Origin of the sequence: Streptosporangium sp. 'caverna' (genome assembly GCF_003203775.1) — a bacterium.
GTDB lineage: Bacteria > Actinomycetota > Actinomycetes > Streptosporangiales > Streptosporangiaceae > Streptosporangium > Streptosporangium subroseum.
In genome coordinates, this window is record NZ_CP029711.1 from 8,471,009 (window position 1) to 8,528,679 (window position 57,671).

Sequence of the window (57,671 nt, forward strand, 5' to 3'; positions counted from 1 at the left end):
GCCCAAGGCCTTCGAGCAGTGTGCGGGCTTCCTGCGCATCCGCGGGGGCGACGATCCTCTCGACGCCTCCAGCGTGCACCCCGAGGCATACCCCGTGGTGCGGCGCATCCTCAAGGTCACCAGCGGCGACATCGCGACGTTGATCGGCAACGGCACGGTGCTGCGGGGCCTGCGTCCGCAGGAGTTCGTGGACGACACCTTCGGACTGCCGACCGTCACCGACATCCTGACCGAGCTGGAGAAGCCCGGTCGCGACCCGCGTCCGGCCTTCAAGACCGCCACCTTCATGGAAGGTGTGGAGAAGCTCTCCGACCTCAAGCCGGGCATGCTGCTGGAGGGTGTGGTCACCAACGTCGCCGCCTTCGGCGCGTTCGTCGACGTCGGCGTGCACCAGGACGGTCTGGTCCACGTCTCGGCGCTGTCGCACAACTTCGTCAAGGATCCGCGAGAGGTGGTCAAGCCCGGTGACATCGTCCGGGTGAAGGTGCTCGACATCGACATCCCGCGCAAGCGCATCTCGCTCACCCTGCGACTGGAGGACGAGGTCGCCAAGGGCGCCGGCCAGCGCGACCAGCAGGGTGACGGCGCTGGCGGTGGCGGCGCTCGACGCGGTGGTGGCGGCGGACGGCCCGAGGGCGGCAAGGCGGGCGGCCAGCAGCAGGGGCGCGGCGACCGGCAGCGGCAGGACCGCGGCGGCCAGCAGCGCAACGCTCCGAGCGGCGCGATGGCCGACGCGCTGCGCCGTGCCGGGCTCGACGGCCCCGACAAGAAGCGCTAGGACGCCTCCTGCGGCTGCCGCCTTCACGCGGCGGCAGCCGCAGGGTTACCCTGAGGGCGAGATCACTTCGTCGATGGTCCGGGCGCACCGCTGAAGCGCTCATCACCATGATTCCTGTCACGTGCGCGGAGGTCTTCCGCGAGCGGCTGTGAACGGCCCCGCCATCCGGGTTCGCACCCGCAAGGACCTACGGGCGACGCGTCGCCCGCGTCCGCCTCGCTGCCTCGGGCACCTGTACATCGCACCCCTGTGGCCGATGCACGGGCTCAATCTCGGGACCCTGCTGCGGACCTGTGACGCGGTCGGCGCGTGCATGGCCGTACCTCGCCTGTCGTGGGTTCCCGAAGCCCTGGAGAGGGGCAACACCCTGCGCAAACCGGCCTGCGTGCACTGGGTGCGGGATCCGCTGACCTGGCTCGCCGATCAGCGTTCCGCCGGCGGCCACGTCCTCGGAGTGGAGCTGGCGGAGGAGGCCGTCCGTCTCGCCGATCTGCCCATGGCCCGCCGCCCCACGGTCGCGGTCCTCGGTCACGAGCGTGACGGCATCCCGCCGGAGGCCCTCGACCTCCTTGAGACCGTGGTGGAGATTCCGATGATCGGCACCGGAGCCAGCCTGAACGTGGCCGTCGCCGGATCGCTGGTCCTCTACAAACTCGCCGGATTCGTTTGAAGCCCGTGATTGACGGATCCGCCGACCTCACCTGAAGCCCGTGCTCTGCGAACCCGCCGGGTGCGGCGGTGGCTGTCACATGCCCGGGACGCGACCGGAACGTCCGTCTTCTCGGGAGGGCCGACGAACAGACACGGCACCGTCCGGTCTCCCTTTCATGGCGAGAGTCGATCACTCACAGCTACTTCACCCTGACAGCGCGGCTCCGGATGGAGGGCTTACTGTGGATTCTGGCCTGGTACATAGCACGTAATCAGGGAGATATCGGTGAATATAGATCGAGAAGACATCGAGTTCGACGCCGAGGGCGTGACGCTGCGTGGCTGGTTCTACCCGGCGGCCGGTGGCGGACGGCGCGCCCCGTGCGTGGTCCTGGCACACGGCTGGGCGTCGACGAAGGAGATGTACCTCGACGACTTCGCCGCGGTGTTCGCCGCCGCGGGCCTGGCCTCGGTGGTGTTCGATTTCCGGGGGTTCGGCGCCTCCGACGCGGCCGCCGGCAAGCCCCGGCGCGAGATCGATCCCTGGGAGCAGATCCGCGACTACCAGCACGCGATCACCTATGCGGGGAACCGCCCGGATGTCGACGCCGACCGCATCGGCCTGTGGGGAACGAGTTACTCCGCCGGGCACGCGTTCGCGGTCGCGGCGATGGACCGGCGCGTCAAGGCGATCGTCGGGCAGACACCGTTGATCAGCGGTCGCCGCACTTTCGAGGCCTTCGTCCGCGCGGACATCGTCAATCCGGCGCTCGAACTGCTCGCCACCGACCGCGCCGCCCGGGCCAGAGGGGAGACGCCGGGCATGATTCCGGTGGTCACCAAGGACCCGACCGCGATGGCGGCGCTGCCCACCGCCGAGTCCTACGCGTACTTCACCATCGCGCGGCGAGATCGCAATCCCGCCTGGCTCAACGAGGTGACGCTGCGGAGCATGGAGCACATGTACGGCTACGAGCCGGGCCCGTACCTGCCCAAGATCAGCCCCACGCCACTGCTGATGGTGGTGGCGCCGTACGACCGGCTGACTCCCGGGGAGTGGGCGCTGGCCGCGTACGAGACGGCGGCGCAGCCCAAGAAGCTGGTCATGTTGCCCGGGGGACACTTCAGCGTCTACACCGGCGAGAGTTTCAAGCTCGCCTCGTCCGCCGCCCGAGACTGGTTCGCCGAGCATCTCCTCGCGAGATAGCTCGCCTCGGCCGCCGCCCGCGGCTGGTTCACCGAGCGTCTCCTCGCGGGAGAGCCTGCCTTTCCCTCACCGCCGGCGACTGCCCCCCGCTCCTCAGGTCCGGTCGCGGGCCGTGCCCGACCCGGCGAACTCGGTCTGGCACCGTCCTTGCCGGATCTCCTCACCCCGGTCAGGCCCGTCCCGGCGGACTCGGTCTGGCACCGTCCCGGCCGGATCTCCTCACCCCGGTCAGGCCCGTCCCGGCGGAACCGGTCTGACGCCATCTCTGCCGGATGCCCTCACCTGTCAGGAGAAATCCGCGGCGAGCAGTCCGAACAGCGCCTCGTCGACAAAGGCGCCGGCCACCCAGGCGTGGTCGCGCAGCGTACCCTCGCGCCGGAAGCCGACCTTCTCCGCGGAGGCGATCATCGCGGCGTTGGTGGCGAGCGTCTCCAACCCCACCCGGTGCAGGCCGCGGATCCGGAAGGCGTAGTCGCACAGCAGCCACAGCACGCCGGGGGCGTATCCGCGGCCCCGGGCCTCCGCGAGCAGCGTGATGCCCAGGTGCCCGTTGCGGTTGAGGGTGTCGATCCCCCAGACCGAACCGGACCCGAGCAACTCACCGGAGAGCGACTCGACGGCGAAGCCGACGTTGGCCGGGTCGGGCTCCTGGTGCTCGTATCGGGCGATGGCCTGCTCGACCGTCTCGGGGACCCACGGCGCCACCATGGCGCCGGCCGCGGTCTCCACGTCGTCGTGTATCCGGTGCAAGGCGATCACGTCGTCCTTGGTGATCGCCCTCAGCAGAACCCTGTCGCCACGAAGCATGGTCGGCACCCTAGCGCCCCACGGGCCGGGCGGCCCGTCCGGCTCCCCCTTCTCACCGCCGAGGCGGCTCCAGGCGGTTCCCTCTTCTCGCCGTCAGGACGGCTCCGGGCGGGAGGCCTTGGTCTCCCGCCCGGGAGGCCGTGGTCTCCGCAGCCGACGCGAACGGGCTCAGGAACGGCGGCGGATGCGCAGCACGGCGGGAACGGCGAGGAGGAGTCCGACGATGAGCACGACCAGGCCGATCCAGACCCACTGGCCGGCGCCGCTCATGGCGCTGCCGCCCACGTAACCGAGGCCCTGTAGCGCCCAGAGCCCGCCCATCAGGATGAGTACTACGCCAACGACGATCGGGAGCCAGGTCTTCATCGCACACCGGTCCTGTGGTTGCGGAGATCACGGAGCAGGGTTCTGGGCGCCTGCCGGTCGCATCGATCGGCCGGATCGTGATTCCGGCCGATGTTCATGTGGGGGATCCTACGAGCACGACCACCGCGCTCCCCGAACCGGGGTGCCGTCTCCGCTTGGGGTCTCGGGACCCCGAAGCGCCACGGTCGCGCCGGCTCGCCGGTTTCTCCTCACCGCCCGGGCGAGGAGGAGAAACCGGAGCGTGGCCGATGCCTTCCGGGCCACGCCCTTCTCAGGCAGGCGGTGAGGACAGCCGGAGCCTTCCTCCTCGCATGGGCGGGGAGAACCAGCCAGAGCGTGGCCCATGTCGTCCGGGCCGTCCCTCTCCTCGCGTAGGCGGTGAGGACATGTCACAGCAGGCGGCGGATGTCCCCGTACGCCCGGTAGAAGCCACCCCGCTCGGAGAAGCGGACGCCCTCGACGAGGTAGCGGACTCCGGCTTCGCGCACCCCCTTGGGGAACTGCACGTTCCGCATCGAGTCGTAGCCCTCGCTGACGACCCGCACCCGGAGCCGCTCCCCCTCCCGGAAGCACTCCACCACCACGCCGCCGTCGGTGCGGGAGACGGTGTCCAGGACGACGGTCTCCAGCACGGCGGTCGGCTCCACCATGGCCAGACCGGCCGCCGCCTTGACGTCCATCACCTCGGGAACGGTTCCCGCCTGGGCCGCCCTGATCGCCTCCTCGGTGGCGTCGATGCAGGCCAGGGTGCCGTCGGTGGTCACGATGTAGAGGCGGTCGTCGAGATACTGCATGGAGAAGGCCGAACCGCAGCCGGTGGCCAGCTTCCACAGGCGCTCACCGCCCTGGTCGAAGCAGTACACCGAGGAGTGGCTGTCCCCGGCGAAGACGTAGCGGCCGTCGGGGGCGGTGGCGCAGGAGAAGACGGCGGCGTCACAGCGGTAGACCGCCTCGGTGGCGCCGTCCGACTTGCGGAGCCGGTGCACGTCCGCGCGCGACGTGCCGGCGTAGACCGAACCGGACTCCTGCCAGCCGAACAGCACCGCGCCGTTGAGGCTCGTCTCCCAGACCGGTGCGCCGTCGTCGGCGTCGTAGCGGGCCACCCCGGTGGAGTGGCCGTGGTAGACGGCCTCGTCGTCGCAGCGGACCATCCAGGCAGCGTCTCCCCTGCCCTTGCGCGACCACTGGAACTCGTCCTCGTGGTCGATGGTGGTGATCCGGCCCGCCCGGTCGGAGACGCCCAGCACCCCGTCGTGGATGTCCAGCCAGTAGATGTCGACGTCCTCGGCGATCTCGTAGGCGAGCCGGGGGACCTTCCCGCTGAGGTCGTAGACCTTGCCGTCGTCGGCGCCCGCGTAGATCCAGAAGTCGTCGGCGACGATGCACTTCACCCCGTCGGGCAGCCGGAAGCGGCCGGTGACGGTGCCGCCGTGGGTGACGGTGTAGACGTCGCCGTTCTGGTTGCCGACCCAGCAGCGCTCTTCGTCCACGAAGATGCCGAACGCCGCCGCACCGCTGGCGAAGCGCCACAGCACCGGCGCCTGGGTCGCGGTGGAGCGGACGCTCTCCACGCTGCGCCGGGTGACCGTACGGCGCTGGCGCACTCCCCGGACGGCCGGGGCATAGCCCTTGCGGACCTTCTCGCTGATCTTCTTCGCCGCGGCGGCCGCGGCCTTCTCCTCCGTGGCGAAGGCCGACGCCTTGGCCTGCCCGCTCTCACCGATCCGGCCGTAGCTGATCGTCACCTGGGTCCCGTCGAGCACGACCTCGTAAAACTTGTGCGAGTTTCCGCCGTCCTCGGACAGCTCCAGATACGTGCTCCGCGGGGCCATGCCACACCTCTCCGTCGATCGACTTTTCGGGAGCGTACGGCAGGCGTGTGACAAATCCAGAAACGTTGATATCAATGTCGATCACTATCCGATCAGGCGACGCATGCCGATCGATCCCGCGCCCGTCGCGCCGACCATGAGACGTTCCCCATGAACGAATTCGGGACTTCCAGGCCGGGTGGGACGGGCGGACCCCCCGTCCTCATGTCTTCGCGGGCGGCGGGCCCGCGTCCTCCCGACGGTGACGGATCAACGCGACGACGACCGAGGTCACCGGGGCGGCCAGGAAGGTGCCCACGATCCCGCCCAGGACACCGCCCAGCGCGATGGAGATCAGAATGACCGCGCTCGGCAGATCGAGCGCCCTGCCGTAGATCTGTGGCGCGAGCACGTGCCCCTCGAGTTGCTGAACGAGCAGGGTGACCGCGACCACGATCAGCGCCACCAGCCAGCCCTTGGACACAAAGGCCACGACCGCTGCCAGCAGGCCCGCCGTGAACGCGCCCACCACGGGAAGGAACGCCCCGGCGAACGTCAGCACAGCCAGCGGCAGGGCGATCGGCACACCGAGGATCCACAGCGCGATCCCGATGAAGAACCCGTCGACCAAACCGACGATCGCCACTCCGCGAATGTAACGGCCGATGACGTCGAAGATCACCTTTCCGCTGTCCCGCAGGGCCGGCCCGGTCCCCCTGGGCGCCAGATCGGTGATCCACCGGACAAGACGGTCACCGCTGTGCACGAAGTAAACGGACAAGATCATGGCGAGCACCAGTCCCACCAGGATCTCCCCGACGGTGTGCACGCCCGCCAGGGCTCCGCTGGCGATCTTCCCACCCTGCGTGCTCAGGTACTGCTTGGCCTGGTCGAACAGCTCCGAGCTTCTCTGTTCACTCAGGCCGAAGAACGACGCCAGCGACTGCAGGTCGCCGACCACCTTGCCGAAACTCTTTCCCAGCTCGGCCACGCCGTTGACCGTGGACGGCACGAGCAGCGCGACGAACGCCGCCAGGAGGAGGAACCCTCCCAGACACACGACGACGGTGGCGAGCGCCCGGCTCAGCCCGTGCCTCCCGAGCCATCGATACGGCGGCAGCAGAAGCGTGGTGATGACCACCCCGAGGAGAATGGGGAGGGCGACCGCCCGGACGAGGTAGATGCCCCACAGGATCACCGCCACCAGCGCGATGATCCCGAGCAGCCGCCACGCCGTGTCGCCCGCTCGCCGCAGTCCACTGTCCCCTGCCGCCACGGAACCGGTGCGATCCCCCATGCCGGGCACCTTCCCCGAGCAGATCACCGGCAACCGTTCCGAGCTGGGCGGATATGAGTCCACCGGAACCTCGGACGGTGTTCGCGACCGGTCCGCGTGGCCTCCGGGAGCGGAGCCGGCCGAGCATCACAGCGAGCGGCCGATCGCTGAGACGTCAGGTCCGCGGTCGGTCGAGCACTCGGTTGCCGAGACGTCGGATCCGCGGCCGGCAGGTGTCAACCGAACCCGCTCCATCACGGCCAGCATCGCCAGCACCGTCACCTCGAAACTCACCAGCAGCCGCTGGGTCACTCCGGCCGGGATCTCCTCATTGGTCAGGTCGATGCCGAACATCCGCACGACATAGGGGATGACCACGGTGACCAGGACGCCCAGGGACGCCAGGCTCAGCAGCCGCACCCACCGGGCGCAGGGGCCGGCCGAGCGCCGCCGGGCCAGGAGCAGGCCCGCGACCGGCATCGTCAGGAAGGCCACGAACGCCGCGTACCGGTGGATGCCGCCGGACATCGACAGCGGCACGCCGGGCTCGTCGGTGGGGAAGGCGCCGATCAGCAGCATGCACAGGCCCCAGAGCCCGACCAGCAGCGCGGCCCTGCGGTCCTCGCCGCGCCGGGCCAGCAGGACCGCGATGACCGTCGCGGCCACGGCGAAGAGGGTGAGGGAGACGGGCAGCAACCAGCCGTCCGCCTCGAACGCGTACTCACTGATCACGGTGTGCACCGGATCGAGGCCCGTGACCACGTGCAGCCCGAGCATTGTCACGGCACCGGCACCGATCGCCGCGTAGCCGCCGAGGATCATCCTGGACCCCGAAATCGCCTGACTTGCCATGTCTTTAACCATGGCGACGGCCAAGATCACGGAATATCCGAAATGGCCCCCAACCACCCCTGACGGACCCCGGAGGAGCCCCGAGAGCGGGTAGGGCGATCAGGAAGGGGGCGCCCGCCGTACCACACCCGTGAGCTGCGCGAAGACGGGCGATGGTAGAGCGTGCCCCCTCAGGGTCCTCACCTGAAGCGCCTCTCGGCGTCCCCGCTTATCGTGCCCCTCGGGGTCCCCGCCTGAGATGCCCCGAAGTAGCCGCCTGACGTGCCCTCAAGGTCACCGTCTGGCGTGCCTCCGGTCACTGTCCGGCGTGCCCCCCTCAGGGGACCCGTCCGATGTGGCTCCCGGAGTCACCGCCTCACCGTGTGCGCACCCCCTCGGACTTCCCGTATGACGCCGTCACCCGGGCTTCCCGCAGGGCGTCGCTCCTCGGGCTCTCCGTACGGGGGACCCGGTTTGACTTCGAGTGCGCTCTAAGGCGCAAGGTTGTGCATATGGGGATGACCATCCAGGAGGCCTCGCGCAAATCGGGGCTGAGCGCGCACACCTTGCGCTATTACGAGCGCATCGGGCTCATCCACGCGGTGGACCGGAACATGAACGGGCACCGCAGCTACACGGAGCCCGATCTGAGCTGGCTCGACTTCCTCACCAGGCTGCGATCGACCGGCATGCCCATAGCGGACATGTGCCGATACGCCGAGCTGCGCAGGCAGGGTCCGGAGACCTTCGCCACCCGGCGACGACTGCTGGAGGCCCACCGGGAGCGGGTCCGGGCCCAGATCTCGCAGCTCGCCGGGGACCTGGAGATCCTCGACCACAAGATTGACTTCTACAACGCTCGGGAGAACGAATGAACAGGCGCCGTCTCGGCCAGAAGGGCCCGGAGGTCTCGGCCATCGGGCTCGGCTGCATGGGAATGTCGGAATTTTACGGCGAGGCCGACGAGGCCGAGTCGATCGCGGTCATCCACCACGCCCTCGACCTCGGCGTGAACTTCCTGGACACCGCCGACCAGTACGGCAGGGGCCACAACGAGGAGCTGGTCGGCCGGGCGATCGCCGATCGCAGGGACGAGGTGGTGCTGGCCACCAAGTTCGGCATAGTCCGGAGCGAGGACCCGGCTTTCCGCGGTGTCGACGGCAGCCCCGACTACGTGAGGAAGGCCGCCGACGCCTCGCTCCAGCGGCTGGGCCTGGACCACATCGACCTGTACTACCTGCACCGCCGCGACCCGAAGGTGCCCATCGAGGACACCGTCGGCGCGATGGGCGAGCTGGTCGCCGCGGGCAAGGTCGGCCAGATCGGCCTGTCGGAGGTGAGCGCGGAGACTTTGAGGAAGGCCCACGCCACCCATCCGATCGCCGCCCTGCAGAGCGAGTACTCGCTGTTCACCCGCGGGCTGGAGGCGGAGATCCTGCCGACCGCCCGGGAGCTGGGCATCGCGCTGGTGGCCTACTCGCCGATCAGCCGAGGGCTGCTGAGCGGCAAGCTCGCCCCGGTCGAGGAGCTGCCGGACGACGACTTCCGCAAGCACCAGCCCCGCTTCACCGGGGAGAACGCGGTGCGCAACAACGCACTCGTCGCGGAGGTCCTCAAGATCGCCGAAGAGGTGGGCTGCACCCCTGCCCAGCTCTCCCTGGCATGGCTGCTCGCCCAGGGCGAGGACGTCATCCCGATCCCGGGCACCAAGCGGCTGCGCTATCTGGAGGAGAACGCGGCGGCGGCCGACGTCACGCTGACCTCCGCCCAGCTCGCCGCGCTCGACGCCGCCGTGCCCGCCGGGGCCGTGGCGGGCGACCGCTACGCGAACATGTCCTCCGTGGAGAAGTGACCAACCGGCCCGGCCCGCCGGGATGCGGGCCGGGCCGCCAGACCCGTCAGGGTGCAGGCCAACCGGCCCGGCCCGTCAGGGTGCGAGCCGGGCGGCGATCGGCCGCCGAACGAGGTGCCGGTCCCGGCCGGGGCCCGCCGGGGCGCGGGCTCCGACCTGCCGCACTCCGACCTGCCCTATCCCGTCGGGCCGGACGAAAGGTTCGCCCCGTCTTCATCCTCTTGACCTTTGATCATGCCGGCCCGTAAGGATGCCGTAATCGTCGAGCAACCTTGGATCGTTACTCTGCGGTCACATGCGCAGTAAGAAACTTGCCGTCCTCGGTGTGGCCGGCCTCATGGCCCTGGCCGTTCCGACCGTCGCGTACGCCTCCCCCGACAAGTCCGTGACCGTGACCGTGATGGGCACCTCGGACCTGCACGGCAACACCCTTAACTGGGATTACTTCAACAACGCGGAGTTCAACGACAGCAAGGCCAACGACGTCGGCCTGGCCAAGGTCTCGACGCTGGTCAACAAGATCCGCCGCGAGCGCGGCGCGGACCACACCCTGCTGTTCGACTCCGGCGACACGATCCAGGGCACGCCGCTGACCTACTACTACGCCAAGGTCAAGCCGGTCGACAAGACGGGCGAGATTCACCCGATGGCCCGCGCGATGAACGCCATCGGCTACGACGCCGTGACGCTCGGCAACCACGAGTTCAACTACGGACTGCCGCTGCTGGCCACGTGGGTGAAGCAGATGAAGGCCCCGGTGCTCGGCGCCAACGCCGTGCACGCCAAGTCGGGCCGGCCCGCCTACCAGCCGTTCACCATCAAGACGATGAAGATCAAGGGCGAGAAGCCCGTCCGCGTCGGCGTGCTCGGGCTGACCAACCCGGGCGTGGCGATCTGGGACAAGGGCAACGTCGAGGGCAAGCTCCGCTTCACCGACCTGGTCGCCAGCGCCAAGAAGTGGGTGCCGATCATCCGCGGCCTCGGCGCGGACGTGGTCGTGGTCACCGCGCACGCGGGCGACAACGGGATGTCCTCCTACGGCAGCGAACTGCCGATCGAGAACGCCTCGGCCATGGTCGCCGAGCAGGTTCCGGGCATCGACGCGGTGCTGTTCGGGCACGCGCACAACGAGGTGGCGCAGAAGTTCGTCACCAACAAGGTCACCGGTCAGCAGGTGCTGCTCACCGAGCCCAGCAGGTGGGGCCAGCGGCTGAGCGTGATCGACTTCAAGCTCACCAAGAAGCACGGCAAGTGGGCGGTCACCGGCAAGTCCTCCGCCACGCTGAACACCAACACGGTGGCCGAGGACCCGAAGATCGTCGCTCTCATGAAGAAGCAGCACGACACCACGGTCAAGTACGTCAACACGGTGGTGGCCCAGTCCAAGGAGCAGCTGCTCGCGAACGAGTCGCCGTACAAGGACACCCCGATCCTGGACTACATCCACAAGGTCCAGACCGAGACGGTGAAGAAGGCCCTGGAGGGTACGGCGGACGCCGCCCTGCCGGTGCTGTCGATCGCCGCGCCGTTCAGCAGGAGCGCGACCTTCCCGGCCGGGCCGATCAGCGTGCGCGACATGGCGGGCCTGTACATCTACGACAACACGTTGATGGCCGTGAAGCTCACCGGAACCCAGCTGAAGGACTACCTGGAGTATTCGGCCAGGTACTTCAACCAGCTCGCGGCGGACGCCCCGATCGACCTCTCCGCGCTGACCAACGCGGGTGGCACCCCGGACTACAACTACGACCAGCTCTCCGGCGTCACCTACGACGTGGACGTCGCCAAGCCGGTCGGCCAGCGGATCGCCGGGCTGTCCTACCAGGGCGCCCCGGTCGCCGCCGACCAGCAGTTCGTGGTCGCGATCAACAACTACCGCCAGTCGGGCGGCGGAGGCTTCCCGCACGTCACGACCGCCCCGGTGGTCTACAACGCCCAGGTGGAGATCCGCCAGGCGCTGATCGACTACGCCACGGCGACCGGGGTCATCGACCCCGCCACCTTCACCGAGCCCAACTGGAAGCTGACCCGCGACGGCAAGCCGCTCTTCTGACCTGACGGAAGGCGTGCCGCGGAGCACATGGAAGGGGGCGGCCGGGGAACCGGCCGCCCCCTTCCCCTCTCCGAAGACCTCTTACCCGGTGATCTCCGGAGGGCGGCCGGGAAAGGCCTGAGGTGAAGGTCCTTCCCCGAGGATCCCCGGCCGCTCCTTGGAGCGGCCGGGGTGGAATCGGGGTCCCCGCGCAGCCCGGCCGCCCGGACGGAGCCCGCGAGGCTCCTCCCCGGAGGCCGGGTGCGTCCGCGGGGAAACCGTCAGGACGCCGGGTCCGCGGATCCGGCGTGGTCGAGGAACACGGTCTCCCCTTCGCCCTGCATCCGGATGTCGAACCGGTAGGACCGCTCCCCCGAGGGCGAGGCGACCAGCGTGCTCCGCCGCAGGGGATCCACCTGTGCCAGGAACGGCGCATCGTCGGTGAGGTAGGCGCGGGTCCAGACCGGCTTGAGCAGGCCGCGGGCGAAGACGAGTACGGGGATGTAGACGTCGGGCCTGGCGGTGCGGAACCGGTAGGAACCGTCGGCCTCGGTCGCGCAGCGGCCGAACAGGCCCGGCTGGCAGATCTCCAGCAGCGCGTCCGGCACCGGCTCGCCCGCGCCGTCCGTCACCCGGCCGTGCAGCTCGATCGCGTCCGGGTGATCCTCGGGCACCGCGAAGGGCCCCTCGGCGTACGGCAGGGCGTGCCCGTAGAACGGGCCCACGGTCTGTGACGGGGTCAGCATCATTCCTCCTCGAAGGGGGTCGCGCCCAGCACGATGTCCCACCGGTAGCCGAGCGCCCACTCGGGCTCGGTGACGTCCATGTCGAAGGCGCAGACGAGCCGTTCGCGATCCTTGGGATCGGGGACCGACTGGAAGATCGGGTCGTAGGCGAAGAGCGGGTCTCCGGGGAAGTACATCTGGGTGACCAGCCGCTGGGTGAACGCGGTTCCGAACACCGAGAAGTGGATGTGCGCGGGCCGCCAGGCGTTGTGGTGGTTGCGCCAGGGGTAGGCGCCGGGCTTGATCGTGACAAACCGGTAGTTGCCGTCGGCGTCGGTCAGGCAGCGGCCGGCACCGGTGAAGTTGGGGTCGAGCGGAGCCGGGTGCTGGTCCACCGGGTGGGCGTACCTGCCGGTGGCGTTGGCCTGCCAGAGCTCCACCAGCGTGTTCGGCACGGCCCGTCCCCGGGTGTCGAGAACCTTGCCGGTGACGACGATGCGCTCGCCGATCGGCTCGCCCTCGTGCTGCCTGGTCAGGTCGTGGTCGAGCGACCCGACCGGCTGGTGGCCGTAGACCGGGTCCACCAGTTCCATCGCCTCGGGGTCGAAGGCGGGCCGCACCAGCGCCTGCGAGGGGGCGCGCAGCACCGTGCTGCCGTACGAGGGGGTGAGGTAGTGCGGGTGTGGATCGTCATGCATGGGATGCTCCGGGTTCGAAGGGCAGGCCGACGTAGTTCTCGGCGAGCGTGGTCGCGGCGGCCGTCGAGGAGGTGACGTAGTCGAGGTGGGAGGTCTGCAGACGCCCGCCGTAGGCGTCGTCGGCGTCGAAGGTGTGCAGCAGCGTGGTCATCCACCAGGAGAAGTGCTGGGCGCGCCAGACCCTCTTCAGGCAGGTGTCCGAGTAGGCGTCCAGCAGCTCGGTGGAGCCCGTCTCGTAGAAGTCCGCCAGGGCCGCGGTCAGCAGCCGGACGTCCGCGACGGCCAGGTTGAGCCCCTTGGCCCCGGTGGGCGGCACGATGTGGGCGGCGTCCCCGGCGAGATAGAGGTTGCCGTGGCGCATGGGCTCGGCGACGAAGGAGCGCATCGCGGACACGTCCTTGGCGAAGATCGGCCCCTCGGTCAGCTCGAACCCGGGAACCGTCTCCAGGCGGGCCCGCAGCTCGGCCCAGATCCGCTCGTCCGGCCAGTCGTCGAGCGAGGCGTCGGTCGGGACCTGAAGGTAGAAGCGGCTGATCTCCGGGGTCCGCATGCTGTGCAGCGCGAAGCCCCGGTCGCTGTGGGCGTAGATCAGCTCTTCCGCCGACGGCGGGACCTGGGCGAGGATGCCCAGCCAGGCGAACGGATAGTCCCGCTGGAAGATCGACAGGACCCCTTCGGGGATCGACGGCCGGCTGACCCCGTGGAACCCGTCGCACCCGGCGATGACGTCGCAGTCGAGGCGTTCGCCCTGGAAGGTGAGGTAGGGGCTCTTCTCCAGCGAGTGCAGGGCCACGTCGGGGACTTCGAAGAGGATCTTCCCCCCGTCGGCCAGCCGCCGGGCGATCAGGTCCTTGACGACCTCCTGCTGGCCGTACACGGTGATGGCCCGCCCGGGAACGAGCTTCTCGAACGGGATCCGGTGCCCGGCGCCGCCGTACCGCAGCTCGATGCCGTGGTGCGGCAGCCCTTCCTTCCGCATCCGCTCGCCGACGCCCGCCTCGTTGAGCAGGTCCACCGTGCCCTGCTCCAGCACGCCGGCGCGCACCCGCTGTTCGACGTACTCCCTGCTGCGCGCTTCCAGCACCACCGAGTCGATGCCCCGCAGATGGAGCAGATGAGAGAGAAGCAGTCCGGCGGGTCCCGCGCCGACGATCCCGACCTGAGTTCGCATGAACCGAGCATTTCGTACCGGCCGCCCTCTCGCGCCCAAGCCTTCCGCTCAGCGGAAAACACCTTGATCGTGATGGTCGGCGGAACCACCGTGGCCGGTCACCCGGCGGAGAACCCGTGATCCGATATCCGGCGGAAAGCACCGTCCGCGCCGCTCGGCGGAGGATGCCGTGATCGTGACGGTCAGCGGTACGTCGCGGCGAGGTCGCGGGAGAGCGCGCTCGCCGCGGTCAGCACCGCGGGCGCCAGCCGCCGCGGATCGGCGCTGTGCCGCCAGGTCACCAGCGACAGCGCCGCCACCACCTCGTTCGCGCTCCGGCGCACCGGCACCGCGACCGAGCAGGTGCCCACCGACATCTCCTCCTGGGTGCACGCCACCCCGGTCCGTCTGATCTCCTCCAGCTCGGCCCGCAGCCGTACGGGATCCACCACCGTGTTCGGCGCGTGCACGGTGAGCTCCCTCGCGAGCACCCGATCCACCGTCTCGGGCGCCGCGAACGCCAGCAGGACCTTGCCGACCCCGGTGGCGTGCAGCGGCAGCTCCCCCGCCACCCGCGAGAGGATCGGCACGGACCTGGGGCCGCGCAGCCGCTCCACGTACAGGGCCCGGTCGTCGCGGAGCACGGCGAGCTGGACGTTCTCTCCGGTGGCGACGTAGAGGTCCTCCATGTACGGCAGTGCCAGCTCGCGCAGCTCCCGCGGCTCGGCCGCCTGGCTCCCGATCTGCCACAGCCGCATCCCGACCCGGTAGGTCCCGTCGGGCAACCGCTCCACGAACCCGCCGTCCGCCAGCTCCCTGACCAGCCGGTGCCCGGTGGCCAGCGGAAGCTCGGCCCGGCGGCAGATCTCGGTGAGCGTCAGCCGTACGTCACCGGGCAGGAACGCGCCGAGGATGGCCATCACCTTCCCCGCGACCGTGGGCGCTCTCACACGCTCAGCCTAGGCCGCCCCGACCCAGACCGCCCCCGCCCGGCCACCTGTGCCCGGACCGTCCCGCACCCACCGCCCTGGCCCGGACGGTCCTGCTCGGGGCCACCCGACCCGCACCGCTCTGGCCGGGACGGTCCTGCTCGGGGCCACCCGATCCGGACCACCGTGACTCAGACCGCCCCGGTCCGGACCATCCCGCTCCGGACCGACACGGCCCGGCATGAACCGGCACGGACCGGGATGACCCATCTCAACCCAGGCGCGAGGCCAGGACTCCCGCACGGGCGAGCTGCACCTCGAGGGCCTTCCTCGCCGCGTAGCCCAGCAACGGCCTGACCCACGCGTGCACCACGAGGATGTCCTCGACCTCGGTCCCCCCGGCCTTCTCGGTGAGGGTGAACCGGTAGTCCAGGCGCACCCCTCCCGGGCTCTTCACCTCGCCCTCCACGGTCCGCGGCGTGCTCCGCAGCGTCACCTTGATCCTGTTGTCGTATTTGACGAGGCCGAAGAATCTGAACCGCTCGATCGAGGTGTAGCGCGTCTCGCCCTCGCCCTGCTCGACGTCCTTGACCGCGACCACCAGCGGCGAGAGCCCCACGTAGCTCTGCGGCTGGCTCAGGTGCGCGCGGAGCACCTCCGGAGTGTTACCGACATGGAAGGTATTGCGCAGCGTTACCTTTGGCATGCTTTGCCCCCGTATAAAGATCTTTACTGGGAGACAGTAACGGGTTCGGCCATGTACCACCGGGCATGTTTCTCACCTCGGGTCAGGGAGTCCATCCGCCGGGGCAGCTCGCGGCGGGAGAAGGGGTCGGCTCCGGCGTTGCGGATGTGAATGCCCACGGCGTACAGATCCCGGACCTCCATGAGGGTGGAGTAACCCGGCCACGAACGCAGGTCACTGCCGTACGCGTCGGCGAAGGCGTCCACGTCGGCGGCGGTCAGGCCGAAGCGGCGCTGGCCGTGGTAGGTGTGGACCAGATCCCACTCGCGGGGGCCCACCGCCACGCCGTCCCAGTCGCAGAGCACCACGTGGCCGTCCGTGCAGCGCAGCAGGTTGTCGATCCAGGCGTCACCGTGCAACAGCACCGGCGAGCCGTCCACGCCGAGGCCCGACCAGCGATCGGTCAGCTCCGCGATGCGGTCGCGCAGCCAGCCCTGCTGGCAGGGAGTGAGCTCCTGGGAGCGGTCCACCGCCCGGCGCACCTCGGACAGCGGGTCGGCGAACCGCTTCAGCGCCACCGGCGGCACCGGCAGCCGGTGCAGGCTGCGCAGGATCTCGCCCAGCTCCGTGGTGGTGGGGCGGCCGCTGGCCGGCACGTAGTGCCAGAACGTGACGACCCTGCCCTCGTGCACCACCGGCTGGTCGGAGATCTCGTCGGCCGGGCGCACCGCGGGGAACCCCTGCTCCGCCAGCCAGCGGGCCACCGCGAGCACCAGCGGCAGGCGGGTCAGCGCGTTGGGCGCGGTGGCGATCCTGACCACGATCTCGCTGCGCAGCTTGAAGACGGCGTTGCTCCGCACCCGCAGCAACTCGGCGTCCCTGTGGTCGATCCCGAGGTCCTCGCAGACCTCGCGCAGAACCGTGAACGCCTCCTCCGCGAGGGAGCCCATCAGCTGACCGGCGCGGCGTCGCCGAGCAGATCGGTCAGGCGGCGCACCGCCGCCGCTCTGCGCTTGCTGGGCGGCACCTCCGACAGCAGCGACTGAGCGCGGTTGAGCACGATGGAGGTTCGATGTTCGGGAGGCACCTGGAGCAGCGCCTTCTCCGCCAGGTTGCAGGCGTCCTCGACCTTGCCGTCGCGGACCAGGTGCGCGGCCTGGTCGAGCAGGATGAGCACCGGGTCGATGGCGTAGGGACCCGAGGGGCCCGGTGTCCAGTCGACCTCCTCGCCCAGCTCGATCAGGGTGCCGATCCGGTAGAACTGCAGCCGTCGCTCGGAGAAGCGGAAGGCCAGGTGGTCGTGGCCCTCGGGAGGCATCCTGGCGAAGATCCGCTCGGCCTCGGCCAGCGCGACCCTGGCGGCCTTGTGCTCACCCATGTGGGCCAGCGCCCGCGCCTCCGCCGCGGCGCCGAGCGCCGCCGGGGAGCTGGGCGCGCTTCCCGCCAGCATCCTGGCCTCGCGCGCCAGCCGTACGGTCTCGGCCAGGTCGCCGTAGTAGTAGGGAAGCATCGCCTGCTGCGCGCGGACGAGGGCACGCAGCCGCACGTCGCCCATGTCGTCGGAGGCGGTGCGCGCGGTGCCGTACCAGGCGTGGGCCTGGCGGGTGTCGCCGAGTTTCATCAACGCGTCCGCCGACAGCAGCGCCAGCATCACGGTGGCGTTGAGCAGGCGCCGCTGGGCCACCGCGGGCTGCCGGGCCGCCGACAGCATCCGGACGTCCGACAGCTCCAGCATCATCCGGTAGAGCATGGGCAGCGGCGCGCTGGTGATGTATTCGCGGCGGTAGCGCAGCACCTGCTCGTCGAGCCGGTCGAGCTGCTCCTCGGAGACGGTGGCGACGGCGAGCGTGCGGTCCATGTCCTGGCGGGTCCGCTCGACCTCGGCCAGCAGCCGCCCGGTCATCACGAACCGGGAGCCGAGCAGCGCGTGGTGGAACAGCGCGCGGCGCTCCATGTCGTCGTCGACCCGGTCCTCCGTCTGGTACGGCGAGCGGCCCTCTCCGCCCGAGACGACCACGACCTTGGCCCCGCCGTTGTCCTCGCAGTAGTCTCCGGCCAGGCCGAGCCGTACCGAGTTGGCCCGGTAGAGCCGGGCGAGCAGGTCTATGGTCTGCGGTCGCGGTCTGGCCCGGTTGTTCTCCCAGGCGTTGAGCAGGTCGATGCTGGCCCGGGCCTCACCGAGGTCCTGGCGCTCGCAGAGCTCCTCCAGCTCCTGGACGGACTGCCTGGCCGACCATCCCCTGGCCAGCCGGTGCGCCTTGAGAAGGCTTACCCCGCAGCAGCCGTGGATGGCCTGGGCGGTCTGCCAGGGCGTCCACTGCCTGGACTCCGCCTGCTCACGCCATCGTCGTGCACATGCGGGCGAATGCTCACCTCGGGCCACGGCACCCCTCCAGTCGCTGTTTGCACAAGTTACACAAGGTTAACGAGAACGCACCACAGCGTTAGCGCGCCTGTGCTTTGCATTCCCTTTATTCGTGGTTTTCCCACGGAACACCGAGGAGTTTCCTGTCTATTCCACTGATCCCGCCTCCGATTGGGGAAAGGTCGATTGCCCGATCTGTCATAAAACCGCACTCTGCAGAGAAGCATGTCCCAGCGTCCGCCAGGAGTGATCGGGATGATGGCAGAGCGCGGCGAGGCCGTCGACCATCTGCAGCGGTTGGCCGCACAGTTGGAGGCGCACGCCTTCCAGGTGTGCCTGAGATCGCCGGCGGGGCTGTTTCCCCGCCTCCACGTGATCAACCCGATGGCTCCGGCACGGACCGAGGACGTCCTCGCCGCCTACGAGGACGACGGCGAGTGGTGGTTCTGGTTGTCCTGGGCCGGCCGCATCGGGCATGCCGAGGATGTCGCCACAGCCGCGGAACGTGTGGCTAGTGTGCTTCATGTGATACGCAGATAGGTGATTCTTGGGCTCCGCATGGGTAACACCCGGTGATGCAAGCCCAGAATGGAGCGGCATCGTGAAAAGGATCCAGGTCGTCCAACGTCCGCGTCCGCCTCGTGAGCCTGTGCCCCTCGATCTTCGGAGCCCCTCAGGCCGTACGCTCCCCTTCTGACGCCTTCCGGCGTCGCGAGGGATCCCCTTTGCCGCGCCGCGAGAGACCCTCGCCTCCCAGCGCCCCCAGGAGATCCTCCGCGTCGAGTTTCGCCAGAGGTGCCGTCGATCTCCGCCCGAAACGGTCAGCCACCTGGCGTGACGTGCCGGGCGGGGTCAGGTCCTCAGGGCGGTGACCGGCCGGACGGCGCTGTGCGACGGCACCGGGGCGTCCGGCGTCAACCCGCGCGGGCCCTCCGGCCGGGGCCCGGGGGCGGGCGATCTCAGGCGAACTTCGTCTTCGGGCGCTCCTGGATGACACCGTTCACGTAGATGTCGACCTTCTCGTTGTAGAAGGAGATCAGCCCGGCGATGCGCTGGCTCTCCTCCAACGGGGTCCGGTAGGACCAGGCCAGGTCCGCGTGGCCGTTGACCCGCCAGTATTCGGCCTCTCCCTTGTACGGGCACCTGCTCACGGTGTCGGTGGGAGTGAGCAGATCCAGGCGGACGTCGGTCTTGGGCACGTAGTAGCGCGGCGGCAGACCGGTCTCGAAGAGGATCCGGGGGTTGTGGGAGTCGGCGACGGTCACGCCGTCCACCTCGACCCGGACGCGCCGGGAGGAAGGCAGGATGTCCACCCGCGTGTAGGGATCGCGGGCGTGGAAGTAGACCTCCTCGTCCTCCTCGAACCAGGCGTCCATCGCCTCCCAGTCCAGCCGGACGTGATCGCGCAGCTCCTCGATCGGGGAGGTCGGGTAGGCCATCGCGGCGTCGACCACGCCCTCCACGTCGTAGAGCAGCGAGTCGCCGCGGCTGGGCACGTGCGTGCTCCGGCCGTTGGGCTTCAGCTCGACGGCGACGTCTTCCCGGGGGAAGTAGTAGGTCGGGTAGTAGGGCACCTCCCACACCAGCAGCACCCGGGTGGTGTCAGCGATCGCCCGGCCGCCGAGGAAGGCCCTTATTCTCTTGGCCCCGCGTTCGACCCGAACGCGTCCACGTGTAATCGGCTCCATAATCGCGCCAACCCCACACTCCGAGCGGCTATTCCACGGAACCGGAACCGATACCCGCCGAGTGGACAGGCGCCTGTCCCGAATGATCTGCGGTTCCCCTTCTTCCACGCCGTGAAGCCCGTCGTCAGGACCAGCCCTTCTCCTTGGCCAGAAGCGCCGCCTGGAAACGGCTGGCCGCGCCAAGGCGGGTGAGGAGGTCGGCCACGTTCGCCAGGGCAGGGCATGCGCACGCGGGAGTGCTGGTCACCCTCGGCCTCGTCTGTCTCGTCCTGGCCGACGCGACCGATCTCAGCGGCCTCGCCGGCCGGATCGCCCGGCTCGGTGTGCCAGGCGCCGCGATCTTGATGGCGGCCGGGTTCCTCCTGTCATCCCTCGGCCGGGAGGCGGACGGTCCCAACCGGCTGGTCGCGCTGTCGTGGATCGGCGCCGCCGTCCTCGCGGCCGGTGCCGCCACTCTTGGCATCGGGCTGCTCACGGCGTAGGGGCAATCGGTCAGGGAACAGTCCGAAGCTCGCGGGTGGCGCCGGCCCCGCCCGTCACCGGGTTGTTCCTTACCGCGATCCAGGGCTCGTCCGGGAGGTGGCGACCGGGTGATCGAGCCCGTCGCCCCCCTCGCACTCCTGAATGACGGGCAGATACCCGCTCGGCGCTCTCTGCCGTTTCAGGCGACCTCAAGCGCCTCCGTCACGGAGGGGAACATCTCGAAGACCTGGGTCAGCCCGGCGAGGTTGAGCCGGCGTGCCAGGTTGCCCTGGACCCCGGTGAGGATGAGCCGGACCCCCTCCTCCAGGCCGTGGTGACGTGCCTGGAGCAGCTCGCCTATGCCGGAGGAGTCGCAGAAGGTGAGAGCCGAGAGGTCGAGGATCAGGGTCGGTGACCGCAGCCCCTCCCATGCCCTGCCAAGCTCCGCCCGCAGCACCGACGTGTGACAGTAGTCCAGCTCCCCGCTCGCCCGCACCACGAGCGTCGTGCCGTGCAGGCCCGAGGTGGCGGTGAAAGCCGACTCCGGCCCATCTTCAATGGACGCGTCCAATTTTCTGCCCTGCCCTTCCCAGCCCTGCAACTTTCTCATATGGGACAGGCCGATCTGATGGCGCGGGCGTGGAACATCCCTCCCAGCGCCCTCACCCCGTGGCGGGAAACGCGTTGATCGCCTCTTCGACCGTGCTTCGGGTGTCGAACAACTCCCCCACTCCGAGACGGTTCAGCCGCTGTCTCATGATGGCCGAGGTGCCCACCAGGATCAGCGAGCCCGCGAGTCTCCGCACGTGGGTCAGGGCATACATCAGCACGCCGTAGCCGGTCGAATCGCAGAAGGTGACCTCGGTGAGATCGATCACCAGGCGAGGATGGTCCATCGCTTCCAGGGCGGCGTCGGTCTGTTCCTTCAGAAGTGGGGAGGATCCGTAGTCCAGCGCACCCGTCGCATGCAGGGTCGTGCAGCGTCCGCGTGTATCCGCTCGCACATGGAATCCCGAATTGTTCGGAATATCCGACATCGGTTTTCCCCCTCTCATGTCACAGGTGCCCCACACACGCGGGGCTAATCCAACGGGGGAACCTGCTGGAAGAATGGCCGTATGGGAAACCTGCGCGTGATCACGGTCGCGGTCCTCGGAATGTCTCTGATAGCCGCGTGTGGTTCGGGCCGTGCGGCGCCCACGCTCGCGCCGGACCGTACGGTCTCCCCGACCCCCTCCCCCCAGAACCCGGTCCCCTCCGAGAGCTCGGCGGCGAGTCCCGCGGCCACCGTCGCCGCCTCCGCCGCGTGGGCGACCGCCGAGGGCGCCCGGCTGTCGGGGAACGCCGCGCTGCTCGACGTGACGGCTACCGGGCCCCGGGACGCCTGGGCCATCGGATACCAGGACAGCGCCGAGGATCGGGAGGGCTTGCCCGCCGTCCTCCGGTGGGACGGAAGCCGGTGGCGCGAGGTGAAGCTGCCCGTGGTGGGCGCCTACCACCTGGAAGGAGTCGGCGCGAGCGGGCCGGATGACGTGTGGGTGGTGGGCAACGGCCGCAGCGCGTTCGCCGCGCACTGGAACGGGCAGAGCTGGACCCGGCAGCGGCCCTTCGGGGTGACGGAGGACTACCGGCTGGACGGCGTCGCCACAGACGGCGGAAAGTCATGGTTCGCCGGGAACGGCCCCTCCGGAGGGGTCGTCCTGGAGTGGAAGGAGCAGGAGTTCCACAACGTGATGAACGCCGGGGGGACCCTCAATGCGATCACCGCGCGGGAGGGGGATGTCTGGGCCGTCGGAGTGAGCGAGAAGCGAACCCCGCTGGTCTGCCACGGCACCGGCGACGGCACATGGGACAGAACGGAGATACCCGAGATCCCCGGAGGCGGGCTCAACCGGGTCTGGCAGATCTCGCCCTCCGACGTGTGGGCGGTCGGGGAGATCACCGCCGGACCGGACAACCCGGAAGTGCGGTACGCGCAGCCGCTGGTCCTGCACTGGGACGGATCACGGTGGACCCGGGTGGAGGTGCCGGTCCCCCGCGGAACCCTGCACGGCATCACCGCCATCGGCCCCGGCGACCTCTGGGTCAGCGGGATCGACGCCGGCCACGCGGGGCAACCGCTCTTCCTTCACTTCGACGGCAGGAGGTGGTCGCGTGAGTACGGTCCACTGTTCCGGGCTTACGCGGAGGGTCAGCAGTACGACGAGAGCGACGACGTCGGCCGCGTGGGCATCGCCCGGGTGCCGGGCACCGGCACGCTGTTGGCTGTGGGCTCGATCGGCTCGGGGGACGACGAAGCGGGTTTCCTGCTCCGGCGCTGAGCGCACCCGCCCGCTCGCCCTGCCTGTCTGCCTGCCGCGATCACCCTGCGCCGACCTGCGCCGCTTGGAAGATTTTACCTGGAACGGACACACGGTCATCAAAAAGCCTTCGAAAACGTCGGTCGGTTGACGTAGTCTCTCTCAAACTCCAACAAAGAGGGAGTACAGCATGAAAAAGGTATTAATCACCCAAAAACCTCGACCGCCCCGCCAGCCGATCTCTCTCGACCTGCGCACGCCCTCAGGGCGAGTGCTCCCCTTCTGACAAGAACAACCGATTGACGAACCAGAGAATCACGCCGATCGCGATCAGAACTCCCGCGCGAAGGTAGACGTCACCGCCCCGGCCTGTGATCGGCAGCGCCAGGATGAGGCAGACCAGCGCGCCCAGGACGGGCATCCAGCTCGGCGCCCGGAAATGGTCATGCTCCACGCGGTCCCTGCGGAGAATCAGCACGGCCACGTTGACCATCGTGAAGACGCACAGCAGTAGGAGCACCGTCGTGTCGGCCAGGTTGCCCACGTCGCCGGTCGCGACCAGCACCGCCGCGATGCCCACGGTGAACACGATGGACACCCACGGGGTGGATCTCGTCGGATGAACCGCCGCGAAGACCTTCGGCACGATCCCCTCCCGTGCCATGCCGTACACCAGCCGTGAGGCCATGAGCATGTTGATCAGCGCGGTGTTGCCCACCGCCAGCAGCGCGATCAGCGCGAACAGCTTGGGCGGGAAGGCGAACCCGGCGACCTTGACGACCTCCAGCAGCGGACCGGTCGAGTTCGTCAGCGTCTTGGTGTCCACCAGCATGGTCGCGGTGAACGCGACCGCCACGTAGATCACCGCGGCGATCATCAGCCCGCCGAAGAGCGCGCGGGGAAAGTCGCGCTGCGGATCCTTGGACTCCTCGGCGAGGTTGACCGAGTCCTCGAAGCCGAGCAGCGCGTAGAAGGCGAGAGCCGTACCGCCCAGGACGCCGAGGAACGCGCCGTTGGCGGGGTGGAACTCCAGGGCGCGGGCGGGCTCGCCCTGGCCGGACAGCAGCGCGTAGACCCCGATCGCGATGATGACCAGCAGGCCGAACGCCTCGATGACCGTCAGGACCACGTTGACCTTGACGGATTCGGAGATGCCGATGAAGTTCACCAGCGTCACCAGGCCGAGGAAGATGAACGCTCCGACGATCACCGGCAGCGTGACGAACTCGGCGAGATAGCGGCCCCCGAACGCCCGCGCCGCGGCGCTCGCCGAGGTGATCCCGCTCATCAGCACGGCGAAGGCCACGATGAAGGTGACAAAGGGGATGTTGAACGCCTTGTTCACATAAAGAGCGGCTCCGGCGGCCTGGGGATACTTCCCGACGAGCTCCGCGTAGGCGGTCGCCGTCAACGCGGCGAGCACGAAGGCCACGAGGAAGGGCAGCCACAGCGCCCCGCCGACATAGCCGGCGACCTTCCCGACCAGGGCGTAGATCCCCGCCCCGAGGATGTCGCCCACCACGAACAGCAGCAGAACCCTGCGGCCGATCACCCGCTTGAGCGAGTGCTGGCCGGAACCTGAATCGACGATCGCCTCAGCCATACCCCCCTCTTACCCACTGGAGGGAGAAGATCACACCGAGTCACAGGAGTCACTTCTGTAAGCGCCGTGAAAGTGATCCGCAAGAGTGCTTTTCTAAAGTTCTGTCTGTCACCAAATGCAATGAAAGGCAGAAATGTTCAGCGCCCTCTCCTCCCGCCGTATCTCCCTCGCCTTCGCGGGGATCGCTCTTGTGTCGATGACCGCGGCCTGCGGCGGGTCCACCAACAGCGCGATCTGCACCGACACCGCGTGGACGAAGGCCTTCACGGAATACACCACCGCCGCCACGGCCAGCGCCGGCGACCTGGGCAAGTTCAACGACGCCACCGCCAAGCTCTCCGCCGACCTGAAGGCGCTGGCGGGCACCGCCGACGGCGAAGTGGCCACCGCGCTCAACGACCTCGCCACGTCGTTCGGCTCGATCAAGATCGACCCGAACGACCCGGCCGCCGCCGCCACGGCCCTCAGCGGTGTGGGCACGAAGATGCAGGAGGCGACCACCAACCTCGCCAAGGCCTGCTCGTAACAGGACCCGTGCCTCCTGGTGACAGGATGCACCCGAGGTACGGTCGCCGCTCCGCCTGCGGGGGGCAGCGCGGCGCGGCGACCGTACCGAACACCGGAGAGCCCCTGCCGCACGGCAGGGGCTCTCCGCGTCATGTCCCGCTTCTCCCTGTCACCTTCGCCGTCGCACGTCGAACGTCACCGGATATTCAGGGCGGATGCCTCGTCCTTTGGAGCGGGGAGGCGCTTCCTGGGTTTTCTCGTGGTGTGGGAAGGACGTCACGTTCTGATCGTGCGGGCCTGCTCGTAGCAGCGCTCGAAACCCTCCAGCACCACCGGCCAGGAGCTCCGGACGGGCTCGGTCTCACGGTTGTGCGCCGCGATCGACTCGCGCAGCTCACGATCGCGGACCAGCCTGGCCACCGACGCGACCAGGGCGTCGAAGTCTCGCCCGAGCAGTCCTTCCTTGCCCGGCCTGACGAAGTCGGCCACCCCGCTCTGCGTCCGCGCCACCACCGGGACTCCCGCCACCCTCGCCTCCAGGGCCGCCAGCCCGAAGGACTCGCGGGGCGCCGGCGCGACGAACACGTCCGCCGAGGCGAGCAGCTCATGAATCTGATCACGGCTGTAACGGCCGGGCAGCGAGACCCAGTCGTTCATGCCGTTGGTGCGGAGGTAGCGCTCCATCTGCGAGCGCGCGGGGCCGTCGCCGACGATGGTGACCCGCATCCGCGTCTCCTGCGGCACCTGGGCGCGGGCCTCCCTCAGCAGCTTGAGCAGCCGGATCGGCTGCTTGCGTGGCGCCAGCCGCCCCACGGCGACGATGTGCACCGGCTCGTCACCCCGCTCCCGCCGTACGGGGTCGGAGGACCACCCAGAATCGCCTGGCCGCGCGGGATCGGAAGATCGCGCCGGCTCGGGCCGCGCGGGATCGGAAGGCCGTACCGGCTCGGGCCGCGCGGGATCGGAAGGCCGTACCGGCTCGGGCCGCGCGGGATCGGAAGGCCGTACCGGCTCGGGCCGCGCGGGATCGGAAGGCCGTACCGGCTCGGAGGCGCCCGCGGGATCGACGGCCTCCGCCTCGGCGGGCCGCTCGGTGCCGGAGAGCCGCAGCGCGTCGACCTGCTCCGCCGCACCCGAGGAGCGCCAGCCGGAGAGATCCAGTCCATTGGAGATCACGTGCACCGGCACCCTGCGTCCGGCCACCGAGCGGATCCGCAGGGCCGCCGCCTCGCTCACCGCGGTGCCCACCAGCCCCCAGCGGTGCCACTCGAACAGCAGTCGCAGCCCGCGGTAGACGATCCGGGTGATCGGGTCCCACATGCTGTGCACGGTCACGACCACGGGCAGCCCCACGCGCACGGCCGCGCGCACCCCCATCCAGGCGAACGGCGAGACCGCCCCCGTGTGCACGTGCACCACATCGGGACGCCGGGCCCTCATCAGCCGCAGCATGTGGCCGACCCCGAAAGGATGAACGGGCAGGTCGAAGGGGAGCTTCGCGACGATCCTGTGCACCCCGGGGAGGGCGTGGCCCGGGGTGGCGGTCGCCACCTCGACCTCGTGGCCCGCCTCGCGCTGCATCCGGATCAGATCGCCGACCTGCACCTCGATCCCACCGAGACGCGGTAGGTAACAGTCACTGACGTGGAGGATCCTCACCGTGCCAGCGTAGCCCCGCATGAGATCATGCCTGCGTGCCCGTCAGGGCGTATCCGAGCCGCGCGAACGGAGTGAGCCCAATCAGCACCGTCAGGACAGCAGTGTTCTTCCATGCCCATCCCGACGACGAGGCCCTGCTGACCGCGGGCACCATGGCGATGCTCGCCGCCGAGGGGCACCGGGTGGTCCTCGTCGTGGCGACCTCCGGCGAGCTCGGGCAGGCCGACCTCGAACCCGGTGAGGCACTGGGCGCCGCGCGGATCACCGAACTGTACAGATCGGCGGCGGCCCTCGGCTGCGCCCGGGTGGTCAACCTCGGCTACGGCGACTCCGGTCTGGCGCCCGGCGGCGGGGTCGCCGAAGACCGTCCGGACAACGCCTTCATCGACGCCGACGGCGAGGAGGCCGCCCGGCGGCTCGCCGCGATCCTCACCGAGGAGCGGGCCGACCTGCTGACGATCTACGACCCCGCGGGGGGCTACGGGCACCCCGACCACGTCCAGGTGCACCGGGTCGGCGGCCGGGCGGCCGAGATCGCGGAGACCCCGATCGTGCTGGAGGCGACGGTCAACCGCGACCCCCTGCTCAAGGGGCTCAAACTCGTCCGGAGGTTCTACCCCCGGCTCGACGTCCGGGCCTTCGAACGGGCCTACTCCCCCGGCGAGACGATCACCCACCGGGTCAACGTGCGGCGCTTCGCCCGCCAGAAACGGGCGAGCATGGCCGCCCACGCCTCCCAGGCCACCGGTGCGGACACCCGCACGCTGGGAGTGATGCTCAAGGTCCCCGAGCCGTTCTACCGTCTCATCTTCGGCACCGAGTGGTACGTCCGGCGCGACGTGCCTTCCGGCTCCAGGCTGAGGCACCCGTTCGAAATTCCTCCCAAAGGATGAGCGTCAGACCGGCACACTTGGTCAGGGGGGTTACATGAAGAACAAGTGGGGTCAGATCGGGCTGTCGGCCGCGTCGCTGACGCTGGCCGTCACGCTCGTCGTTTTCATGCCCCAGCTCGTGAGGGCCCTGACCGGTCAGCAGGTCTCCTGGGCCCAGATCTACGGCCAGTTCGCCACGCTGAGCCCGCAGGCGATCGCGCTGATGGCCGCGATCTGGCTGCTCAGCCTGCTGGCGTACACGTTCGTGCTGACCGCCTCCCTGCCCGGGCTGACCCATCCACAGGCCCTGGTCCTGAACGCGAGCGGCAGCGCGGTGAGCAACCTGCTCCCGTTCGGCGGCGCGGCCGGGGTGGCGGTGACGTTCACGCTGACCAAGGGGTGGGGCTTCCCGACCCGGGCCGTCGTGGTGTCCACGCTGACCAGCGGCATCTGGAACACGCTGTTCCGGTTCCTCCTGCCCGCGGCGGGCATCGTGGCCCTGCTGTTCAGCGGGCAGAAGCTCAGCCCCGCCGTGGCCAACGCGGCCTGGGCGGGTGTGCTGTCCATCGTGGTCCTGGTCGCCGTGGTGACCGTCGCCCTCTTCTGGGATCGCGCCGCCGCCATGCTCGGCCGCGCCCTCGACGCCCTGGCACGCGCGGCCCCCCGCAAGATCCGGCCGGGCGAGCACGCCCTCTCCGAGGCGCTGCAGAAACTGCGGACCGACACCTCCGTGATCGTACGGAACCGCTGGCCGGGACTGACCCTGGGCATGATCTTCTTTCTCGGCTTCCAGTGGCTGATCCTGGTCTGCTGCCTGCACGCGACCGGCGCCTACCCCGGGCTGGCGCAGTCGATCGCGGTCTTCGCCCTGTCCCGGGTTCTCACCACGGCTTTGGTGACTCCCAGCGGAATGGGGATAATGGAGGCGGGCACGAGCGGTGCTCTGGTCTACTTCGGAGCGCCCCTTGATTCCGCGGCCGCCGCCGCTCTGCTCTTCGGCTTCTGGACCTACACTGTCGAAATCCCCTTCGGTGGGCTGGCGCTTGGCGCGTGGGCATTCCTGCGCCGGCGTGAGAACGCCACCCCGGCTCCTGAAAAGGAGCCGATCAGCCGCTAGATTGGGAAATACCTTGTGCGTGATTCAAAGGCCCGCATAGCGTGGCGGCTGACATGGTGGCGTTCAGGGTTCTGGGTCCGGTCGAGGCGCATTCGGATGATGACGAGCTCGACCTAGGCGGGTTACGGCAACGTGCCGTCCTCGCCCGTTTGCTTGTGGCGCGTGGGCAGGTCGTGCCCGTCGACTCCCTTCTCTACGACCTGTGGGACGACGACGCCGCCAAGGGCGCGCAGTCCGGTCTGCAGGTCTACATCTCCCGCCTGCGCCGGGTCCTGGAGCCCGGCCGCCCGCGCGGGGGTCCCAACCGGCTGCTGGTGACCGTGGCCTCCGGCTACGCGCTGCGCGTCGCCCCGGACCAGGTCGACGCGCTCCGCTTCGAGACGCTGGTCCGCACCGCCGGAGAGCAGCTGGACGGCGACGACCCCTCCTCGGCGCGGGTCCGCCTGGAAAAGGCACTCGGGCTGTGGCGCGGCACCCCGTACTCCGACTTCGCCGACCAGCCGTGGGCGGAGGCCGAGGTCAACCGGCTGACCGAGCTGCGCCTGGTGGCCCGCGAGCGGCACGCCGACAGCGGCCTGCGCATGGGCATGCCCTCCGAGGTGGTGCCCGACCTGGAGGCGCTGACCACCGAACACCCGCTCCGCGAGGAGGGATGGCGGCTGCTCGCCCTCGGCCTCTACCGGGGCGGGCGGCAGGGCGACGCGCTGGCGGCGCTGCGCAAGGCCCGCACGATCCTCGCCGACGAGCTGGGCATCGACCCGGGCCCGGCGCTGCGCAAGCTCGAATCCGACATCCTGGCCCAGGACGCGGGCCTCCAGCTCTCCGCTCCCCCGCCCGCCCGGCAGCGCTCGACGATGACCGCCGACACCTGGCCGCCCCGGCCCACGGCGACCCCGGTGGAGCTGCCTCCGCTGGAGCCCGAGCCGTTCGTCGGCCGCGACGCCGAGCTGTCCAGGCTGACCACGGCCGCGGCCAGGACCGGGCGCTTCACCGTCGCGGTGATCAGCGGCGACGCGGGCGCGGGCAAGACCACCCTGGTCCTCCAGCTCATCAGGCGACTCTCCGAGGACGGCTGGGGCATCTCCTCCGGCGCCTGTCCCGACAGCAGTGCCACGCCTCCCGGCTGGGCGTGGGTGGAGATCCTCCGCACACTGGTCAACGTGGCCGGTCCGGGCGAATACGCCCAGCTGCTGGCCCCGCTGCTGGACGACGCCGCCCCCGAACCCGACGACGACCAGGTCTCGGGCGGCTTCCGGCTGCACCGGGCGGTGGGCGGATATCTCGCCGCCGTCGCCAAGGAGACGCCGATCCTGCTGACGCTGGAGGATCTGCACTGGGCCGACGACCAGACCCTCGCCCTGCTGCGCGCGCTGCCCAGCCTGCTGTCCACCAGCCGGGTGCTGCTGGTGGTCACCTGCCGTGACAGCGAGCTGAGTGATCAGCAGGCCGACGTGCTGGCCGCGCTGGCCCGGCTCGGTCCCGTACGGGTGGGCCTCACCGGCCTCGATCCCAAGGCGGTGGCCGAGCTGGTCCGTGCGACCTGCGTGCGCGAAGTGGACGAGGACGCGGTCAACAGCATCGTCGAGCGGACCGGCGGCAACCCCTTCTTCGTCCGCGAGACGGTGCGTCTGCTGGACGCCGAGGCCGTGAGCGACCGTGCGACGGCCGCCGAGGTGATCTCCGGGGTGCCCTCCGGCGTCCGTGACGTGCTGCGGCGGCGGATCTCCCGGCTGCCCACGACCGCCCAGCAGATCCTGTTGCAGGCCGCGGTGATCGGCCGCGACGTCGACGTCGACGTGCTGGTCGACGTCGCCGTCGACGAGGACGCCGTGGTCGACGCCGTCGAGGCCGCGCTGCTCGCCGGACTGGTCACCGAGCCGGGCCCCGGCATGCTCCGCTTCGACCACGACCTGGTCCGTGACACCCTCTACTCCGACGCCTCCCGGCTACGCCGTTCCCGGCTGCACGCCGCGGTGGCCACGGTGATCGAGCACCGGAATCCCGGCGACGTGGCGGCGCTGGCCCACCACTACGACGCGGCGGGCACCGCCGAGACCGCCGCCAAGGCGGTGCACTACGCCGGGCTCGCCGCCGAACAGGCCGAGCGCCGCTTCGCCCACCGCGAGGCCGCCACCCTGTGGGCGCAGGCCATCGCCGCCTTCGACCGCTCCGGTGTCACCCACACCTCCGACAGCACCAGGGAGCGCCTGCTGCTGACCCTGCGGCTGATCAAGGCTCTGGCGCTGTGCGGCGACATGGCGGCGGCCCGTACGCAACGGCGCGCGGCGATGGACGCGGCGCTGCCGCTGGGCAACCTGGAGCTCACCGCCCGCGTGGCGGCCTCGCTGGCCGTGCCGCACAAGGGCATGGCCCGCGACTTCACCCGCACCGCGTGGGAGATCGTCGACGTCGCCGAGAAGGCACTGGTCGAGCTGCCCGCGGGCGAGCAGTCGCTGCGGGCTAGCCTGCTGGCCACGCTCGCGCTGGAGCTGGAGGGCTCCGCCACCCCCCGGGGCGAGCAGGCCTCGCTGGAGGCCGAGGAGCTGGCCCGGCGGAGCGGTGACCCCGCGCTGCTGGCGACGGCGCTGAGCGGGCGGCTGCGCCAGTCCTACGGCATCACCCCGGTCGGCGAGCGCGAGGTCATCGGCCGGGAGTTGCTGGAGGTCGGCAAGGCGACCGGCCAGGTCGCGGTCCAGGCCCTGGCCCATCTCGTGCTGATGGAGTGCGCGGCGGCCTCGGGCGCGTTCGCCGAGGCCGACGCGCATGTGGCCGCCTCCGAGCGCCTGTCCAGGCAGTACGGGCTGTCGGCGCCGGCCGCCGTCGTCGCCTGGTACGCCGGACAGCGGTTGATGATCGCCGGTGACTTCGCCGGGGCGGAGCGCGCCTACCGCGACGCCGCCCGGCTGACCGCCAAGGCGGGCATGCTGGAGGGCCGGCAGGACCTGCCGCTGATCACCACGTTCTGTCTGCACCTGGTCAACGGGCAGGCCGCCGAGATGGTGGAGCCACTGGCCGAGGCCCACCAGCGCGGCGCCAAGTGGACCCTCGACGCCTACGCGGTGGCACTCGCCTCAGCCGGGCACATGCGTGACGCGCGGGCCGTCATCGCGGTGAAGACCCCCGTGCGTCCCGACTTCCTCTACGAGCTGGCGATGATCTGGCGGGCTCTGGCGGGCATGCTGCTGGACGACCGGGAGCGGATGATCGAGGCCTACGACACGCTGAAGCCGTTCGCCGACCGGATCGCGGGTGCGGGCACCGGTGTGGTGGCGCTGTGGCCGGTCGCGCTGACCCTCGGCGACCTGGCCCTGCGGCTGGGCTTCACCGACGCGGTGAAGCCCCACTACGAGAACGCCCTCTCGGTGGCCCAGCGGGTCGGTGTGGACCGCTGGGTGGAGGCGGCGCAGCGCTCCCTCGGCAACTGACTCAGCAGCTGACGAGAAACTTCTCACTGCGCAGGGGGGCGTCGCCGGGGACCGACAGCACGGCCCGATACCAGCCCGGGTTTTTGACGACGCGCGGCTCCCACCTGATGGTCTGGCTCTTGCCGATGAAACCGGAGTGCATGCTCAGGTAGGGCCGCCAGCTCCGGGTGGACGGGCTCCAGCGCTGCAGGCCCCAGCCGTACAGGACGGCCTTCTCGGGGTTGGCGTTACCGATCACGCTCTGGATCCGGTACGGCTTGTCGCACGCACCGAGCGCGGTGACCGCGCTGACGGTGACCGTACCCACCGCCGGGATCTTCTCGGCGGTGGCCGCCGCGGTGGGCGACCCGGTGACGGCCGACCTGGTGACGGCCGGCAGGGACTCCGCGGACAGGGCCACCGTGTGCACCGGTGCTTCCGCGTCCACGCCCAGCCGCGCCCGGACAGAGGCGTTCTGAGAAGCCTCCACCCCCACGTAGGCACCGGTGAAGGCAAGCGTGGCAACCAGCAGCTTCACGACGTTCGCGGCCCCACTCGCTACCACCGGCGCCATGCTGCTTCGCGGAATCATGAGATACACCTTTCTTTGTTACTCACAGGTGTACGCCTCGATGCTTGACCTCTACTTGATGTCCGCTTGCAGGACTCCCTCCCCCGGCGCCCCACTGTTCCCCGGTGTCCCCCTGTCAATTTTGCCTGTTTCTCGTCCCCTCGCAGGGGTTCCGCTGTGTTGGAAAAGGTAAGCCTGCCCTAATATCAAGTAAGGCCAACGGGAGCGAGTGGGGCGGTGATGTTCGGAATGCGACTGGTTGCGGCGGGCGTCCCCGAGCCCACTTCGGCCTCCTTCATGAGCACGCTGTGGTCATGGCTGACGAGCCTGCCCCTGTGGCTCTGGGTCGTCATCGGCGCGATCGCCCTCTTCGGCGCGTTCCAGGCCTACTACTGGATCGGCCACGTCCTGGGAACCAGGCTCTATGCCTCGCGCCTGGGCAGGAAGATCGGCCAGCCGAACATCCTCCGGGTCGAGAAGGTCGTCGAGAAGTGGGGCGCGCTCGCCGTCTACGCCTGCTTCTGGGTGCCCGGTCTGCGCCACACCCTGCCCTGGGTGGCCGGGGTGCTGCGGATCTCCTACCCCTGGTACGTCGTGGCCAGCGCGCTGGGCTGCCTGACCTGGGTGCCGGTGACGTCCTTCGGCCTCTACACGGTGATCTGGGGCTGGCTGAAGCTGGCCGCGCAGTCGCCGATCCTCGCGGGTACGGTCGCCGTGGTGGTGATCGCCGCGATCATCGGATTCGTCCGCTGGCGCCGCCGCAGGACCGCACGACGCGAAGCGGACCAGCTCGCCTCCGCGTAACCACCAATGCGAAGCGAACCGGCTCACCTCCACGTGATGCCGGCGCGAGGCGGACCAGCTCGCCTCCGTGTGACGCCGACGCAGAGCGGACCGGCTCACCTCCACGTGACCACCAATGCGAAGCGAACCGCTCGCCTCCGCGTAACCACCAATGCGAAGCGAACCGCTCGCCCTTGCATGCCCCGACGCGAAGCGAATCGGCTCGCCTCCGCGTGACGCCGATGTCAACATTTCCATAGCCAAAGCGCCAAGTTATGCACTTTGGCAGCGGGCTCTGCCACCATGATTCGCATGCGAACCGGGGGAATCCGCCTGATTGTCTGCACCGCATTGGTCACCGGGGTCACTCTGGCCACCGGCTCCGCCGCGCCGGCCCAGGCCAACGTATCCACAACGCTCGCTCGGGCAGGCGGACTCGCCACCACCGCCCAGGCCGGCGGACTCGCGACGATCACCCGGACCGCCGGGGTTGCCGCACCCGCCCATGTCCGGCAGTCCGCCGGACGCGTTGACCGCCGCGCCGTTCCCTCGGTTCCCGGACGGGCCGCCTACCTGTTCGACGCCACCACGGGAACGATCCACTTCAGCAAGCAGGCCGCCAAGCGCATGCCGGTGGCCAGCCTGACCAAGGTCATGACGGCATATGTCGTGCTGCGGGAGGCCCAGCTGAGCGACACCGTCACAGTCAAGGCCGAGGACGTGAAGCACGCCACGACCAACGGGGCGACGGACGCCGGTCTGCGCTCGGGAGAGCGCCTGACCGTCAGGGACCTGCTCTACGGGGTGATGCTCCCCTCCGGAGCGGACGCCGCCAACGCGCTGGCCCGCGTCTACGGTCCGGGCAACGCCAAGTTCGTGGCCAAGATGAATCTCGCGGCGCGCTCCCTCGGGCTGGCCGACACCCGCTACGCCAATGCCGACGGGCTGCCCAAGCCGAGCCCCGGCTACTCCACCGCCCAGGACCAGGCCAAGCTGGCCGACATCGCGCTCCGCGAGCCGACGCTGCGGATCATCGCCTCCACCGGACGTCACGCCGTGAAGAAATCCGCGTCGCACCGGGCACACACCTGGACCAACTCCAACAAGCTGCTCGGCAAGGCGCCCGGCGCGCTGGGTCTGAAGACCGGCTACACCAGCGCCGCCGGATACTGCCTGTCGTTCGCCGCCGACCGCGACGGCCACCGGATCATCGGGGTCATCCTCGGCGAGTCCAACGCCGACCGGCGCTTCCAGACCGCGACCCGGCTCCTCGACTGGGCGAGCGAGCAGACGACGATCGACGCCACCGACCTCTGACCGCCGGTCGTCACGACTTCACTCGTGACCGATGGTCGTCTCCGCCTCGCTCGTGACCGGAGGTCGTCTCCGCCTCGCTCGTGACCGATGGTCGTCACCGCCCCACTCGTGACCGGAGGTCGTCACCGCCCCACTCGTGACCGGAGGTCGTCACCGCCCCACTCGTGACCGGAGGTCGTCACCGCCCCACTCGTGACCGGAGGTCGTCACCGCCCCACTCGTGACCGGAGGTCGTCACCGCCCCACTCGTGACCGGAGGTCGTCACCGCCCCACTCGTGACCGGAGGTCGTCACCGCTTCACCCGTGACGAGCGGTCGTCACCGCTTCACTCGCCCGTTGCCGGAGTGGCGAGGTCAGCGGGATCGCCATAACTTCATGGTCTTGTCCCGGCCGCCGGCGATGAAGGTCGCCCCATCCGAACCGAAAACACTGACGAGACGCCGGTGTGACCGACGATGAGTTCACCGCTCGCGCCGCTCACCATTTTCACAACAATCATGGTTGATCATAAAAATCACCGTTAACCGAAAAATGGCCGGCGCCGCTTACCGCTCCGCCACTTCATCGATCAGTCGGAAGGGCGTGCGGATGACTTTTCGCGGGCGTACCGAGCTCTTCCCCGCCGGAGATCACCGACAGGAGAGGCACCCGAAACCTCGGCGCTTGCCGGAGAAACCTGCAGATCACGCGCTTTTCAAGGGGCCGCCCGCCCGTCGCGTGCCGCCGGATCGGCAAGAAGACGATCAGCGGGCTTCGATGCTCCGACGAGCCACCCGAGCGGCGCCGGCGTGGCGTGGTGTCGAACAATTCGCCGTAACCCCGATTTTCCTCTCGACAGCTCCGTCGCACCTTCCGAACCCCTGGATCGGAGTCACGGAAGGTGGAATCTCTCAAATTCACACAAGAGGCTGTCCTCACCGAACAATAAGCATCCTTCGTCGTTCGGACTGCCTTTCACCCATGTGACGAGAAAGCGGCGAGAAGTGCGTTCAGCCCCGTTGGGGCAGGTCCGCCGAGCTTCCGCGCATGAGGCCGTGGCAGGCGATGGCGGCGGCGGCCACCACGTTAAGAGAGTCGACGCCGAAGCCCATCGCAGCGGGGCTCATCGGGATGCAGACCGCCTCGTCGGCCTCGCGAAGCCACCGGGAGGAGAGGCCGTCACCCTCCGAGCCCAGCAGGAGCGCCACCCGCTCCGCCATGGCGACCCTGTCCAGCGGGGTGACGGACTGGTCGGGCGTGAGCGCCAGCGTCTGGAAGCCCGCGGCGCGCAACTCCGCCAGCCCTCCGTGCCAGTTGGTCATCCGCGCGTACGGGATCGCGAAGACCGCGCCCATCGAGACCTTCACCGACCGCCTGTACAGGGGGTCGGCACAGCGGGGTGACAGGATCACGGCCTCGACGCCCAGCGCGGCGGCGCAGCGGAAGATCGCCCCGACGTTGCCGTGGTCGACGAGATCCTCAAGGACCAGGACGCGACGAGGCGGCCGAGAGCCTGGTTCCACGCGTTCGACGTCGCCGTGGGCGCGGTCGTCGCGGGCGCGGTCACCGTTACCGCCGTGGCCGTGGTCGTCATGACCGTGGTTGCCACGGTCGTGGTCACCGTTACCGCCGTGGCCGTCATAGTCGTGGTCGTGGTCGTGGTTGCCACGGTCATGGTCACCATGACCGTGGTCGCCGTGGTCGTGAAGATCCTTGACGGCCGGGATCGGCCGGGGCGGCGCACCGCGCCCGGCCGGATCGTCGAGGGCCCGAGCCCCCCGGGACAGGGCGCCGTGACCGGTCAGCACCTGTTCCACCGTGGGCAGGGGCAGCCGTTCCATCGCGGCCAGCGCGCCACGGTGAACCGGGAACCCGGTGATGTCCTCCACGACGGCGTCGTCCACCACGTGAACCCGGTCCCCGAGCTCGTCGAGGAGGTCGGCGAGGGGCTCGGCCCAGCGGGGGGCCAGCAGGACGGAACGCACGGGGTAGCCCGCCGCGACGGCGCGGCGGATCACCTTCTCCCCCTCGGCGATGAAGAGGCCGTGCTCGGCCTCCAGGCTCTTGCGCAGCTCGACGTCGCGGAGGTTGGCGTAGTCGGCCAGGCGGGGATCCGAGAGGTTAGGCACCTTCGAATACTGCCATGGCCCGCCTGAGCTGCCATATCAGCGCATAGGTGAGCAGCGGCGCGCAGCAGCCCACGACCACGCCCGCGCCCAGCCTCGACACGGCCTGCGACAGGCTGTCCGCGGAGAAGACCACCAGCCAGGCGATCGCGCCCAGCGGGATCGCCAGGGCGGTGACCCGGAGCACGCCGCGCCGTACCCCGGCGGAGAGGACCAGCCGCTCCGGCAGCTCCTGCGGCTCGATCCGGGACAACCCTCGCCAGACCCACCAGGCCACGATCGCCAGGCCGATCACCGTGGAGATGTACTGCAGCACGCGGAACAGGGGCAGGAGACCGGCCACCTGGGTGTCCAGCCATTCCCAGCCCCAGATGCGGACGCTGTAGGAGTGGGTGAAGGAGTCCCAGAACAGGTGGGTCATGGTCCCCACGATGCCTCCCGCGACCGCTGAGGGCAGCCGCCGCAGGCCGTACATGCCGGGGGCCACCGAGGCGGCGCGACCCGCGAGGCCGGGCGGCAGCAGAGCGGTCAGCGGGTCGCGGAGCACGACGTGAAAGACGGCGAGCAGCACGAGGACGGCGAACAGGTCGATCGTGAAGACACCCGTGATGGAATGCCAGAACGAGTAGTCCGGCAGGAAAGGAAAGAAGATCGGCAGATCGGGCACCATCGTGCCCAGCGCGAGGGCCCAGGGATCGAGCACACGGCGGAGCCGTTCCGAGGCGATCAACGGCAGCACGGCGGCGACATGGCTGGGCGTAAACGGCACGAACTTCTCCCCGAGAATCTGATCACGCGTCCCCGGGGAGACTATTCCCCCGTTCTCATCGAGAATTTTACGACCCCATATCAACATCACGGTGCGTAAAGGATGAATGACCCAAGGTCATCGAACGGACACTCGGAGATCGCCTGGACCTTCCGGTCACCCCTGGCCCAACGGGACGACGAGCCGGTCGGCGGCCGTCTCGGGCGAGGACGCCCCGGACACCCGCATGTACGCGAGGGCGCTCGGCGGCTCCGTTTGAACCCCGTCGAATGACGGCGCCCGAGCGATACCGCCAACGCCCTGGATGTACGAGAAAATCGGAAAATTCGGCACGGATAGCCCCGTCGCCGCCGATCTTCCGGCTCTCCTCGTTCAACACAAAGATTCGCTACTGGCACGTACGGTGATACCCGCACCAAAAGACGCGTTTTGCCACATTAAGTGTTCCCAGTACAGTTCCGTGAATATTGCGGAGAACCTCCCGATAGGGTGACCCGCTAGCTCCAGGACATCGACACCGAAGAGGGCATCGTGGGACGTCACCGGACTGATGAACTCGAGGATGGCTATACCCCCAACAGGGAAGCGCCCAGGCGACGCCGTGGAGGGCGCGGCAAGGTGCTGGTTCCGCTCGCCGGATCCGTCGCCCTCGCCGTGCTGCTCGGTGTCGCCGCTTTCGTGATCATTAATCGGGACCGGGGATGCGCGGGCGACGCGGTCGCGCTGCGGGTCACCGCCTCACCCGACATCCAGCCCGCCGTGTCCCAGATCGCCGATCGCTTCAACAAGGCGAGCCACGACATCGACGGCAGGTGCGCCGCCGTCACGGTGACCAAGGGCGTCCCCGCCGCCGTGGCCTCCGCGCTGGGCGGAGGCGGCGGCAAGGCCGACGCGATGGACCTGTGGATCCCCGACTCGGCCCTGTGGGTCTCCGGCATACGGGCGAAGAATCCCGATGTGCCCGCCCCGAGCGCGTCCATCGCCCACTCCCCCATCGTCATGGTGGCCTCCGGCTCGGTGGTCCCGAACCTGAAGAAGAGCTTCGGCGCGGCCAGCTGGGGCGGCATGATCACCGCCGCCAACGTGGCCAACGTCGACGGACCGGGACGCAAGGTGCGCGTGCTCGCGCTGGACCCCTCGCTCAACGCCGCCGGGCTCGGCGCGCTGCTGGCGGCGGCGGGGGTGGCCACGGCCGCGGGCGCGGGCGACGAGCAGCTGGTCGGCGCGCTCAAGTCGCTGTCGGGGTCGACGGTCCGCGACCAGGACGCGCTCCTGGCCAGCCTCGGCGTCAAGGGCGCCAAGGCCCCGCTGGGCGTCGCCTCCGAGCAGGGCGTCTGGGCGTTCAACAACGCCAAGAAGCCGGAGGTGCCGGCCGTACCGCTCTATCCGGCCGAGGGCACCCTCAACCTCGACTACCCAGTGGTGATCACCGCTGAGGACGACACCGTCCGCAAGGCCGCCGAGGCGTTCCAGAAGGAGCTCGGCACCGACGCCTCCAAGAAGACGCTCCGCGATCAGGGCTTCCGCACCCCGGACGGCAAGGGCGGCAAGCCGGTCGCCGGCGCCGGCGGCTTCCAGGCCAAGGCCCCTGTGGCGCTGAAGATGCCCGACGCCAAGACCATCGCGAGCATGTCCCAGTCGTGGTCCCGGCTCAACCTCGGCACCAGGCTGCTCACGCTGCTGGACGTCTCCGGCACCATGGCGCTCCCCGTACCCGGCCTCGGCGTGACCCGGATGCAGGCGATCTCGAAGATCGCCATCGAGGGCATGAAGCTGTTCCCGATCAAGAGCGAGCTCGGGCTCTGGCAGTACTCCACCAACCTCAACGGCCAGGGAGTGGACTACCGCGAGACGATCCCGGTCGGCCCGCTCACCGAGAACATCAACGGCGTCCTGCGCCGGGACCTGCTCAACCAGAAGCTGGCCACGACCCAGGCCAAGCCGACCGGCGACACCGGGCTCAACGACACCCTCGCCGCCGCCTACAAGCAGATGACCGACGACTACCAGGGCGACAAGATCAACACGGTGCTGATCCTCACCGACGGCGCGGGCAACGACGACCCCGAGGGCGGGATCAGCAACTCGGAGATCCTGAAGACGCTGAAGGAGGAGTTCAACCCGGAGAAGCCGGTCAGCGTTCTGATCATCGCCTTCGGTCCCGACGCCCCCAAGGGCAAGCGCCAGATGGACGCCCTGGCCAAGGCGACCGCCGGTGACGCCTTCATCGCCAAGGACGTCCTGGAGGTCCGCAAGTTCTTCCTGGAGGGCATGAAGCGCCGCCTCTGCTCGCCCAACTGCGACTGACCCTTTTCTCACCTCGTTCACCCTGAACGGCTGGCGTCCCATGGACACCAGCCGTTTCTGTTTTCCCAGGTTATGCCGGGTCGGCATGATATCGACCCCTTTGGACAACCCATCTCGGGCAGGTGGCGTCATACGCATGTGGGGCCTGGAACGGGCAGGTGGTGACGCCCGTGAACGAGCCCGTCCTGCGGGGAGGAAATGTCCGTGCCCGGATGGCCGACCGTCGGCCGAACCGACGATCAACAACTTGTGGAGGCGCTCCGGCGCGCCGATGACACGGCGCCCGCAAGCCTCTATGACTCCTATGCCGAACGTCTCAACGACTATGCCCTCTCGCTGCTGGGCGAGAGGGACGCCGCGGCCGACGCCGTACACGACGCCCTGGTGACCGCTCACGGCTGCGTGGACCGGCTCCGCGAGCCCGGACGCCTGCGCCCGTGGTTGTACGCGCTGACCCGCTTCCAGTGTGTGGCCAGGACGGGTGACTCGCAGGGCGCGTTGCCCGCGCCCGCGTCGGAGGATCACGACGATCCCCAGGAGCGCGAGCTGGCCGCGCTGGTGCACGAGTCACTGATCGAGCTGAGCAGACAGGAACGCGAGGTGCTGGAGCTGTCCCTCCGGCACGACCTCAGCACCGGCGAGGCCGGCGCGGTGCTCGGCATGACCTCCCGGCAGGCCGCCGCGAAGCTCGGCCGGGCCCGCGACCACCTTGAGAACGCGGCCGCCGCCGTGGTGCTCGCCAAGGTCGGCCGCGCGCACTGCCCGGACCTGTCGGCGATGGTGGACTCCTGGGAGGGACCGCTGACCCCGATTCTGCGCAGGCGGCTGTCCGGCCACATCGGCCGCTGCGAGGTCTGCATCGAGCGGCGCGACCGTCATGTCTCGGCCGGACGGCTGCTCGACCTGGTGCCGGCGGCCTTCCCGCCGCTCTCCCTGCGCAGCCGGGTGATCGAGACCTGCGTGAGCCCGGCGATGGAGGAGACCCGCGCCTCCATCGTGGACGCGGGCGACCATTTCGACCGGACGGGTTTTCCGGCCGCGGCGGAGAGACGCGGGAAGGGCCGCGGGTCGACCCGGCGGAAGACCACGGGCGCCAAACGGGCGCGCGACGAGGGAAGCCACCGGCTCGCGGCCACCGAGTCATCCCGTACGGCACTGCTGCCGGCGCAGCGGCGCCGGCAGCGCCGCAGGGGACCCGTGATCCTGGCCGCCGTGTGCGTTCTGGCGGCCACGGGGGCCATGGTCGTGCTCGGCGGCCAGGATCTCGCCGCCGGGTTGCCGGGGGACATCCGGATCACGCCCGAGCCGGAGCCCGCGATGGTGATCCTGGAGCCCGATCTCGACCCGAGCGCGTCGGCTCCCCTGCCGACGGACTCCCCGTCCGAGGACCCGGAGCCGACCCCGACCCCCCGGAAGAGCGAAAAGGCCAGGACCCCCTCTCCCCTCCCCACCACGGCACGGCCGACGACCCCCCGGCGGCCGGTCCCCCAACGACCGCGCGCCGGCCGTACGCCCACGCCGCGGCCCGCGGCGGCACGACTGGCCGTCTCGTGCCCGGGGAGCATCGGGGAGGGCGCGGGTCAGATCCAGCTCGCCGCTCGCAACGCCGCCCTCTCCTGGTCGGCGACCACCTCCGGCGGGTTGAACGTGCACCCCCAGGGAGGACAGCTCAAGGCCGGAGCGAAGATCATGATCTGGGTCACCGCCGCCAACCCCGGCGAGAGCGGTGCGGGCCGGGTCGCGTTCAAGTCCGCCGGGGGCAACGCCCAGTGTGCGATCTCCTGGGAGAGCCCCGAACCGGATGCTCCCGACCCTCCCAGCGACTCATCGCCCCCGCCGACGCCGACCCCCTCCGCCGAGTCCAGTTCCGAGGCCGAGGCCGGCTGATTTCCCGGCCGTGATTTTACGTAACGCGGCGACGCGGCTCCGATATCCGGTAAACCATTGACTCTTGTCGAGCGTCGGCATTGACGTCTGTGTTAACTGGTTGGTCATATGAAGACGCGATCAATCGCTTCGTTACCAGCTGGGAGCTCGGAGATGTCGACCAAACGCAGGGCGCTCAACTGGGCGCTCACCCTCGTATGCGCAGCGGGAGCCGCGATCGCCCTAGCCGATATCAATACTCCATTACGTCTGGCTTTGACCCCTATATTCCTTTTAGTAGTACCTGCCGCCGCAGTGATTGGACTGTTGCGTGATCGTGACCCACTTGCCGCCCCATCAGTCGGCGTGGCGGCAAGCCTGGTTGTAAACGTACTTCTTGCCACCGCCATGCTTACTTTTGACGCATGGTCACCACGGGCCGGGGTGGCGACGATTGCCGTGCTCGGTGGCTTCATATACGTACTACGCCTGTTGTACCGGGGGAGCGGAAGCGTGCAGACCGAACAGGGGGTCAAATCAAGGTGACCATTGTCATTGTTCGCCCGGAAGACCTTGGGGAGTCCGAGATATCCCGATGGCGGGAGTTGCAGGAGGCGAACCCATCCCTAGACAACCCGTTCCTATCGGTGGAGTTCACGCTCGCGATGGGACGTCTTCGCGACTACGTACGGGTCGCGGTCATTCAAGACAATAACACAATTACAGGGTTTTTCCCCTATGAGCGCCACAGTTTCGGGATTGGCAAACCTTTGGGGGGTTTTCTTACCACCTGCCACGGGCTGATCTCGGCCCCCGAGCTGAAGGTGGACGTCCGGTCGCTCCTGCGTGCCTGCAAGATCTCGGTCTTCGACTTCGACCACCTGGTTCCCGGCCAGCCGACGTTCGCCTCCTACGAGTCGGATGTGCGACCGGCGCCGGTGATGGACCTCAGCATGGGCTTCGAGGCATACATCGACCAGGTCAAGACGAACTCCCCCAAGAACCTCAAAACGATCCGCTACAAGGAGCGCAAGCTCGGCCGCGAGCAGGGCGAACTCCGCTTCGAGTGGAACTCGGCCGATGTCGAGACACTGCGCACGCTCACGAGCTGGAAGTCCGGCCAGTACCGCCGGACCGGCCGCGTGGACCGCTTCGCCCAGCCGTGGATCGTCCGGCTGCTCGACGAGATGCACGCCGAGAAGTCCGAGACCTTCGCCGGCGTCCTCACCATGATCTACGCCGGGGACAGGCCCGTCGCCGGGCACTTCGGCCTCCGCACGGCAACCACCCTGGTCGGCTGGTTCCCGGCCTATGATCCGGAGTTCGCGCGCTATTCACCCGGAATCGTGCATCACCTCCGCATGGCGGAACACGCTGCGGGATCAGGCCTGCAACAGGTGGATATGGGAAAAGGCGGCCGCGAATACAAGAGCTGGTTGAAAAGTGGCGATCTTTTCGTCGCCGAAGGTCGCGTCTCCCGCCCCTCTCCGGCCGCGGCGGTCCATTGGATAGGCCGTACGCCGGTCAACAAAATCCGCACGATTATTACAGACCATCCGTATTTGTATAGATTCGCCGATCGCGTGCTGAAAGGTTTCGGCCGAATGCGCAGTCCAGCGCAGAACCAATCATCCGCGCCCGCCGTCAAGGAGCCATGGGGAGTGGGCTAAACCACTCCCGCGCTGCAGACCACCCGCCAGGACCCCGCGCATCCCTCCTCGCATTCGCCATTTTCCCGATCATCCAGATCGCGTATGGCCCCGGGTCCGTCCGCTAGTCACCCCTGACGACTGACCGCCCGGAAGGACATCCGTCATATGACCCCCGAAACCACCAAGCACTACAACGGCAAATCTTCTCTGGGTATGAATTCCGAAACCACCAAGCAGTACGGCGGCAAGCCCCCGCTGAGAGCGATGCCGCCGATCGAGCGATTCACCCCGCTCACGCCACATGTCGCGATTTCTCCCACTGTCAGCGTCGTGGTGCCCGCAATGAACGAAGCGGAGAATCTCCCTCACGTTTTCGCGACGCTGCCGCATTGGATTGACGAAATCGTGCTCGTCGACGGCAATTCCACGGACGAGACCGTCGCCGTCGCCAGAAGGCTGCGCCCCAACATCCGGGTGATCACCCAGACCGGCAAGGGCAAGGGCAACGCGCTGGCGGCCGGTTTCGCCGCCTGCACCGGCGACATCATCGTGATGATCGACGCCGACGGCTCCACGGACGGCCACGAGATCATCCAGTTCGTGGGCGCCCTGGTCACCGGCGCCGACTTCGTCAAGGGATCGCGCTACGCCACCGGCGGAGGCAGCGACGACCTGACCTTCAACCGCAAGTTCGGCAACAAGGTGCTGACCGCGCTGGTGAACAGGATCTACGGCACCCGCTACAGCGACCTCTGCTACGGCTACAACGCCTTCTGGGCACGCCACCTGGCCGTCCTGAACCCCGACTGCGACGGCTTCGAGGTGGAGACGCTGCTGAACATCCGGGCCGCCAAGGCGGGGCTCAGGGTTCAGGAGGTTCCGAGCCACGAACGCTGCCGGATCCACGGCCAGAGCAACCTGCACGCGGTCCGCGACGGCATCCGGGTCCTGAAGACCATCATCAGGGAGTGGCGCACCGGCCCGGCGCCCGCGACGCCACAGCCGGCCGCCTCCGCGCCCACCGCGGACCAGGGCGCCGCCTGATCATGAGAAGCAGCGTCGTCATCTGCGCCTACACCGGAGAACGCTGGAAGGACATCCGGGAAGCCGTCGAATCGGTCGCGAACCAGCGACGCAGGCCGTACGAGATCATCCTGGTCGTCGACCACAACCCGGATCTTCACCTGCGGCTCAAGCGGGAGTATCCCGGCGCGATCGTGGTGGAGAACGCCCAGGAAAAGGGGTTGTCCGGCGGCAAGAACACCGGGGCGGCGATCGCCTCCGGCGACATCGTGGCCTACCTGGACGACGACGCGATCGCCGAGCCCGGCTGGCTGGAAGCGCTGGAGGAGGGCTTCGGTGACCCGGCCGTCATGGGGGTGGGCGGGCTGACCAGGCCGCTGTGGACGGCCGGGCGCCGTCCTCGCTGGTTTCCCCGCGAGTTCGACTGGACCGTGGGCTGCACGTATCTGGGCATGCCCACCAAAAGGGCGCCGATCCGCAACGTCATGGGCGGGAACGCCGCCTTCCGCAGGCAGGTCGTGGGCGACGTCGGCGGGTTCCACACCGGCATCGGACGCAGCGTGCAGGGACGCAGGCCCCGGCCCCTGGGCTGCGAGGAGACCGAGTTCTGCATCCGGCTCTCCCAGCGGATACCGGGCGCGGTGCTGCTGTTCGAGCCGGACGCGACGATCGGTCACAAGGTGCCGGCCGTGCGCTCCACGTTCGCCTATTTCCGGTCCCGGTGTTACGCCGAGGGCCTGTCCAAGGCGCTGGTCACCCGGAGCGTCGGAACCGCCGACGGGCTGGCGAGCGAGCGGGCACACGCCCTGAAGGCGCTTCCACTGGGTGCGCTGCGCGGGGTCGGGGAAGCGCTCAGGGGCGATCTGTCCGGCTTCGGCAGAGCCGGGGCGATCGTCGTCGGCCTCGCCTGTACCGCCTGGGGTTACGTTGTCGGTTCCCTTCGTCTGAAGCGAGGGCGTTCATGATCCGTGTGCCGATCCTGATGTACCACTCGGTCTCCGACCGGCCCAACGTCGAGACCAGACCGCTGGCGGTACGGCCCTCGGCCCTCGCCGAGCAGCTGTCCTATCTCAAGGAGAGCGGCTTCACACCGTTGACGATGGCCGGCCTGATCGCCTCCCTGCACGGGGAGGACGACCGCCGCCTCCCCGAACGACCGATCGTGGTGACCTTCGACGACGGTTACGCCGACTTCCACAGCGAGGCGCTCCCCCTGCTGGAGCGCTACGGCGTCCCCGCGACGGTCTTCCTGACCAGCGGGTGGGTCAGCGACGCGGGCAAGGAGGCGGCGGGCAGGCCGCTCGACACGATGCTGACCTGGAGCCAGGCCCGCGAGGCCGCCTCATGCGGCATCGAGATCGGCGGGCACAGCCACAGCCACCCCCAGCTCGACCAGCTGCCGGACAACGAACTCCGCCAGGAGCTGTGGCGCAACAGGGCCCTGCTGGAAGACAAGATCGGTGTCCTGGTCTCCACGATGGCCTACCCCTACGGATACTCCAGCGCGCGCGTGCGGCGCGAGGTCCGGCGAGCCGGATACCGGGCGGCCTGCGCGGTGAACAACGCCCTCGCCGCCGACCGGCACGACGAGCTCGCCCTGCCGCGCCTGACCGTGGCCGAGAACACCTCCATGAAGACGTTCAGCCGGGCGGTCGAGGGGAGCCAGGTCCCGCTGATCTACGTGAGGGAGCGAATGCTGACCAAGGGCTACGCCGTCGTCAGGCGCGCCACGTACGGCCTGCGCCGGGTGCGCGGCCTCGTATGAGGACACGCCCGGGGCGAGACCTCGTCATAAAAAACGGCCGAGGTCAGGCCTCGCGCAAAGACACGCCCGAGATGTGGGGGAGGTAGGTCATGGCCACGACGGTGGATTACCGGTGTGGAGCGCGGTTCGCCGAGCAGGGCTCGGCGCCGCCGGGCAGCCGATTCTCGATCACAGCATTGGTCTTTACCTGCCCATGCATAGCGCTCAACTACGGCGAATCTTCACAATCAAATTTCCCGGCCGGGTTGGCGTAACCATGATGATGTTCGACGTGAGGCAACGGACAGGTGACGACGTGACAACGGGGGCGGCGAAGGCAGCCGAGGTCGACGAGACCGGGTCCACGCGTTCCGCGCCTCCGGCGCCGACGACGACCGGGTCGGGCGACGAGGCCACCGGCCCGATGCCCCCCGGGGCATCGGGCCGGGCCTCCGGAGAGGTTCCCGGGATCTCCGGCGGGACCCTCGAAAAGGCTCCCGGGGGGACCCCCGCAACCTCCGGCGAGGGCTCCGAAGGGGACGTTTCAGAGATCGGCGCCACCATCCGGTTCCCCGTGCTCAGGGTGCCCTTCCATCCCACCGCAAGGTTGGACACCGGCACTCCGGCATCGGACGTCCCCGCATCGGACACTCCCCCGTCGGACACCACGGAGTCGGACACTCCCCCGTCGAACACCCCCGCGTCGGACACCCCCGCGTCGGACACCCCGGAGTCGGACAATCCGGAGTCGGAGACACCGGTGTCAGGCACCCCTGCGTCATCCTCCGAGGAGGCCGACAGCACGGTGGAGGTACGCCTCCCCGTGGCTTCACGGACTCCGTCCGCGTCTCAGACTCGACCCGCTCCGTCCGCTTCACCCGCGTCGCAGGCTCCATCCGTTCCGCTCGCCCTACCGGCCTCTAAGACCAAGAAAGCCCGAAAAGCTCCTAAGGCCCCAAAAGCTCGGAAGCCTCCGAAGGCCTCGAAAACCCGGAAGGCCCCGAAGGCGAGCGTCGCCGTGGACGCCCTGCTGGAGAAGGTCGCGGCCACTCCCGCCGTCAGACCCTCGCGGACGACCAGGTTGATGCGAACGGCCCCCGTGTGGCTGCCACCGCTGCTCACGGTCGAAGGCCTGATCATGTACGTGCTGGCCCTGCGGGCGGCGCCGGGCCCGTGGCGGGGCGTGAACCTGGCGAACATCGACGGCGTGGGCCTCGTCTCGGCCATGCCGAACACCGCGTTCGCCGCGATCCTGCTGATGATCGTCGCGTTCTTCGTCACGATCGCGCAGAACACCGACCGCAAGTTCCTGCTGCTCTTCCAGCTCGCGGCGATCACCTTCGCCCTGCACGGCGCGGCGGCCCTGATCGAGAACGAGGCCCGCTTCCACACCGCCTACGTTCACGCGGGCTTCGTGGAGTACATCAGCCGGACCGGGGAGGCCTCCCCCGTCCTCGACGCCCGCCTCGCCTGGCCCGGGTTCTTCGCGCTGGTCGCGTTCGTCACGAAGGCGGCCGGGATCACCGACCTGACGACGATCATGCAGTGGACGCCCCTGCTGTCGAACCTCATCTACCTGTTGCCGTTCGTGCTGATCCTGCGTCAGGTGGTCGCCACCACCCGCGCCCGTTGGTTCGCCGCGCTGCTGTTTGTCATCGTCCAGTGGATCGGCCAGGACTACTTCTCGTCGCAGGGTTTCACCTACGCCGTCTACCTGGCCTTCGTGGCGATCCTGCTGCGCTGGTTCGGCCGGGTGGAGTATCGGGAGAGGCCGGTGCCCGCCAAGGGTCTCATCCGGCGACCGCTGGCCCGGCTGGACAGGCTGACCCCCGGCGAGCTGAGCCACCCCACCGGCGTCTACGACCGTTCGATCATGCTGATCGTGCTGATCGGCCTGTTCGGAACCGCCACGGCGTCGCACCAGATCACCCCGTTCATGATGCTCGGCATCCTGACCGGCCTGCTCCTGTTCCGGCGCTCCTCGCTCAGCTGGGGTCTTCCGTTCTTCCTGGGCCTGATGGCGCTGGCCTGGATCAGCTACCAGACGGTCGCCTTCTGGAGCGGGCACATCGACGAGCTCTTCGGCGGCCTGGGCCGGGTCCTGGACAACCTCCAGAGCAACACCGGCGACCGGATCGACGGCAGCGACCCCAAGCACACGTTCGTGCTGGTCGCCCGGCTCGGCATCTGCGCCGTCATCCTGGCGCTGGCCGCCACCGGCCTGCTGCGCCGCCTGCGCCGCGGTGTCGGTGACAGGGCCGCGCTCCTCCTGCTGTGCACTCCCGTGCTGGCCATCGGCCTGCAGAACTACGGGGGTGAGATCGGCCTGCGGATCTACCTGTTCGCGCTGCCGGGCGCCTGCATCCTGGCCGCCTACGCCTTCTTTCCCAATCTTCCCGCCACCGCGGCCGGCGCCCCGGAGGAGACGGTGCCGATCCGCGCGTCCGGCCCCCGGCTCAGTCCGGTGCTGACCCGCCGGGTCTCCCTGGGGCTGGCCGCCGGGTGCGCGCTGGCGCTGTCGATGGTCTTCCTGGTCGCCCGCTACGGCAACGAGCAGTTCGAGCGGGTCTCCGCCGACGAGGTCGCGGCGATGCACTACATCTACGACCACGACCAGCCGAGCGCCCGCGTCCTGTATCTGGTCCCGCAGATCGGCGAGGAGGTCACGCCCGCCATTCCCTGGGGCGAGAAGGACTTCGACAGGATCTCCTACGAGCAGGCACTCGTCTCCAGGAATCCGGCCCAGATCTCCTCCGTGATCGACAAGTTCCGTCTCTCGCCGCCCAACACCTACCTCATCGCCACCCGGGGACAGGCGGGCTACCTGCAGCTCAACCACAACTTCCCCGAAGACTGGGCCCCGCGGTTCCGCGCCGCCCTCGACGCCTCCCCGGAGCTCAAGCGGGTTTTCACCAGCGACGACGCCGCCGTCTACACGATGAAGTCCTTCCCCGAGGGCGTCGAGATCCCCGAGCCCGGCGCCCCGACCACCGGGATCGGCGATCCCACCTCACCGTGGACCCCGATCGGCCTGGGAGCACTGGGTGTGACGTGGATCACGCTGTTCGCCTACGAACTGCTCGGCCTGCGCGGCCGCGGCCGCATCTCCAGGACGAGGCGGTGGATCCTGCTGGTGGCGGTGCCCGCCTTCCTGACGGCCCTCATCGTGATCGTTGAGCGCTTCATCGTCATCGGCACCCAGCTGCCCTGACCACCGGGCGGGCCCCTGCGCCTTCATCGCCGGAACGGCCCGCACGACCTACACCGACCTCGACGCCCAGGCCAACCGGATAGCCCACGAACTCATCTCGCGGGGAGTGGGACGAGGCTCGACCGCCGGTGTGGGCCTGAACCGCGACGAGACGCTGATCGCGGCCCTCCTGGACGTCTGGAAGACCGGCGCCGCCTGCGTGCCGCTGGACTCGACCTACCCGGCCGACCGTCTGGAATTCATCGTCGAGGACGCCGGGGTGCCACACACGGTGACCTCCGCGGCGCTGTCGGAGCGATTGCCGGAGCGCGACCTCGTCCTGACGGACACGCTCGGTGAGCGCCCGTGGAACGATCTAGACCTGCCGAGCGATCCGGCTGCCCGACGCGGTCGCGGGCGCCGAGATCGCCGACGATCTGGACGCGGTCCAGGCCGAGGCCGACGCCGTCCTGCGGGAGGGCGCCGCCCGCGTCCGGTGAACGGTTCCGCGTCAACGCCCACGGAGCGGACGAGCTGATCGACCGGGTGCGGGGTCCTGGCTCCGGAGCCGCGACACGTCGTTCTCGGCTACCCGGTCGGCCACCGTCGTCGGGGTGACCTCGCCGCAGTCACCCCGACGACATTTTTCGATCCTGGAATGCTAGGCGCCGCGGTCGCTCCACTGGATCGCGTACGGCTTCAGGGTGAACGCCCTGCCGTCCACGGTCGTGCTCACGGACGCGTTGGAGGTGTTCACCATCACGAGCTGTTCCTCCTGCGCCAGCACCCGCACCTTGGGATCGGAGGAGGTGATCTTCTCCAGCGTGATCCCCGCGGGGAACCACTTGGTGAAGCCGCTCAGGATGCCCGCCATCGGCAGCTCCGTGCCCTGGCTCGGGTGCCACAGGCATCCGGGGCAGGGCTGGCCGGCCCTGCCGGACTTGCGCTGGGGGCTCCAGTAGAGAGAGGTGGTGGCGCCGCTGGTGGCGAACTCCATCATCGCCACCGTCTGGACGGCGAGGCGGCGCTCCTCGGTCCAGCCGCTGCCCTGCGGTTCGACGTACCACTCGGCCCACCAGACCGGCAGGTCGCTCTTCTGCTTCAACCAGCTGGTGATCGCACTGAACTTGCCGAGCGCGGTGAACTCGTCGGGGATCAGCCCGGCGTCCTTGGTGGGCGAGGAGCTGTCGACCACGATGAAGTCGGCGCCCTTCTTGTGCGCGAGCCAGTATTCGACCGCGTCCAGGTCACGCTGGTCGACGACTCCCCAGACGCCCTGGATCTCCGAGTCCTTGTCGTTCTTGGAGCTGACCATCGACATGTACGGCCCGCCGACCTGGATGTCCTTGTTCACCGCCTTCAGCGCGACATAGATCTTGTTGTAGAGCTCGGTGTAGCCCTCCGCGTCCCAGCGGTTGTTGGCGGGGTTCCAGAAACCCTTGAACTCGTTCCACACCATGTAGTGCTTGACGGTCGGGTAGCGCTTGGCCACCGTCACGGCCAGCCTGGCGAAGTCGTCGAAGTGCGCGCGCTTGGGCGCGGTCTCCAGCCGCGTCCAGTCGGTGCGCCCCGCGGTGCCGCCCTTCATCCAGTCCGGGGCGCAGCACAGCGTGATCACCGGGATGGACTGGGAGGCGCCCATGAACTTGATCCGGCCGTCGAGGTCGCGGAAGTCGTATTTGCCCGGGGCCGGCTCCGGGTTGCCCGCACCCCAGCCCATGATGTGCTGGTTCTGAAGCATGGGCACCCGGCTGAGCAGGTGCGAGGCGGTCTGGGAGACCTTGTCGGCCCGGTTGCCCGCGCTGAACTCGGTGTGGGTGATGCCCCAGCGCGGCCAGCCCGCCACGGCGGGAGGCGGCTCGATCACCGGCGCGGCCTGGCTCGGGGCGATCGTCATGATCTCTCCCCTGGGTATGTCCGGCGTTGACGCGAGCGTGAGTATCCCCACGAGAAGCACCACCGTCACGCCTGTCGCTCCCAGTGCGATCGGCCAGGCCGAGCGCCTTCGCTGGTGCCGTCCGTCAGTCGGTATCACCGGTTCCTCGCTCTCACCGTCAATCCGTTGAAGCGTCAGCAGCCAAGCCGTTGCAGCGTTCCACAGCCCGGGCCGACCCGCCCGAGACCAGGCAAGGCTCACAGCCAAGCGTTACCGGCTGCTCTCTCAGCGTAATCACGGTGACTTTCAAAACGCTTGAATCTTCCGTGACTCCACCCTCTCGTGAACGAGGGGGCTTCTCGCCAACCCTTGCGGGTGTTGCCGAGGACCAGCCCGTATGCCCTGCGTGCGCGTTCGAGGAGGGGCGCGGATTCACCCGCCGGCTGAAGCAGGAGGTACCTTCCACGCAAACCCGATGCGCCGGCTCGGGATCGGGAGCGATCCGCCGCGGTCCGGGGACCTTCAAGCGCGGTACGGCCCGCGGGCGCCCCCGGCGCGTCCCGGGACATGGGAGAGCCCGCCTCCCGAATCCCGGAAGGCGGTGCGCCGCCTCTTTCAGCCCTTGAGGACTCAGCCCTCCAGGACGCGGTGGGCCCGCTCGATGAGCGTGGGGACGGACTCGCCGATGCGCTCGAAACCCTCGCCCACGGTCTTGCCCTGCTTGAATCGGGCGTGGATGCCCTCCACGATCACCGCGAGCTTGTAGTTGCCGAACGCCACGTAGAAGTCCAGATCGGCCAGGTCGGCACCGGAGATCTTGGCGTAGTGGGCGGCGAACTCGCGGGTGTTGAGGAAGCCGGGGGCCACGGTGACGCCGGTGGCGACCGGGATCGAGGCGCGTTCGGAGTCGCCGGGATCCTGCCAGTAGGTCAGGGTGAGGCCCAGGTCGGCGAGCGGGTCGCCGAGCGTGGACATCTCCCAGTCGACGACGGCGAGGATGCCGGGCTCCGGCGAGAGCCGTACCAGCGTGTTGTCCAGCCGGTAGTCACCGTGGACCAGCGTCGAGGCGGAGTGGACGGGCAGGCGCTCGCGCAGGCGGGCCACCAGGCGGTCGTACTCGGGCAGCTCACCGGTCTTCGACCGCTCCCACTGCTGACCCCAGCGCTTCAGCTGGCGGGCCATGTAGCCCTCGGGACGGCCGAAATCGCCCAGTCCCACCTCCTCGTAGTCGATCGCGTGGATGGCGGCGAGCACCTCGGCCAGCCGCTCGGACAGCCGGCGGATCTGCTCGGGGGCGACCCCCTCGACGTCCTCCTCGTTCCGTACGGCCGAGCCCTCCACGTGACCCATGAGATAGAACGGCGCGCCGATCACGTCCTCGTCGCCGCAGAAGGCCACCGGCTCGGGCACGGGGACCGGGGTCGGCGCGAGAGCCGAGATCACCCGCCACTCACGTCTCATGTCGTGGGCGGTCGGCAGCACGTGCCCCAGCGGCGGGCGGCGCAGCACCAGGCGGCGCTCCCGGGTCTCGAGGACATAGGTGAGATTGGACCTGCCGCCGGCGATCAGAGAGATCCCGGTGGGCTCCCCGGCGTCGGGGACGTTGGCGGCCATCCATCCGACCAGACGGTTCCAGTCGATACCTGGGGTGCTCATAGCCCCCAATTAGAACGTCACTCGGGTCGGTGGCGCTAGTCGGAACGCCCTCGCCGACGAGGATCCCGGACGAGATGAGGCCTCAGAAACGGTGCGACTCCGGAAGTCGGCGAATACCCTCAGCTCTTTTATCGCTACATTACGTGCCTGCCCGCATGCTTGGGCTTACGCACACAGGATGTCGTAGGGGAACCCCCCACACCTCGGTAGGAGCTCATGCGCATCTCCATCGTTCGTCCCCGTGACCTCGGAACCTCCGACCTCGACCAGTGGCGGGTCCTTCAGGGTGCCGACCCCGCCTTCGACAGCCCCTTTCTGTCGCCGGAGTTCACGATCGCCGTAGGCGCCCTGCAGGATCGCGTGCGGGTCGCGGTGCTGCATGACGGGCCCGACGTCGTGGGATTCCTTCCCTTCGAACGACATCCGATGGGCATCGGCATGCCGGTGGCGGCGGGGCTGACCGACGCGCAGGGACTGGTGCACGCCAAGGACCTGGAGATCGATCCGCATCAGCTGATCAAGGCCTGTGGCCTGGCCGTGTTCGAGTTCGACCACCTGATCCCGGGACAGCCGCTGCTCCAGCCCGGGCATACCCGGCATCCGTCACCGATCATCGATCTCCGGGACGGCTACGCGTCGTACATCGAGACGATCAAGCTGAAGTCCGGCAAGACCTACCGTTCGACGGCCTACAAGACCCGCAAGCTCCAGCGTGACGTGGGGCCGATCCACCACGACTACGCCACCACCGACCTGGCGCCGCTGCACACGCTGCTCGGCTGGAAGACCGACCAGTACCGCCGCACCGGCCGCACCGACAGGTTCGCCAGGCCCTGGATCGTGGAGCTGGTCGAGCGGCTGCTCGCCACCGACACCGAGCACTTCGGCGGCGTCCTGGACATGCTCTACGTCGACGGCGAGCCGGTGGCCGGCCACTTCGGCGTGCGCACCGGCACCACGCTCGCGGGCTGGTTCCCCGCCTACGACACCTCCTACGCCAAATACTCCCCCGGCCTGATCCACCACCTGGCCATGGCCGAGAGGGCCGCCGCGGCGGGGATCCAGATCATCGACATGGGCCGCGGCGAGAAGGAGTACAAGGAGAAGCTCAAAAACGGCGAGTACGAGGTGGCGGAGGGCCGGATCGCCCGGCCGAGCGCCGGAGCCGGGGTGCACTGGATGCTTCGGGTGCCGGCCCGCAAGGCGCGGGGAACGGTCCTGTCCAACCCGGCCCTGCGGAACACCGCGGACCGCGTGCTGAAGACCTTCGGCCGCCTGCGCACCTCCATCCTGTCCCCATGAACCGGGGGTGCGAGCCGGGCGGCTCACGATGAGCCGGGACGGGCACGGAATCACCCACCGCGGACCGGACGCGAGCCCCGGGGCTCGCCACGGACCGGGACGGGCACCGAATCGCTCGCCATGAGCCGAGACGAGCACGGAATCACCCATCGTGAACCAGCCACGAGCCCCGGGTCGTGCTCCGTACCCTTCCTGCCCCGCCGCGTCAGCCGATCAGCTGGGCGATCACCGCGACTCCCCGTCTGACCTCGGCGAGCGAGGCGGAGCCGTACCCGATCACCAGGCCGTGCCTGGTCGGCGGGCCGTGGTGGTGCCGCGTCATCCCGTCGAGCAGCACGCCCCGGTCGCGGGCGGCCTCGACCAGGGGCCCGACCGTGTGCGCGGGCAACTCCACCATGACGTGCAGCCCCGCGGTGTCGCCCATGATCCGGGAGCCGAGGACGTCCACGAGCGCGGCGCGGCGCCGTGCGTACTCCAGCCGCATCCGGCGCAGGTGCCGGTCCAGGTCCCCCTTCTCCAGGAGTACGGCCACCGCCTGCTGGACCGGGCCGCTGGTGCGGTCGGCCAGGTCGTCGCGGGTCCGGGCGACGGCGGCGAGAAGGTGCGGCGCGGCGACCAGCCAGCCGACACCGACGTCGGGCGACAGGGACTTGGACAGGCTGCCGAGCAGGACCACCCGCTCGGGGTCGAGACCGTGGAGGGCGGGCAGCGGGGCGACGTCGTAGCGGAACTCGGCGTCGTAGTCGTCCTCCACGACGAGCGCGCCGGTACGGCGAGCCCAGGCGAGAAGGCGTTCCCTGCGCGGGATGGGAAGGCGCCCGCCGAGGGGGTACTGGTGCGCGGGGGTGGTGTAGAGGACACGCAGGTCGCCGGGGAGCCCGTCCACGATGACACCGTCCTCGTCGACCGGGCAGGGCACGACCTCGGCGCCCCGGGCGGCGAAGACGTTTCTGGCGACGCGGTAGCCGGGGTCCTCGACGCCCGCCCGGTCACCGGGACGCAGAATCGTGGCGGCGACGAGGTCGAGCCCGCTGCCGGTGCCCCGAGTGATCATGATGTTCTCCACACCGACGGGGATCGCCCTGGTCCTGCGGAGGTGTTCGGCCAGGGCCTCGCGGAGCCTGGGGAGGCCGTAGGGGTCGGGGTCGACGCCCGGCGGCAGGTCGGCCGCCCTGCGCCACGCCCGGCGCCAGGCCGCCCGGTCGTAGTCGCGGACCCACGGCTGCCCGGGACGCAGGTCGATCATGGTCTCGCCGTGCCGGGAACGGGCGGTTCCGGCGGGCGGGAGGGACGCGAGGGCGTCGGCGGACGCGTCGCCGCAGGTGGAAACGGCACCGGAACCAGGTCCGGACGGGCCTCCGTGGGAACCGGTGCGGGAAACGGGTCCGTCGCCGCTGGTGGAACCGGGGCCGGGCCCGTCGCCGTACCCGGAAACGGAGCCGGGCCCGTCGCCGTACCCGGAAACGGGGCCGGGCCTCTCGCGAGGCCCGGGAGCGTCTCCGTGCGCCGGGCCGTACCCGGAACCTGAGACGGAGCCGGCGGCGACAGGCGGGACATGGACCACCATCTCGGCCACGTAGGTGCCGGAACCGTGGCGGCCGTCGAGCCAGCCTTCGGCGTAGAGCTGCTGGTAGGCCTCGGTGACGACGGTGCGGCTGACGGCGAGCTGCCGGGCGAGGGCGCGGGTGGAGGGCAGGCGCTCACCGGACTTGAGGGTGCCGTCGCGCATGGCGGTGCGGAGGCGGTCACCGAGCTGGACGGCGAGGGCCGTGGCGGCCCCGCGGTCCACCGAGATGGGCAGGTCGACGGCGGGTCGCGGCAAAGTGGTCTCCCAGAAGTGGCAACGAGTGGATGTGTTCTCGATATCCACTTCTCCTTAGGTTAGGGCCATGCTCTCTACGACTCCCCGCACCACCCTCGGCCGCTCGAAGCATCGGGGTCTCACCGACCGCGAGGACCTGTACGCGGTGCTGGACGCCGGGCTGGTCTGCCATCTGGGCGTCGTGGTCAACGGAGCCCCGATGGTCGTCCCCACCGGCTACGGCCGGATCGGCGACACCCTCTACCTGCACGGCTCCACCGGCGCCACCTCCCTGCGGGGCACCGGTGACGTCTGCGTCACGGTGACCCATCTGGACGGCGTCGTGCTGGCCCGCTCGGTCTTCCACCACTCGCTCAACTACCGCTCCGCCATGATCTACGGCCCTCTCCGCCCGGTGGAGGAGGACGAGGAGCGCCTGGCGGGCCTGCGCGCGATCACCGAACAGCTCGCCCCCGGCCAGTGGGACGCCGCGAGGGAGCCGACCCGCAAAGAGCTCGCCGCGACCTCCGTGCTCGCCCTCTCCCTGGCCGAGGCGTCGGTGAAGGTACGGCAGGGCCCGCCGCTCGATGACGAGGAGGACTACGCCCTGCCGGTCTGGGCCGGAGTCCTGCCGCTCCACTCGGCCTGGGGTGTCCCCGAGGCCGACCCGGCGATGACCATGGACCTGGACGTCCCCAAACACATCACCTCGCGAATCATGCCCATTCGGTAACCCACCTCGGCAAACCGGCCTCAGGCGCCACACGTCTTCCTAGCGAAGCCCCTCGCCCGGGACCCGGAACGCTGGAGTGCGGCACATGACGTCCGTCGAATGGAACCTCCCCGGATACACCGAACTGCGCGAGCTCGGCGCGGGCGGCGGTGGCCGGGTCGTGCTCGCCCGGCACGACGACTCGGGCGCCCGGGTCGCCATCAAATATCTGGCCGAGCAGCTCAGGGGCGACCCGGATTTCCTCGCCCGGTTCCGGTCCGAGGCCAGGCTCCTGGTCGAGCTGGCGGACGACAACGTGGTGCAGCTCTACGAATACGTCGAGATGGCCGGGGGCGCCGCCATCGTCATGGAGGCCGTCGACGCCGTCTCCCTGCGGGAACTGCTCCGCGAACACGGCTCGACCGGGCCCGAGGCGGCCCTGGCCGTGCTCAAGGGCTCGCTCACGGGGCTGGCGGCCGCCCATCACACCGGGCTGGTGCACCGGGACTACAAGCCGGAGAACGTGCTCGTCCAGGCGGACGGCACCAGCAAGCTGGTCGACTTCGGCATCGCCGTACAGGCGGGAAAGAGCGACCGGCCCGCGGGCACCCCGCCCTACATGGCGCCCGAGCAGTGGACGGGCGGTCCCGCGTCTCCCGCCACGGACGTCTACGCGGCGACCACCGTCTTCTTCGAGTGCCTGACCGGGCACCGGCCGTACCGGGCGACCGAGCGGGCCGTGCTGATGTACCAGCACCAGAACGCGCCGATCCCGGTGGAGGAGGCGCCCGAGGCGGTCCGGACGCTGATCGCCAGGGGCATGGCCAAGGACCCGGCGGACCGGCCGTCCACCGCCGCCGGCTTCGTGGCCGAGCTGGAGACCGCGGCCGTCGCGGGGTACGGCGAGGACTGGGAGGAGCGCGGACGCCGCAAACTGGCCGCGCTGGCGGCGCTGCTCCCCCTGCTGTTCCGGCTCAACGACCCTCCCGGCCCGGTGACCGGGACCACGCTGTTCCAGACGGTGCTCGGCACGCTGCGCACGAGGACCACGGGGGTCGCGGTGGGGGCGGGACTGGTGGTGATCGCGGGCGGCCTCGGTGTGTACGCGCTGGCCGGCGACCGGTCACCGCAGGCCCAGAAGATCAATATCGTCGCCGCGGAGCCGTCCCCCGAGGCGGCGGCCCTGGCGCCCCTTTCCCTGCCGACTCCCTCGACGTCCCC

Annotated in this window: 50 protein-coding genes (2 of these 50 running past the window's edge); 26 read left to right on the top strand and 24 right to left on the bottom strand. The window is 69.4% G+C overall.

What is annotated here, in order from left to right:
- The 3 genes from DKM19_RS36495 to DKM19_RS36505 all read left to right on the top strand — a co-directional run.
- A protein-coding gene (locus DKM19_RS36495; protein WP_110702166.1) for a Tex family protein crosses the window boundary here: on the top strand, nucleotides 1-778 show its final stretch. The gene continues 1,604 nt to the left of window position 1, outside the view; 778 of the gene's 2,382 nt are visible here — the last part of the coding sequence; its start codon lies off the left edge, out of view; it ends in the stop codon at nucleotides 776-778.
- Between the two features lie 148 nt (nucleotides 779-926).
- Nucleotides 927-1,448, top strand: a complete 522-nt coding sequence (locus tag DKM19_RS36500; protein ID WP_239513775.1) for a TrmH family RNA methyltransferase — start codon at nucleotides 927-929, stop codon at nucleotides 1,446-1,448.
- 267 nt (nucleotides 1,449-1,715) lie between these two features.
- Entirely contained in the window at nucleotides 1,716-2,636 is a 921-nt protein-coding gene (locus DKM19_RS36505; RefSeq protein ID WP_204358395.1) for an alpha/beta hydrolase, read from the top strand.
- 285 nt (nucleotides 2,637-2,921) lie between these two features.
- Here the strand turns inward: DKM19_RS36505 and DKM19_RS36510 are convergent, their stop codons facing one another.
- The 5 genes from DKM19_RS36510 to DKM19_RS36530 form a co-directional block, all read right to left on the bottom strand.
- The gene (locus tag DKM19_RS36510) at nucleotides 2,922-3,443 is read right to left on the bottom strand and encodes a GNAT family N-acetyltransferase (protein WP_110706243.1); all 522 of its coding nucleotides are present in this window, start codon (nucleotides 3,441-3,443) and stop codon (nucleotides 2,922-2,924) included.
- 168 nt (nucleotides 3,444-3,611) lie between these two features.
- Nucleotides 3,612-3,809 (bottom strand): hypothetical protein, encoded by a 198-nt coding sequence (locus tag DKM19_RS36515; RefSeq protein WP_110702170.1) that lies wholly within the window; start codon nucleotides 3,807-3,809, stop codon nucleotides 3,612-3,614.
- 389 nt (nucleotides 3,810-4,198) lie between these two features.
- Entirely contained in the window at nucleotides 4,199-5,641 is a 1,443-nt protein-coding gene (locus DKM19_RS36520; protein ID WP_110702172.1) for a WGR domain-containing protein, read from the bottom strand.
- A gap of 202 nt (nucleotides 5,642-5,843) precedes the next feature.
- Nucleotides 5,844-6,917, bottom strand: coding sequence for an AI-2E family transporter (locus tag DKM19_RS36525; protein ID WP_110706244.1), 1,074 nt, complete (start codon nucleotides 6,915-6,917; stop codon nucleotides 5,844-5,846).
- A 126-nt stretch (nucleotides 6,918-7,043) separates the two neighbouring features.
- Nucleotides 7,044-7,748 (bottom strand): DUF998 domain-containing protein, encoded by a 705-nt coding sequence (locus DKM19_RS36530; RefSeq protein WP_162642033.1) that lies wholly within the window; start codon nucleotides 7,746-7,748, stop codon nucleotides 7,044-7,046.
- 491 nt (nucleotides 7,749-8,239) lie between these two features.
- Between DKM19_RS36530 and DKM19_RS36535 the strand changes: the two genes are divergently transcribed.
- From DKM19_RS36535 to DKM19_RS36545, 3 genes are all read left to right on the top strand, one after another.
- On the top strand, nucleotides 8,240-8,602 hold the full coding sequence (locus DKM19_RS36535) for a MerR family transcriptional regulator (protein ID WP_110706245.1): 363 nt from the start codon (nucleotides 8,240-8,242) through the stop codon (nucleotides 8,600-8,602).
- Nucleotides 8,599-9,579 carry an aldo/keto reductase gene (locus tag DKM19_RS36540; protein WP_110702176.1) on the top strand — a complete coding sequence of 327 codons (981 nt, stop codon included), beginning with the start codon at nucleotides 8,599-8,601 and terminating at the stop codon, nucleotides 9,577-9,579. Before DKM19_RS36535 ends, DKM19_RS36540 begins: the two co-directional genes overlap by 4 nt.
- Nucleotides 9,580-9,874: 295 nt before the next feature.
- On the top strand, nucleotides 9,875-11,632 hold the full coding sequence (locus DKM19_RS36545) for a bifunctional UDP-sugar hydrolase/5'-nucleotidase (RefSeq protein ID WP_110702178.1): 1,758 nt from the start codon (nucleotides 9,875-9,877) through the stop codon (nucleotides 11,630-11,632).
- Between the two features lie 260 nt (nucleotides 11,633-11,892).
- On the opposite strand, the gene DKM19_RS36550 is transcribed toward DKM19_RS36545, so the two are convergent.
- The 7 genes from DKM19_RS36550 to DKM19_RS36580 all read right to left on the bottom strand — a co-directional run bounded on the left by DKM19_RS36550 (nucleotide 11,893) and on the right by DKM19_RS36580 (nucleotide 18,181).
- Nucleotides 11,893-12,357, bottom strand: coding sequence for a protocatechuate 3,4-dioxygenase subunit alpha (locus tag DKM19_RS36550; protein ID WP_204358396.1), 465 nt, complete (start codon nucleotides 12,355-12,357; stop codon nucleotides 11,893-11,895).
- Entirely contained in the window at nucleotides 12,357-13,034 is a 678-nt protein-coding gene (pcaH, locus tag DKM19_RS36555) for a protocatechuate 3,4-dioxygenase subunit beta (RefSeq protein WP_110702182.1), read from the bottom strand. Before pcaH ends, DKM19_RS36550 begins: the two co-directional genes overlap by 1 nt.
- A complete protein-coding gene (locus tag DKM19_RS36560) occupies nucleotides 13,027-14,205 on the bottom strand; it encodes a 4-hydroxybenzoate 3-monooxygenase (RefSeq protein ID WP_110702184.1) in 1,179 nt (392 codons plus the stop codon). The genes pcaH and DKM19_RS36560 overlap by 8 nt, the downstream gene beginning before the upstream one ends.
- Before the next feature lie 182 nt (nucleotides 14,206-14,387).
- Nucleotides 14,388-15,134: an IclR family transcriptional regulator gene (locus DKM19_RS36565; protein WP_239513776.1), complete on the bottom strand. Its 747-nt coding sequence runs from the start codon at nucleotides 15,132-15,134 to the stop codon at nucleotides 14,388-14,390.
- A gap of 250 nt (nucleotides 15,135-15,384) precedes the next feature.
- A complete protein-coding gene (locus DKM19_RS36570; RefSeq protein WP_110702186.1) occupies nucleotides 15,385-15,819 on the bottom strand; it encodes an SRPBCC family protein in 435 nt (144 codons plus the stop codon).
- A 23-nt stretch (nucleotides 15,820-15,842) separates the two neighbouring features.
- Nucleotides 15,843-16,748 carry a phosphotransferase enzyme family protein gene (locus tag DKM19_RS36575; protein WP_239513777.1) on the bottom strand — a complete coding sequence of 302 codons (906 nt, stop codon included), beginning with the start codon at nucleotides 16,746-16,748 and terminating at the stop codon, nucleotides 15,843-15,845.
- Nucleotides 16,748-18,181, bottom strand: coding sequence for a helix-turn-helix transcriptional regulator (locus DKM19_RS36580; RefSeq protein WP_110702189.1), 1,434 nt, complete (start codon nucleotides 18,179-18,181; stop codon nucleotides 16,748-16,750). The genes DKM19_RS36575 and DKM19_RS36580 overlap by 1 nt, the downstream gene beginning before the upstream one ends.
- 237 nt (nucleotides 18,182-18,418) lie before the next feature.
- Here DKM19_RS36580 and DKM19_RS36585 point away from each other — a divergent pair, with 237 nt between their 5' ends.
- Nucleotides 18,419-18,703 (top strand): hypothetical protein, encoded by a 285-nt coding sequence (locus DKM19_RS36585; protein WP_089205839.1) that lies wholly within the window; start codon nucleotides 18,419-18,421, stop codon nucleotides 18,701-18,703.
- Nucleotides 18,704-19,122: 419 nt separating this feature from the next.
- Here DKM19_RS36585 and DKM19_RS36590 read toward each other — a convergent pair whose 3' ends face one another.
- Complete coding sequence (locus DKM19_RS36590; protein WP_110702191.1) at nucleotides 19,123-19,851, bottom strand: DUF427 domain-containing protein; 729 nt, start codon at nucleotides 19,849-19,851, stop codon at nucleotides 19,123-19,125.
- 124 nt (nucleotides 19,852-19,975) lie between these two features.
- Nucleotides 19,976-20,098: a hypothetical protein gene (locus DKM19_RS52640; protein WP_255415458.1), complete on the bottom strand. Its 123-nt coding sequence runs from the start codon at nucleotides 20,096-20,098 to the stop codon at nucleotides 19,976-19,978.
- Here DKM19_RS52640 and DKM19_RS36600 point away from each other — a divergent pair.
- Nucleotides 20,088-20,333, top strand: coding sequence for a hypothetical protein (locus tag DKM19_RS36600; protein WP_204358397.1), 246 nt, complete (start codon nucleotides 20,088-20,090; stop codon nucleotides 20,331-20,333). The genes DKM19_RS52640 and DKM19_RS36600 overlap by 11 nt on opposite strands.
- A gap of 179 nt (nucleotides 20,334-20,512) precedes the next feature.
- Here DKM19_RS36600 and DKM19_RS36605 read toward each other — a convergent pair whose 3' ends face one another.
- Both DKM19_RS36605 and DKM19_RS36610 read right to left on the bottom strand, forming a co-directional pair.
- Entirely contained in the window at nucleotides 20,513-20,884 is a 372-nt protein-coding gene (locus tag DKM19_RS36605) for an STAS domain-containing protein (protein ID WP_204358398.1), read from the bottom strand.
- A gap of 91 nt (nucleotides 20,885-20,975) precedes the next feature.
- Nucleotides 20,976-21,317 carry an STAS domain-containing protein gene (locus DKM19_RS36610; RefSeq protein WP_162642034.1) on the bottom strand — a complete coding sequence of 114 codons (342 nt, stop codon included), beginning with the start codon at nucleotides 21,315-21,317 and terminating at the stop codon, nucleotides 20,976-20,978.
- Nucleotides 21,318-21,431: 114 nt separating this feature from the next.
- Between DKM19_RS36610 and DKM19_RS36615 the strand changes: the two genes are divergently transcribed.
- Nucleotides 21,432-22,634, top strand: a complete 1,203-nt coding sequence (locus DKM19_RS36615) for a hypothetical protein (protein WP_110702197.1) — start codon at nucleotides 21,432-21,434, stop codon at nucleotides 22,632-22,634.
- A 241-nt stretch (nucleotides 22,635-22,875) separates the two neighbouring features.
- Here the strand turns inward: DKM19_RS36615 and DKM19_RS36620 are convergent, their stop codons facing one another.
- Nucleotides 22,876-24,216, bottom strand: coding sequence for an APC family permease (locus DKM19_RS36620; RefSeq protein ID WP_110702199.1), 1,341 nt, complete (start codon nucleotides 24,214-24,216; stop codon nucleotides 22,876-22,878).
- 133 nt (nucleotides 24,217-24,349) lie between these two features.
- Between DKM19_RS36620 and DKM19_RS36625 the strand changes: the two genes are divergently transcribed.
- A complete protein-coding gene (locus DKM19_RS36625; protein ID WP_110702200.1) occupies nucleotides 24,350-24,742 on the top strand; it encodes a hypothetical protein in 393 nt (130 codons plus the stop codon).
- Nucleotides 24,743-24,999: 257 nt separating this feature from the next.
- On the opposite strand, the gene DKM19_RS52190 is transcribed toward DKM19_RS36625, so the two are convergent.
- Nucleotides 25,000-26,403: a glycosyltransferase family 4 protein gene (locus DKM19_RS52190; protein ID WP_239513778.1), complete on the bottom strand. Its 1,404-nt coding sequence runs from the start codon at nucleotides 26,401-26,403 to the stop codon at nucleotides 25,000-25,002.
- A gap of 80 nt (nucleotides 26,404-26,483) precedes the next feature.
- Here DKM19_RS52190 and DKM19_RS36640 point away from each other — a divergent pair, with 80 nt between their 5' ends.
- From DKM19_RS36640 to DKM19_RS36650, 3 genes are read left to right on the top strand one after another with little or no spacing between them, the layout of a single operon-like run.
- The gene (locus tag DKM19_RS36640; protein ID WP_110702202.1) at nucleotides 26,484-27,275 is read left to right on the top strand and encodes a PIG-L family deacetylase; all 792 of its coding nucleotides are present in this window, start codon (nucleotides 26,484-26,486) and stop codon (nucleotides 27,273-27,275) included.
- Nucleotides 27,276-27,309: 34 nt separating this feature from the next.
- A complete protein-coding gene (locus tag DKM19_RS36645) occupies nucleotides 27,310-28,371 on the top strand; it encodes a lysylphosphatidylglycerol synthase domain-containing protein (protein ID WP_110702204.1) in 1,062 nt (353 codons plus the stop codon).
- Between the two features lie 41 nt (nucleotides 28,372-28,412).
- Nucleotides 28,413-31,796, top strand: a complete 3,384-nt coding sequence (locus tag DKM19_RS36650) for a BTAD domain-containing putative transcriptional regulator (RefSeq protein ID WP_239513779.1) — start codon at nucleotides 28,413-28,415, stop codon at nucleotides 31,794-31,796.
- 1 nt (nucleotide 31,797) lies between these two features.
- Here DKM19_RS36650 and DKM19_RS36655 read toward each other — a convergent pair whose 3' ends face one another.
- Nucleotides 31,798-32,367, bottom strand: a complete 570-nt coding sequence (locus tag DKM19_RS36655; protein WP_162642036.1) for a hypothetical protein — start codon at nucleotides 32,365-32,367, stop codon at nucleotides 31,798-31,800.
- A gap of 228 nt (nucleotides 32,368-32,595) precedes the next feature.
- Between DKM19_RS36655 and DKM19_RS36660 the strand changes: the two genes are divergently transcribed.
- Complete coding sequence (locus tag DKM19_RS36660; protein WP_110706246.1) at nucleotides 32,596-33,150, top strand: DedA family protein; 555 nt, start codon at nucleotides 32,596-32,598, stop codon at nucleotides 33,148-33,150.
- 291 nt (nucleotides 33,151-33,441) lie between these two features.
- Nucleotides 33,442-34,446: a D-alanyl-D-alanine carboxypeptidase family protein gene (locus DKM19_RS36665; protein ID WP_239513780.1), complete on the top strand. Its 1,005-nt coding sequence runs from the start codon at nucleotides 33,442-33,444 to the stop codon at nucleotides 34,444-34,446.
- 990 nt (nucleotides 34,447-35,436) lie between these two features.
- Here DKM19_RS36665 and DKM19_RS52195 read toward each other — a convergent pair.
- Nucleotides 35,437-36,555, bottom strand: coding sequence for an RNA methyltransferase (locus tag DKM19_RS52195; protein WP_239513781.1), 1,119 nt, complete (start codon nucleotides 36,553-36,555; stop codon nucleotides 35,437-35,439).
- On the bottom strand, nucleotides 36,548-37,321 hold the full coding sequence (locus tag DKM19_RS36680) for a DUF4184 family protein (RefSeq protein ID WP_110702212.1): 774 nt from the start codon (nucleotides 37,319-37,321) through the stop codon (nucleotides 36,548-36,550). Before DKM19_RS36680 ends, DKM19_RS52195 begins: the two co-directional genes overlap by 8 nt.
- Nucleotides 37,322-37,939: 618 nt before the next feature.
- Between DKM19_RS36680 and DKM19_RS36685 the strand changes: the two genes are divergently transcribed.
- The 8 genes from DKM19_RS36685 (at nucleotide 37,940) to DKM19_RS36730 (ending at nucleotide 49,641) form a co-directional block, all read left to right on the top strand.
- Complete coding sequence (locus tag DKM19_RS36685) at nucleotides 37,940-39,628, top strand: substrate-binding domain-containing protein (RefSeq protein WP_110702214.1); 1,689 nt, start codon at nucleotides 37,940-37,942, stop codon at nucleotides 39,626-39,628.
- Nucleotides 39,629-39,832: 204 nt separating this feature from the next.
- Complete coding sequence (locus tag DKM19_RS36690) at nucleotides 39,833-41,515, top strand: RNA polymerase sigma factor (protein ID WP_162642038.1); 1,683 nt, start codon at nucleotides 39,833-39,835, stop codon at nucleotides 41,513-41,515.
- Between the two features lie 521 nt (nucleotides 41,516-42,036).
- Entirely contained in the window at nucleotides 42,037-43,164 is a 1,128-nt protein-coding gene (locus DKM19_RS36700; protein ID WP_110702220.1) for a GNAT family N-acetyltransferase, read from the top strand.
- Between the two features lie 147 nt (nucleotides 43,165-43,311).
- On the top strand, nucleotides 43,312-44,190 hold the full coding sequence (locus DKM19_RS36705) for a glycosyltransferase family 2 protein (RefSeq protein ID WP_204358399.1): 879 nt from the start codon (nucleotides 43,312-43,314) through the stop codon (nucleotides 44,188-44,190).
- A 2-nt stretch (nucleotides 44,191-44,192) separates the two neighbouring features.
- Complete coding sequence (locus DKM19_RS36710) at nucleotides 44,193-45,134, top strand: glycosyltransferase family 2 protein (RefSeq protein ID WP_110706248.1); 942 nt, start codon at nucleotides 44,193-44,195, stop codon at nucleotides 45,132-45,134.
- Nucleotides 45,131-45,934 carry a polysaccharide deacetylase family protein gene (locus DKM19_RS36715; RefSeq protein WP_110702222.1) on the top strand — a complete coding sequence of 268 codons (804 nt, stop codon included), beginning with the start codon at nucleotides 45,131-45,133 and terminating at the stop codon, nucleotides 45,932-45,934. Before DKM19_RS36710 ends, DKM19_RS36715 begins: the two co-directional genes overlap by 4 nt.
- A gap of 997 nt (nucleotides 45,935-46,931) precedes the next feature.
- Nucleotides 46,932-49,124, top strand: a complete 2,193-nt coding sequence (locus tag DKM19_RS36725; protein WP_110702226.1) for a hypothetical protein — start codon at nucleotides 46,932-46,934, stop codon at nucleotides 49,122-49,124.
- A complete protein-coding gene (locus DKM19_RS36730; protein WP_110702228.1) occupies nucleotides 49,087-49,641 on the top strand; it encodes an AMP-binding protein in 555 nt (184 codons plus the stop codon). The genes DKM19_RS36725 and DKM19_RS36730 overlap by 38 nt, the downstream gene beginning before the upstream one ends.
- Nucleotides 49,642-49,764: 123 nt before the next feature.
- On the opposite strand, the gene DKM19_RS36735 is transcribed toward DKM19_RS36730, so the two are convergent.
- Entirely contained in the window at nucleotides 49,765-51,000 is a 1,236-nt protein-coding gene (locus DKM19_RS36735) for a xylan 1,4-beta-xylosidase (RefSeq protein ID WP_239513782.1), read from the bottom strand.
- Between the two features lie 609 nt (nucleotides 51,001-51,609).
- Entirely contained in the window at nucleotides 51,610-52,635 is a 1,026-nt protein-coding gene (locus tag DKM19_RS36740; RefSeq protein ID WP_110702230.1) for a phosphotransferase family protein, read from the bottom strand.
- 216 nt (nucleotides 52,636-52,851) lie between these two features.
- Between DKM19_RS36740 and DKM19_RS36745 the strand changes: the two genes are divergently transcribed.
- On the top strand, nucleotides 52,852-53,937 hold the full coding sequence (locus tag DKM19_RS36745) for a GNAT family N-acetyltransferase (protein WP_110702231.1): 1,086 nt from the start codon (nucleotides 52,852-52,854) through the stop codon (nucleotides 53,935-53,937).
- Between the two features lie 205 nt (nucleotides 53,938-54,142).
- Here the strand turns inward: DKM19_RS36745 and DKM19_RS36750 are convergent, their stop codons facing one another.
- Nucleotides 54,143-55,759, bottom strand: a complete 1,617-nt coding sequence (locus DKM19_RS36750) for a PLP-dependent aminotransferase family protein (protein ID WP_239513783.1) — start codon at nucleotides 55,757-55,759, stop codon at nucleotides 54,143-54,145.
- A 67-nt stretch (nucleotides 55,760-55,826) separates the two neighbouring features.
- On the opposite strand from DKM19_RS36750, the gene DKM19_RS36755 reads away from it, so the two are divergent.
- Both DKM19_RS36755 and DKM19_RS51275 read left to right on the top strand, forming a co-directional pair.
- Nucleotides 55,827-56,471: a pyridoxamine 5'-phosphate oxidase family protein gene (locus DKM19_RS36755; protein WP_110702233.1), complete on the top strand. Its 645-nt coding sequence runs from the start codon at nucleotides 55,827-55,829 to the stop codon at nucleotides 56,469-56,471.
- An 85-nt stretch (nucleotides 56,472-56,556) separates the two neighbouring features.
- Nucleotides 56,557-57,671, top strand: the 5' portion of a protein-coding gene (locus DKM19_RS51275) for a protein kinase (protein ID WP_204358400.1). 811 nt of this gene lie beyond the right edge of the window; only the first 1,115 of its 1,926 coding nucleotides appear in the window; its start codon is at nucleotides 56,557-56,559; its stop codon lies beyond the right edge, outside the window.

What these genes read in the sequence shown, in the direction of transcription:
- DKM19_RS36755 (WP_110702233.1), top strand. Translation starts at nt 55,827, where the DNA reads ATGCTCTCTACGACTCCCCGCACCACCCTCGGCCGCTCGAAGCATCGG.
- DKM19_RS36520 (WP_110702172.1), bottom strand. Translation starts at nt 5,641, where the DNA reads ATGGCCCCGCGGAGCACGTATCTGGAGCTGTCCGAGGACGGCGGAAAC.
- DKM19_RS36570 (WP_110702186.1), bottom strand. Translation starts at nt 15,819, where the DNA reads ATGCCAAAGGTAACGCTGCGCAATACCTTCCATGTCGGTAACACTCCG.
- DKM19_RS36705 (WP_204358399.1), top strand. Translation starts at nt 43,312, where the DNA reads ATGACCCCCGAAACCACCAAGCACTACAACGGCAAATCTTCTCTGGGT.
- pcaH (WP_110702182.1), bottom strand. Translation starts at nt 13,034, where the DNA reads ATGCATGACGATCCACACCCGCACTACCTCACCCCCTCGTACGGCAGC.
- DKM19_RS36530 (WP_162642033.1), bottom strand. Translation starts at nt 7,748, where the DNA reads ATGGCAAGTCAGGCGATTTCGGGGTCCAGGATGATCCTCGGCGGCTAC.
- DKM19_RS36585 (WP_089205839.1), top strand. Translation starts at nt 18,419, where the DNA reads ATGATGGCAGAGCGCGGCGAGGCCGTCGACCATCTGCAGCGGTTGGCC.
- DKM19_RS36745 (WP_110702231.1), top strand. Translation starts at nt 52,852, where the DNA reads ATGCGCATCTCCATCGTTCGTCCCCGTGACCTCGGAACCTCCGACCTC.
- DKM19_RS36660 (WP_110706246.1), top strand. Translation starts at nt 32,596, where the DNA reads ATGCGACTGGTTGCGGCGGGCGTCCCCGAGCCCACTTCGGCCTCCTTC.
- DKM19_RS36715 (WP_110702222.1), top strand. Translation starts at nt 45,131, where the DNA reads ATGATCCGTGTGCCGATCCTGATGTACCACTCGGTCTCCGACCGGCCC.
- DKM19_RS36540 (WP_110702176.1), top strand. Translation starts at nt 8,599, where the DNA reads ATGAACAGGCGCCGTCTCGGCCAGAAGGGCCCGGAGGTCTCGGCCATC.
- DKM19_RS36525 (WP_110706244.1), bottom strand. Translation starts at nt 6,917, where the DNA reads ATGGGGGATCGCACCGGTTCCGTGGCGGCAGGGGACAGTGGACTGCGG.
- DKM19_RS36665 (WP_239513780.1), top strand. Translation starts at nt 33,442, where the DNA reads ATGCGAACCGGGGGAATCCGCCTGATTGTCTGCACCGCATTGGTCACC.
- DKM19_RS36510 (WP_110706243.1), bottom strand. Translation starts at nt 3,443, where the DNA reads ATGCTTCGTGGCGACAGGGTTCTGCTGAGGGCGATCACCAAGGACGAC.
- DKM19_RS52190 (WP_239513778.1), bottom strand. Translation starts at nt 26,403, where the DNA reads ATGCGGGGCTACGCTGGCACGGTGAGGATCCTCCACGTCAGTGACTGT.
- DKM19_RS36575 (WP_239513777.1), bottom strand. Translation starts at nt 16,748, where the DNA reads ATGGGCTCCCTCGCGGAGGAGGCGTTCACGGTTCTGCGCGAGGTCTGC.
- DKM19_RS36615 (WP_110702197.1), top strand. Translation starts at nt 21,432, where the DNA reads ATGGGAAACCTGCGCGTGATCACGGTCGCGGTCCTCGGAATGTCTCTG.
- DKM19_RS36545 (WP_110702178.1), top strand. Translation starts at nt 9,875, where the DNA reads ATGCGCAGTAAGAAACTTGCCGTCCTCGGTGTGGCCGGCCTCATGGCC.
- DKM19_RS36740 (WP_110702230.1), bottom strand. Translation starts at nt 52,635, where the DNA reads ATGAGCACCCCAGGTATCGACTGGAACCGTCTGGTCGGATGGATGGCC.
- DKM19_RS36620 (WP_110702199.1), bottom strand. Translation starts at nt 24,216, where the DNA reads ATGGCTGAGGCGATCGTCGATTCAGGTTCCGGCCAGCACTCGCTCAAG.
- DKM19_RS36590 (WP_110702191.1), bottom strand. Translation starts at nt 19,851, where the DNA reads ATGGAGCCGATTACACGTGGACGCGTTCGGGTCGAACGCGGGGCCAAG.
- DKM19_RS36735 (WP_239513782.1), bottom strand. Translation starts at nt 51,000, where the DNA reads ATGACGATCGCCCCGAGCCAGGCCGCGCCGGTGATCGAGCCGCCTCCC.
- DKM19_RS36560 (WP_110702184.1), bottom strand. Translation starts at nt 14,205, where the DNA reads ATGCGAACTCAGGTCGGGATCGTCGGCGCGGGACCCGCCGGACTGCTT.
- DKM19_RS36710 (WP_110706248.1), top strand. Translation starts at nt 44,193, where the DNA reads ATGAGAAGCAGCGTCGTCATCTGCGCCTACACCGGAGAACGCTGGAAG.
- DKM19_RS36625 (WP_110702200.1), top strand. Translation starts at nt 24,350, where the DNA reads ATGTTCAGCGCCCTCTCCTCCCGCCGTATCTCCCTCGCCTTCGCGGGG.
- DKM19_RS36655 (WP_162642036.1), bottom strand. Translation starts at nt 32,367, where the DNA reads ATGATTCCGCGAAGCAGCATGGCGCCGGTGGTAGCGAGTGGGGCCGCG.
- DKM19_RS36515 (WP_110702170.1), bottom strand. Translation starts at nt 3,809, where the DNA reads ATGAAGACCTGGCTCCCGATCGTCGTTGGCGTAGTACTCATCCTGATG.
- DKM19_RS36645 (WP_110702204.1), top strand. Translation starts at nt 27,310, where the DNA reads ATGAAGAACAAGTGGGGTCAGATCGGGCTGTCGGCCGCGTCGCTGACG.
- DKM19_RS36535 (WP_110706245.1), top strand. Translation starts at nt 8,240, where the DNA reads ATGGGGATGACCATCCAGGAGGCCTCGCGCAAATCGGGGCTGAGCGCG.
- DKM19_RS36550 (WP_204358396.1), bottom strand. Translation starts at nt 12,357, where the DNA reads ATGCTGACCCCGTCACAGACCGTGGGCCCGTTCTACGGGCACGCCCTG.